The organism is Cupriavidus sp. YR651, assembly GCF_900101625.1.
Taxonomy (GTDB): Bacteria; Pseudomonadota; Gammaproteobacteria; order Burkholderiales; family Burkholderiaceae; genus Cupriavidus.
Window position 1 is genome coordinate 394,966 of record NZ_FMYZ01000001.1, and the last position, 57,671, is coordinate 452,636.

Annotated in this window: 52 protein-coding genes and 1 tRNA gene (2 of these 53 only partly in view); 11 read left to right on the plus strand and 42 right to left on the minus strand. The window is 62.6% G+C overall.

What is annotated here, in order from left to right:
* Positions 1-198, plus strand: the end of a protein-coding gene (locus tag BLR29_RS01715) for a hypothetical protein (protein WP_176860857.1). The gene continues 282 nt to the left of window position 1, outside the view; 198 of the gene's 480 nt are visible here — the last part of the coding sequence; its start codon lies beyond the left edge, outside the window; the stop codon is at positions 196-198.
* A 56-nt stretch (positions 199-254) separates the two neighbouring features.
* Positions 255-953: a C40 family peptidase gene (locus BLR29_RS01720; protein WP_092134149.1), complete on the plus strand. Its 699-nt coding sequence runs from the start codon at positions 255-257 to the stop codon at positions 951-953.
* A gap of 45 nt (positions 954-998) precedes the next feature.
* Here the strand turns inward: BLR29_RS01720 and BLR29_RS01725 are convergent, their stop codons facing one another.
* The 8 genes from BLR29_RS01725 to BLR29_RS01760 form a co-directional block, all read right to left on the minus strand.
* Positions 999-2,006: an inorganic phosphate transporter gene (locus BLR29_RS01725; protein WP_092134151.1), complete on the minus strand. Its 1,008-nt coding sequence runs from the start codon at positions 2,004-2,006 to the stop codon at positions 999-1,001.
* 12 nt (positions 2,007-2,018) lie between these two features.
* Positions 2,019-2,645, minus strand: coding sequence for a DUF47 domain-containing protein (locus tag BLR29_RS01730; protein ID WP_092134153.1), 627 nt, complete (start codon positions 2,643-2,645; stop codon positions 2,019-2,021).
* Between the two features lie 216 nt (positions 2,646-2,861).
* Positions 2,862-4,253, minus strand: a complete 1,392-nt coding sequence (locus BLR29_RS01735; protein WP_092134155.1) for a replicative DNA helicase — start codon at positions 4,251-4,253, stop codon at positions 2,862-2,864.
* Positions 4,254-4,374: 121 nt separating this feature from the next.
* The gene (gene rplI, locus BLR29_RS01740; RefSeq protein ID WP_092134157.1) at positions 4,375-4,827 is read right to left on the minus strand and encodes a 50S ribosomal protein L9; all 453 of its coding nucleotides are present in this window, start codon (positions 4,825-4,827) and stop codon (positions 4,375-4,377) included.
* Between the two features lie 30 nt (positions 4,828-4,857).
* The gene (gene rpsR / locus BLR29_RS01745) at positions 4,858-5,136 is read right to left on the minus strand and encodes a 30S ribosomal protein S18 (RefSeq protein ID WP_006163606.1); all 279 of its coding nucleotides are present in this window, start codon (positions 5,134-5,136) and stop codon (positions 4,858-4,860) included.
* 3 nt (positions 5,137-5,139) lie between these two features.
* Positions 5,140-5,439, minus strand: a complete 300-nt coding sequence (gene priB / locus BLR29_RS01750; RefSeq protein WP_092134158.1) for a primosomal replication protein N — start codon at positions 5,437-5,439, stop codon at positions 5,140-5,142.
* A gap of 89 nt (positions 5,440-5,528) precedes the next feature.
* On the minus strand, positions 5,529-5,903 hold the full coding sequence (gene rpsF / locus BLR29_RS01755) for a 30S ribosomal protein S6 (RefSeq protein ID WP_019448365.1): 375 nt from the start codon (positions 5,901-5,903) through the stop codon (positions 5,529-5,531).
* 141 nt (positions 5,904-6,044) lie between these two features.
* On the minus strand, positions 6,045-7,046 hold the full coding sequence (locus tag BLR29_RS01760; RefSeq protein WP_092134160.1) for an asparaginase: 1,002 nt from the start codon (positions 7,044-7,046) through the stop codon (positions 6,045-6,047).
* A gap of 216 nt (positions 7,047-7,262) precedes the next feature.
* Between BLR29_RS01760 and lexA the strand changes: the two genes are divergently transcribed.
* Positions 7,263-7,919, plus strand: a complete 657-nt coding sequence (gene lexA, locus BLR29_RS01765) for a transcriptional repressor LexA (protein WP_092134162.1) — start codon at positions 7,263-7,265, stop codon at positions 7,917-7,919.
* Between the two features lie 691 nt (positions 7,920-8,610).
* Here the strand turns inward: lexA and BLR29_RS01770 are convergent.
* The 4 genes from BLR29_RS01770 to BLR29_RS01785 all read right to left on the minus strand — a co-directional run bounded on the left by BLR29_RS01770 (position 8,611) and on the right by BLR29_RS01785 (position 11,769).
* Positions 8,611-8,686, minus strand: a tRNA-His gene (locus BLR29_RS01770).
* Positions 8,687-8,795: 109 nt separating this feature from the next.
* Positions 8,796-9,056 (minus strand): hypothetical protein, encoded by a 261-nt coding sequence (locus BLR29_RS01775; protein WP_092134163.1) that lies wholly within the window; start codon positions 9,054-9,056, stop codon positions 8,796-8,798.
* Between the two features lie 940 nt (positions 9,057-9,996).
* The gene (gene dusA, locus BLR29_RS01780; RefSeq protein ID WP_092134164.1) at positions 9,997-11,025 is read right to left on the minus strand and encodes a tRNA dihydrouridine(20/20a) synthase DusA; all 1,029 of its coding nucleotides are present in this window, start codon (positions 11,023-11,025) and stop codon (positions 9,997-9,999) included.
* A 396-nt stretch (positions 11,026-11,421) separates the two neighbouring features.
* Entirely contained in the window at positions 11,422-11,769 is a 348-nt protein-coding gene (locus BLR29_RS01785) for a hypothetical protein (protein WP_092134165.1), read from the minus strand.
* An 81-nt stretch (positions 11,770-11,850) separates the two neighbouring features.
* Here BLR29_RS01785 and BLR29_RS32360 point away from each other — a divergent pair, with 81 nt between their 5' ends.
* Positions 11,851-12,141: a hypothetical protein gene (locus BLR29_RS32360; RefSeq protein ID WP_176860858.1), complete on the plus strand. Its 291-nt coding sequence runs from the start codon at positions 11,851-11,853 to the stop codon at positions 12,139-12,141.
* A 92-nt stretch (positions 12,142-12,233) separates the two neighbouring features.
* Here the strand turns inward: BLR29_RS32360 and BLR29_RS01790 are convergent, their stop codons facing one another.
* The 3 genes from BLR29_RS01790 to BLR29_RS01800 all read right to left on the minus strand — a co-directional run bounded on the left by BLR29_RS01790 (position 12,234) and on the right by BLR29_RS01800 (position 15,741).
* Positions 12,234-12,794: an NADPH-dependent FMN reductase gene (locus BLR29_RS01790; protein ID WP_092134167.1), complete on the minus strand. Its 561-nt coding sequence runs from the start codon at positions 12,792-12,794 to the stop codon at positions 12,234-12,236.
* 181 nt (positions 12,795-12,975) lie between these two features.
* The gene (locus BLR29_RS01795; RefSeq protein ID WP_092134169.1) at positions 12,976-14,058 is read right to left on the minus strand and encodes an enoyl-CoA hydratase/isomerase family protein; all 1,083 of its coding nucleotides are present in this window, start codon (positions 14,056-14,058) and stop codon (positions 12,976-12,978) included.
* Positions 14,059-14,172: 114 nt separating this feature from the next.
* Positions 14,173-15,741 (minus strand): methyl-accepting chemotaxis protein, encoded by a 1,569-nt coding sequence (locus BLR29_RS01800; RefSeq protein ID WP_092134170.1) that lies wholly within the window; start codon positions 15,739-15,741, stop codon positions 14,173-14,175.
* A 229-nt stretch (positions 15,742-15,970) separates the two neighbouring features.
* Between BLR29_RS01800 and BLR29_RS01805 the strand changes: the two genes are divergently transcribed.
* On the plus strand, positions 15,971-16,891 hold the full coding sequence (locus BLR29_RS01805) for a sterol desaturase family protein (RefSeq protein ID WP_092134172.1): 921 nt from the start codon (positions 15,971-15,973) through the stop codon (positions 16,889-16,891).
* Positions 16,892-16,972: 81 nt separating this feature from the next.
* Here the strand turns inward: BLR29_RS01805 and typA are convergent, their stop codons facing one another.
* The gene (typA, locus tag BLR29_RS01810; protein WP_092134174.1) at positions 16,973-18,793 is read right to left on the minus strand and encodes a translational GTPase TypA; all 1,821 of its coding nucleotides are present in this window, start codon (positions 18,791-18,793) and stop codon (positions 16,973-16,975) included.
* Positions 18,794-18,986: 193 nt separating this feature from the next.
* Here typA and BLR29_RS01815 point away from each other — a divergent pair, with 193 nt between their 5' ends.
* From BLR29_RS01815 to BLR29_RS01830, 4 genes are all read left to right on the plus strand, one after another.
* Positions 18,987-19,493, plus strand: a complete 507-nt coding sequence (locus BLR29_RS01815) for a MarR family winged helix-turn-helix transcriptional regulator (RefSeq protein ID WP_092134176.1) — start codon at positions 18,987-18,989, stop codon at positions 19,491-19,493.
* 93 nt (positions 19,494-19,586) lie between these two features.
* Positions 19,587-21,086 carry an AdeC/AdeK/OprM family multidrug efflux complex outer membrane factor gene (locus tag BLR29_RS01820; RefSeq protein ID WP_143018405.1) on the plus strand — a complete coding sequence of 500 codons (1,500 nt, stop codon included), beginning with the start codon at positions 19,587-19,589 and terminating at the stop codon, positions 21,084-21,086.
* Positions 21,087-21,157: 71 nt separating this feature from the next.
* On the plus strand, positions 21,158-22,420 hold the full coding sequence (locus tag BLR29_RS01825) for an HlyD/EmrA/EmrK family protein (RefSeq protein WP_092134178.1): 1,263 nt from the start codon (positions 21,158-21,160) through the stop codon (positions 22,418-22,420).
* Positions 22,421-22,438: 18 nt separating this feature from the next.
* Positions 22,439-24,046 carry a DHA2 family efflux MFS transporter permease subunit gene (locus BLR29_RS01830; protein WP_092134179.1) on the plus strand — a complete coding sequence of 536 codons (1,608 nt, stop codon included), beginning with the start codon at positions 22,439-22,441 and terminating at the stop codon, positions 24,044-24,046.
* A gap of 131 nt (positions 24,047-24,177) precedes the next feature.
* Here the strand turns inward: BLR29_RS01830 and truB are convergent, their stop codons facing one another.
* The 8 genes from truB to BLR29_RS01870 all read right to left on the minus strand — a co-directional run bounded on the left by truB (position 24,178) and on the right by BLR29_RS01870 (position 35,223).
* A complete protein-coding gene (truB, locus tag BLR29_RS01835) occupies positions 24,178-25,128 on the minus strand; it encodes a tRNA pseudouridine(55) synthase TruB (RefSeq protein ID WP_092134181.1) in 951 nt (316 codons plus the stop codon).
* Between the two features lie 62 nt (positions 25,129-25,190).
* Complete coding sequence (gene rbfA / locus BLR29_RS01840) at positions 25,191-25,562, minus strand: 30S ribosome-binding factor RbfA (RefSeq protein WP_092134183.1); 372 nt, start codon at positions 25,560-25,562, stop codon at positions 25,191-25,193.
* Between the two features lie 62 nt (positions 25,563-25,624).
* Positions 25,625-28,519: a translation initiation factor IF-2 gene (gene infB / locus BLR29_RS01845; protein WP_092134185.1), complete on the minus strand. Its 2,895-nt coding sequence runs from the start codon at positions 28,517-28,519 to the stop codon at positions 25,625-25,627.
* A gap of 82 nt (positions 28,520-28,601) precedes the next feature.
* Positions 28,602-30,077, minus strand: a complete 1,476-nt coding sequence (gene nusA / locus BLR29_RS01850; RefSeq protein ID WP_092134187.1) for a transcription termination factor NusA — start codon at positions 30,075-30,077, stop codon at positions 28,602-28,604.
* Complete coding sequence (gene rimP / locus BLR29_RS01855; RefSeq protein WP_092134189.1) at positions 30,074-30,562, minus strand: ribosome maturation factor RimP; 489 nt, start codon at positions 30,560-30,562, stop codon at positions 30,074-30,076. Before rimP ends, nusA begins: the two co-directional genes overlap by 4 nt.
* A gap of 306 nt (positions 30,563-30,868) precedes the next feature.
* Positions 30,869-32,821, minus strand: coding sequence for a 23S rRNA pseudouridine(2605) synthase RluB (gene rluB / locus BLR29_RS01860; RefSeq protein ID WP_255371064.1), 1,953 nt, complete (start codon positions 32,819-32,821; stop codon positions 30,869-30,871).
* 28 nt (positions 32,822-32,849) lie between these two features.
* Positions 32,850-33,860 (minus strand): SMC-Scp complex subunit ScpB, encoded by a 1,011-nt coding sequence (gene scpB, locus BLR29_RS01865; protein ID WP_092134193.1) that lies wholly within the window; start codon positions 33,858-33,860, stop codon positions 32,850-32,852.
* A 601-nt stretch (positions 33,861-34,461) separates the two neighbouring features.
* Entirely contained in the window at positions 34,462-35,223 is a 762-nt protein-coding gene (locus BLR29_RS01870; RefSeq protein ID WP_092134194.1) for a sulfite exporter TauE/SafE family protein, read from the minus strand.
* Positions 35,224-35,305: 82 nt separating this feature from the next.
* Here BLR29_RS01870 and fnr point away from each other — a divergent pair, with 82 nt between their 5' ends.
* Positions 35,306-36,031: a fumarate/nitrate reduction transcriptional regulator Fnr gene (gene fnr / locus BLR29_RS01875; RefSeq protein WP_092134196.1), complete on the plus strand. Its 726-nt coding sequence runs from the start codon at positions 35,306-35,308 to the stop codon at positions 36,029-36,031.
* Between the two features lie 67 nt (positions 36,032-36,098).
* Here fnr and BLR29_RS01880 read toward each other — a convergent pair whose 3' ends face one another.
* The 18 genes from BLR29_RS01880 to ugpB all read right to left on the minus strand — a co-directional run bounded on the left by BLR29_RS01880 (position 36,099) and on the right by ugpB (position 56,893).
* Positions 36,099-36,344, minus strand: a complete 246-nt coding sequence (locus BLR29_RS01880) for a hypothetical protein (RefSeq protein ID WP_092134197.1) — start codon at positions 36,342-36,344, stop codon at positions 36,099-36,101.
* Complete coding sequence (locus tag BLR29_RS01885) at positions 36,341-36,571, minus strand: hypothetical protein (protein WP_092134199.1); 231 nt, start codon at positions 36,569-36,571, stop codon at positions 36,341-36,343. The genes BLR29_RS01880 and BLR29_RS01885 overlap by 4 nt, the downstream gene beginning before the upstream one ends.
* A 28-nt stretch (positions 36,572-36,599) precedes the next feature.
* Positions 36,600-38,126 carry a cytochrome c oxidase accessory protein CcoG gene (gene ccoG, locus BLR29_RS01890; RefSeq protein ID WP_092134200.1) on the minus strand — a complete coding sequence of 509 codons (1,527 nt, stop codon included), beginning with the start codon at positions 38,124-38,126 and terminating at the stop codon, positions 36,600-36,602.
* A gap of 55 nt (positions 38,127-38,181) precedes the next feature.
* A complete protein-coding gene (gene ccoP / locus BLR29_RS01895) occupies positions 38,182-39,096 on the minus strand; it encodes a cytochrome-c oxidase, cbb3-type subunit III (protein ID WP_092134202.1) in 915 nt (304 codons plus the stop codon).
* A complete protein-coding gene (locus BLR29_RS01900) occupies positions 39,093-39,263 on the minus strand; it encodes a cbb3-type cytochrome oxidase subunit 3 (protein ID WP_092134203.1) in 171 nt (56 codons plus the stop codon). Before BLR29_RS01900 ends, ccoP begins: the two co-directional genes overlap by 4 nt.
* A 4-nt stretch (positions 39,264-39,267) precedes the next feature.
* The gene (gene ccoO / locus BLR29_RS01905) at positions 39,268-39,972 is read right to left on the minus strand and encodes a cytochrome-c oxidase, cbb3-type subunit II (RefSeq protein WP_092134205.1); all 705 of its coding nucleotides are present in this window, start codon (positions 39,970-39,972) and stop codon (positions 39,268-39,270) included.
* Positions 39,973-39,990: 18 nt separating this feature from the next.
* The gene (gene ccoN, locus BLR29_RS01910; RefSeq protein WP_092134206.1) at positions 39,991-41,439 is read right to left on the minus strand and encodes a cytochrome-c oxidase, cbb3-type subunit I; all 1,449 of its coding nucleotides are present in this window, start codon (positions 41,437-41,439) and stop codon (positions 39,991-39,993) included.
* 171 nt (positions 41,440-41,610) lie between these two features.
* A complete protein-coding gene (gene ccoS / locus BLR29_RS01915; RefSeq protein ID WP_092134208.1) occupies positions 41,611-41,757 on the minus strand; it encodes a cbb3-type cytochrome oxidase assembly protein CcoS in 147 nt (48 codons plus the stop codon).
* On the minus strand, positions 41,758-44,424 hold the full coding sequence (locus BLR29_RS01920) for a heavy metal translocating P-type ATPase (protein ID WP_092134209.1): 2,667 nt from the start codon (positions 44,422-44,424) through the stop codon (positions 41,758-41,760).
* A 137-nt stretch (positions 44,425-44,561) separates the two neighbouring features.
* Entirely contained in the window at positions 44,562-45,659 is a 1,098-nt protein-coding gene (gene zapE / locus BLR29_RS01925) for a cell division protein ZapE (protein ID WP_092134211.1), read from the minus strand.
* A 114-nt stretch (positions 45,660-45,773) separates the two neighbouring features.
* Positions 45,774-47,198: a dihydrolipoyl dehydrogenase gene (gene lpdA, locus BLR29_RS01930; protein WP_092134212.1), complete on the minus strand. Its 1,425-nt coding sequence runs from the start codon at positions 47,196-47,198 to the stop codon at positions 45,774-45,776.
* 93 nt (positions 47,199-47,291) lie between these two features.
* Complete coding sequence (odhB, locus tag BLR29_RS01935) at positions 47,292-48,560, minus strand: 2-oxoglutarate dehydrogenase complex dihydrolipoyllysine-residue succinyltransferase (protein ID WP_092134214.1); 1,269 nt, start codon at positions 48,558-48,560, stop codon at positions 47,292-47,294.
* A gap of 88 nt (positions 48,561-48,648) precedes the next feature.
* Positions 48,649-51,501, minus strand: coding sequence for a 2-oxoglutarate dehydrogenase E1 component (locus BLR29_RS01940; RefSeq protein WP_092134216.1), 2,853 nt, complete (start codon positions 51,499-51,501; stop codon positions 48,649-48,651).
* Between the two features lie 281 nt (positions 51,502-51,782).
* Entirely contained in the window at positions 51,783-52,520 is a 738-nt protein-coding gene (gene ugpQ / locus BLR29_RS01945; protein WP_092135377.1) for a glycerophosphodiester phosphodiesterase, read from the minus strand.
* 32 nt (positions 52,521-52,552) lie between these two features.
* Positions 52,553-53,671, minus strand: coding sequence for a sn-glycerol-3-phosphate import ATP-binding protein UgpC (locus BLR29_RS01950; RefSeq protein WP_092134217.1), 1,119 nt, complete (start codon positions 53,669-53,671; stop codon positions 52,553-52,555).
* A gap of 17 nt (positions 53,672-53,688) precedes the next feature.
* Entirely contained in the window at positions 53,689-54,537 is an 849-nt protein-coding gene (gene ugpE, locus BLR29_RS01955) for a sn-glycerol-3-phosphate ABC transporter permease UgpE (RefSeq protein ID WP_092134218.1), read from the minus strand.
* Between the two features lie 12 nt (positions 54,538-54,549).
* Positions 54,550-55,431: a sn-glycerol-3-phosphate ABC transporter permease UgpA gene (gene ugpA, locus BLR29_RS01960; protein ID WP_092134220.1), complete on the minus strand. Its 882-nt coding sequence runs from the start codon at positions 55,429-55,431 to the stop codon at positions 54,550-54,552.
* A gap of 151 nt (positions 55,432-55,582) precedes the next feature.
* Complete coding sequence (ugpB, locus tag BLR29_RS01965; protein ID WP_092134221.1) at positions 55,583-56,893, minus strand: sn-glycerol-3-phosphate ABC transporter substrate-binding protein UgpB; 1,311 nt, start codon at positions 56,891-56,893, stop codon at positions 55,583-55,585.
* A 214-nt stretch (positions 56,894-57,107) separates the two neighbouring features.
* Here ugpB and BLR29_RS01970 point away from each other — a divergent pair, with 214 nt between their 5' ends.
* Positions 57,108-57,671, plus strand: partial view of an HAD-IIB family hydrolase gene (locus tag BLR29_RS01970; protein ID WP_092134223.1) — the 5' portion only. It continues 240 nt past the right edge of the window; only the first 564 of its 804 coding nucleotides appear in the window; the start codon lies at positions 57,108-57,110; its stop codon lies off the right edge, out of view.

Here is a 57,671-nt window from a genome sequence, read left to right on the forward strand (position 1 = left end):
GCCAATGGAGAATACCTGTCCGAAGTTGACGTAAAACTGACCATGGACGGCCAAACTGTGGCTAGTTTCAAGACAGGCGGCCCTCGCTGCCTCATACGTGCGCCCGAAGGCAGCTACAATATCGAAGCCACTTACAAGGGTCAGCCCAAGTCCATCAAGATCAGCACCGGCACACGCAACGCGCAGCTTCGCTGGTGAACGTTCCGATCCAATGAGGACGGACGCATGGCCCGGCAACCCGAACGACAAGAAGGATGCCGCAGCGCCCGCTCCATTGCCACTGCCCGTCAACGCTGACGAGCCACACTGACGACCGCCCGCAGGCTGCATCCGGGCGGTCTTCCCGTTTTTCTCCGATTGCGTCTATCGTCGTGTGCACGGCTGCCTTGCTGCTGGCTGCGTGTGCGGGCTCGCCGCCGGCTCGCCAGACGTCGGCGCTACCGCGCACCCCGGGCAAGCCAATGATCGACCCGAGCGCCGGGCTGGAAGAGATCTCGATCCAGGCAATGTCGCTGGTCGGCACGCCCTATCGCTACGGCGGCAATACGCCGGATTCCGGTTTCGATTGCAGCGGCCTGGTTCGCTACGTCGTGCAGCGTGCGGCCAACGTGAATTTGCCGCGCACTACCGAGCAGATGGGGCAGCGCGGCAACGCGCTGGACCGCAGCGACGTCGCCTCGGGCGATCTGGTGTTTTTCAACACCACCGGGCGCGCCAATTCGCACGTCGGCATCTACGTCGGCCAAAACCGCTTTGTCCATGCACCGGCCACGGGCGGTACCGTGCGGCTGGAGGACATGGGCAAGTCCTACTGGGCAACACGCTACAACGGCGCGCGCCGCGTGGTGACAGCGACCAACCTGCCGATGAGCCCGGCCCCGCCTCCCGCACCGGCACCCGTCACTCCGGCTCCGGTCGACGACGACCCAATCGCAGCGTTCGCGAACCAATAAAAAAGCCAGGCACGAAGCCTGGCTTTTTTGCATCTGCGATACCGATCAGAGGATTTGCCGCCCGATCCACCATGCGATGGCGGCCATGAAGGCTGACGCCGGAATCGTCAGCACCCAGGCCCAGACGATGTTGCCCGCCACACCCCAACGCACGGCCGACATCTTCTGCGCCGAACCGACGCCGACGATCGCACCGGTAATGGTGTGCGTGGTCGACACCGGCACACCCAATGCCGACGCAATGAACAGCGTCATCGCGCCCCCCGTTTCCGCGCAGAATCCTCCCACGGGCTTCAGCTTGGTGATCTTCTGGCCCATCGTCCGCACGATGCGCCAGCCGCCAAACAGCGTGCCCATGCCGATCGCCACGTAGCAACTGACGATCACCCACACCGGCGGCTCTCCGCCGCTCGCCACGTGGCCGCTGGCAATCAGCAGCATCCAGATGATGCCAATGGTCTTCTGCGCGTCATTGCCGCCGTGGCCCAGGCTGTACAGCGAAGCCGAAATGAGCTGCAGGCGGCGGAACCAGCGATCCACGCGCGACGGCGGCGTACGGAAGAACGTCCAGCCGACGATCACCATCATCAGCGAACCGAGAATGAAACCCAGCAGCGGCGAGATCAGGATGAAGGCAACGGTCTTGATCAGGCCGTTGCCCACCAGTGCACCCGTGCCGGCCTTGGCCACGGCGGCACCCACCAGGCCACCAATCAGTGCGTGCGACGATGACGACGGGATGCCGTAGAACCAGGTGATGACGTTCCAGACAATCGCCCCGACCAGCGCGCCGAAGATGACGTAGTGGTCAACGATATGGACATCGATGGTGCCGGTGCCGACGGTGGCGGCCACTTTCAGGTGAAAGATGAAGATGGCGATCACGTTGCACATGGCGGCCATCGCCACTGCGTGGTGCGGCTTTAGCACGCCCGTGGACACCACCGTGGCAATCGAATTGGCCGCGTCGTGGAAGCCGTTCATGAAATCGAACAGCAACGCGAGCGCGACCAACAGGCCGATCACCCACAAGCTCATTTGAATGGTCTGCATGCAGTGCGCGCCTCAGGCGTTTTCCAGGACGATGCCTTCGATGATGTTGGCCACGTCCTCGCACTTGTCGGTAATGGTCTCGAGCTGCTCGTAGATCGCCTTCAGCTTGATCAGGCGCTTGACGTCCGTTTCCTCGCGGAACAGCTTGGACATTGCCGAGCGCATCACGCGGTCGGCCTCGGACTCGAGCTGGTCGATCTGCTGGGCGGTCTTCAGGATGGTGCTGGCGTTGCTCATGTCCTCCAGCAGCGCCACGGCGATCTTGACCTGGTCGCAGCACTGCACGCAGATCGTGGCCAGGCGGCGGGCCTCATCGGTCAGGCTGGTCACGTCGTACAGCGAGATCGTCTCTGCCACATCTTCCATCAGGTCCAGGATGTCATCCATGGTCGTGATGAGCTTGTGGATCTCGTCGCGGTCCAGGGGCGTGATGAAAGTCTTGTGCAGCAGGTCGATCGTGTCGTGCGTGATGCGATCGGCCTTCTTTTCCGTGGCCTGGACCCGGCGGGCGTGGGCCTCGGCGTTGGGCAGGTCGTTGACGAGGGCTTCCAGCTCATGGGCGGCGGTAACGGCGCAGTCCGCGTGCTGGTTGAAATATTCGAAGAACTTGCCCTCGGTGGGCATGAATCGGCCGAACATGAATGTCCTTGTGGAGCACGGATCGCGCGCTCGGTTGTGTTGCAGGATGGTGCAGGTGCAGATTGCATGACAGCCGCTCCAGGCGGCTGTCATCAAAGCGCAATATTTTACAGGGTTGTTCCCCGCTCTGCCCCGTAAATTGTGGCAAACCCCCGCAACTTGCCGGGATACCACACTTGCCGGCGCGGGCCGCCGCCGGCCACGGGCGAGTACGGCTCAGGTGTCGTTGTCGAAGAAGGCGGGACCGCCGCTGAAGTTGTCAAACTTCGTGAACTGACCCAGGAATGTCAGACGAACGGTGCCGATCGGGCCGTTACGCTGCTTGCCGATAATGATTTCCGCCGTGCCCTTGTCCTGGGAATCAGGGTTGTAGACCTCGTCCCGGTAAATGAACAGGATCACGTCGGCATCCTGTTCGATAGCGCCGGATTCGCGCAAATCGGACATCACGGGACGCTTGTTGGGGCGCTGCTCCAGACTTCGGTTCAACTGCGACAGCGCGATGACAGGACAGTTGAGTTCCTTGGCCAGGCCCTTCAGTGAACGCGAGATTTCGGAGATTTCGGTGGCCCGGTTCTCACCGCCACCGGAACCCGACATCAGCTGCAGGTAGTCGATGATAATCAGGCCGAGCTGCCCACATTGCCGCGCAAGGCGGCGCGAACGCGCACGCAACTCCATTGGGTTCAGCGCCGGCGTCTCGTCGATGAATAACTGGGCATCGTTCATGCGCTGGATGGAGTGCGTCAGGCGCGGCCAATCCTCGTCCAGCAGACGACCGGTTCGCAGCCGATGCTGGTCCAGCCGGCCCACGGAGCCGAGCATACGCATGGCCAGCTGCACGCCTGCCATTTCCATGGAGAACACCGCTACGGGCAGGCCCTGCTCCACCGCCACGTGTTCGCCAATGTTCAGCGAGAACGCCGTCTTACCCATGGAGGGACGGCCTGCCACGATGACCAAGTCGCCCGGCTGCATGCCGCTGGTCATGCGGTCCAGGTCAATAAAGCCTGTCGGCACACCCGTCACGTCGCTGCTGTTGTCGCGGTGGTACAGCTCGTCGATCCGCTCCACCACCTGCGTCAGCAGCGGCTGGATTTCCTGGAAGCCCTTCTGGCCGCGCGAACCCTCTTCGGCAATCGCGAACACTTTGGATTCGGCTTCATCGAGCAGCTCGCGGACCTCGCGACCCTTGGGCGCAAACGCTGCCGAGGCGATGTCATCCGCCACGGTCACGAGTTTGCGCAGTACGGAGCGCTCACGCACGATCTCCGCATAGCGGCGGATATTGGCCGCGCTAGGCGTGTTCTGCGCCAGCGAATTCAGGTACGCCAGGCCGCCCACCTCCTCGGCCTTGCCGGCGACCTGCAGCATCTCGTAAACCGTAATCACGTCCGCCGGCTTGGTGGCGGAGATCAGACGGGCGATACTCTGGAAGATCAACCTGTGATCAAAGCGGTAGAAGTCCGCTTCGGAGAGGAAGTCGGCAATACGGTCCCAGGCGGCATTGTCCAGCAGCAGGCCACCGAGTACCGATTGCTCGGCCTCGATGGAGTGCGGGGGAACCTTGAGACTGTCTAGTTGGGGATCGGCGGCAGGCGCGTTCATGGGGGGGAATTATAGCGGCGGTGGACGCCGCGCAAACAAAAAAGGCAGGAGCGCAGCTCCTGCCTTTCTGTGCGTCGAATGCCGCCGACCCGGAGATCGGCGTATCGATGCGGCGTACGACTTAGACGTGCTCGCCCAGGACGGACACGGTCACGTCCACCACCACGTCGGTGTGCAGCGCGACGCTGACCGGGTGGTCGCCAACGACCTTCAGCGGGCCGTTCGGCAGACGCACTTGCGCCTTTTCCACCTTGAAGCCTTGGGTGCCCAGGGCTTCGGCGATGTCGGCGTTGGTCACCGAACCGAACAGACGACCGTCCACACCCGACTTCTGGGTGATCTGGACGGTCAGGCCGTTCAGCTTCTCGCCTTCGCCTTGCGCGGCGGCCAGCTTCTCGGCGGCGGCCTTTTCCAGCTCGGCGCGCTTCACTTCGAATTCGGCGATCGCGGTTTGGGTGGCGCGGCGGGCCTTCTTGGTCGGGATCAGGAAGTTACGTGCGTAACCGTCCTTCACGCGAACGATGTCACCCAGGCTACCCAGGTTGATGACTTTTTCCAGCAGAATGACTTGCATCGTGTATTTCTCCTTGCGGTCCTGGGACTATCAGTTCTTGTGCAGGTCGGTGTACGGCATCAGCGCCAGGAAGCGGGCGCGTTTGATAGCCGTATCCAGCTGACGCTGATAGTGAGCCTTGGTACCGGTCAGGCGGGCCGGCGTGATCTTGCCGTTGTCGCCGATGAAGTCCTTCAGGGTGTCCAGATCCTTGTAGTCGATCTGTTCCACACCAGCCACGGTGAAGCGGCAGAAGCGCTTGCGCTTGAACAGCGGATTCTGTTGCTGGAAGCGCTTCTTGTTCTTGTTGTCACGTTTGACGAATGCCATGATTCAATCCTTTACGAATGCTTTACATCCAGTGATGTGAAAGACCAGAGTCTTGCTGTTGCGGTGCTTGCGGGCCAGGAATCCTTCGCAGTCGAGCAACGTGCCGAGCGGTAACCGCTCAAGCCGCTGACCGACGGGGCCGATCCCCATGGCCGCAATGGCAAATTCCACCTGCCGGGGCGTTTCCGCCTCCAGCGTCTCGCCGGCATGCTGCAGGATGCAGTTGACGACGGGCACGCCGGCCGGGGTGTAGCGCAGCGCATCGCGTTCGACGAGGGTGGCGGCTAGCCGGAGCTGGTTCACCGCGAATTTCCCTGGATCTCGCTTGCCTGTTCGCTGTCTTGCCTGCCGTGATCAGGGTTACCTGCCACGACCTGCACCGCAGTCCGCACTCAGGCGGCCTGGCCTTCCGTGGTCGTTTGCGCGGCCTTGCGGGCTTCTTCGCGCTGCACTTCCTTCATCATCGGCGAAGGAGCGGTTTCAGCCTTCTTGGTCTGAACGATCAGGTGACGCAGCACGGCATCGTTGAACTTGAAGGCGTGCTCGAGTTCAGCCAGGGTTTCCTTGCCGCATTCGATGTTCAGGCAAACGTAGTGAGCCTTGGCCAGCTTCTGGATCATGTAGGCCATCTGACGGCGGCCCCAGTCTTCCACGCGGTGAACCTGGCCGTTTTGCGACGTGACGAGCTGCTTGTAACGCTCGATCATCGCCGGCACTTGTTCGCTCTGGTCCGGATGGACGATGAATACGATTTCGTAATGACGCATTGACGCTCCTTTTGGGATGAGCCACCCGGGCGTCACAGTCCGGTGTGGCAAGGTTGGATAGCCTGCGAGTATAGCCCGACTATTGACAACCACGCAAGCCGGGCCCTCGGCCTACCCCACTGGCACACCAGCGGGAATCCATCAGTATTGTCTGAAAATCGCCTGCAAGCGGGCGACATCCGTGCCAAGCGACGGCTCGCCGGCCAAGGCCAGCAGCAAAAGCACCCGCGCCTTGAATGGATTGAGGTCCGCGGCAGAGGCAAGCTGGCCCGCCTCCAGACGAGCTTGCGCAGGAATCGCCACATGACCGGCGCCGGTCCTGGAACTCCTCACTACAGCCACGCCGGCGCTGGCCGCATCCGCTAGCGCCGCCGACAGGGTTTCATGGACGGACCCGTTCCCCGCTGCAGCCACCACCAAACCCTTGACGCCCGCTCCCACCATCGCATCGATAGCCACCCTGCCCGGCTGCGCATAACTGGCAATGATCTCAACGAGCGGCCAGCGCGCTGGCACCGCTAACGGCGACGCACCCAGGAACTGCGGTACGCGAACGAACCGGACGAAGTCATCCTGCACGAACCCCAGTGGTCCCGCGACAGGCGACACAAAGGCATTCACGGCCGAAGTATGGGCCTTGGTGACATCGCGCGCCGCATGGATCTCCTGATTGAGCACGACCAGCACGCCTTTTCCGCGCGCATTGGGGCTGGCGGCCACACGCACCGCATCAAGCAAATTCAAAGGGCCATCGGCGGACAGCGAAGTCGACGGGCGCATGGCAGCGGTCATTACCACCGGCACGGGACATGCCTGCGTCAGATGAAGGAACATGGCCGTTTCCTCCAGCGTATCGGTGCCGTGCGTGATGACGATGCCAGCCACATCCGGCTGCGCCGACCAGTGCGTCACACGCCGGGCAAGCGTCGCCCACAGGTCGAACGACATGTCCTTGCTGTCCACCTGCGCCACTTGCTCGGCTTCGATGCGCGCGACATCTGCCAGTGCGGGCACGGCCTGGACCAGCGCGGAGACGGGAACGGTAGCAGCCTGATACTGCGCACTGCTGGCTGGGTTGCCGGAAGAACCGGCGATGGTGCCGCCGGTAGCGAGCACAACAATGCGGGGCAGGGATGCGGACATATATAGGGGGACGTCGGATCGGATCAGTCGATGCGCGCCGATTGTAACTGCCGCGCCGCCTGCGCTGACCCATGGCAAACCCGCGGCAAAGACGTGGCGAAACCGCGATGTCGAGTCCCCGCCTCTCAAATTGTGCTTGCACTTCACTCGATACTGTATAAAATCACAGCATACTGTTTAAACATACAGTGCTTCGGCACGAGAGACCGGCGACCCATGGCGACCCTGACACCCCGGCAGCAGCAGATCTTCGACCTGATCCGCAACGCGATCCGAAGCACCGGCTTTCCCCCCACGCGCGCCGAGATCGCCGCTGAATTCGGCTTCTCCTCGCCTAATTCGGCGGAGGAGCATCTGCGTGCGCTGGCACGCAAGGGTGTGATCGAACTCACACCTGGCGCGTCGCGCGGCATCCGCCTCAAGGTAGCCCGCAGCGATTCAGAATTATCGGACCAGTTTTCGCTGCCGATGGCCGGCGTACTGCAATTGACGCTACCGCTGGTGGGCCGTGTTGCTGCCGGCAGCCCGATACTGGCTGCAGAGCATATCGATCGCCAATACCACGTGGACGCGTCCGTGTTTGACGAGCGTCCCGACTACTTGCTGCGCGTACGCGGCCTGAGCATGCGCGATGCAGGCATTCTGGATGGCGACCTGCTGGCAGTGAAGAAAGCCAGCGAAGCACCGAATGGCAAAATCGTCGTGGCGCGGCTTGGCGACGACGTCACCGTCAAACGCTTGAAAAAACGGGGCGACACCATCGAATTGATCGCCGAAAACCCTGATTTTGCCAACATCGTGGTGCAGGCCGGCCGCGAGGAATTTTCCCTGGAAGGCATTGCCGTGGGGCTGATCCGCTCTTCAGGCTTCTGACTTCCCAGACTCTGGCAGGCGTCCGCCTGTCCTAGTCACCCGCTTTGCTTTGCCAACGCCGCCCCGTTCTTTTCGAACGACGGGCGCGGAGCCCTGCTGTCGCAAATCACGAGGTGTTGCCATGCTGCCAGTCAACCACATTGCTTCCCGGCGCCCAGTCAAGCCGGTGCCGTTCCGGCAAACCAAGGGCGTTCGCGTCTACCAGGGCGCGCAGCGTCGTACGATGGTCGGCAGCATGGCAGCCATCTGCCGAATGCTCGAGCTAGCGGATTCCCCCGCGAAGCTAGCCGTCTGAGCCACCGCCTACCGCCTCTCGACAGCACTTCAAAAACGCTGCAGTCGTGCACTCTTCACGCGTTTGCAAGAAGCGCAGTTGTGCGCTCATAAGGCGTGAATAGGTACTCTTCAGACCTGGAGGGGGCTGCTCAAACTCATTTGCGCGCTATCGAATCACTGGCGCACACGTGCCGCAGCGCAAGACCGGACTTGTTGCCCCGCGAGTGCCGGTTTTTTTGGCGCAGATGCATGGGCGCGCAACTTTGAATCGGGAGTCAATGCTTTTATCACGCTCGAGATCAGGATCGACGTGATGCATGCGAGCGCAAGACATGCGGCGCGATTTGGCCGATGCGCGGAATATGGAGCAGAAAGCAAAACAGCGCATCCGAAGATGCGCTGTTTCAGGAATTCTTGGGGTGGCTGATGGGACTCGAACCCACGACGACAGGAATCACAATCCTGGACTCTACCAACTGAGCTACAGCCACCGTAGAGATTTTTGCTAACCGGCTGGGCCGATCAACGAAAAACAAGATTCTACAAGGCTTTTGGGGAGATGGCTAGTATCCCGCACAAAAAAATCTGAAGTTTCCTGCATCATCGCTTGCCCTGCCACTTCGCTTCCAGCAGCACCGCCTCCTTGATCGCAGCGACGGTCGCTGCCTCTGTGGGAAACAGCCCGAGCAAGCGCTTGGATTTTCCGTTCAAAACTTCCCGCTGCAACGCCTTGCCCGCTTCGATGGACGTGCCAGGATGCCAGCAATATCGTGCTGTCCACTTGCCATCCTGCAGCCGTTCAGCCACCCAGATCAGACGGAAGTCTTCAAAGACCTCGCCGAACTGTTCTTCCGCTTCCATTTCCTACACCTCCAGGGCTTGCTTCCGATCCCCTTCGCGACGGCCATGTTCCCCTCTGAAACCGCGCTACTGCTGACCGGCCAGCCCAATTGCTTTTTATTCCCCACTGGAACCCATAGACGGAATAGGTTCACTCCCACATGCCGACTGTAGCGGCATGGCGGCGATCGTAGCATGACGTTGACGCCGCATGACAGTCGCCGCAGGCCGCCTCCAAGTCAACGTGGAACAGCCCGCAAGAATGACTACCCGTGAAACGCCAACGAGTGGCCATTTCATGGCGATGGCAGACAGTCCCTACCAATGCAGGGTTCAACGCCTGAGCCGTGATGTTAGATACTCTTCCAAGAGGGACATTGACCCCCCTCGACATTCCCGTCAGGCGACCTTGGATACAAGTGTCGCCTGTTTTTTTTGGGCTGCAGGGTTTTAATTTTTTGACACCGCAGATCACCTGAAATGGTTCGCAACTTCTGTGATCTATTATTTCGGCACAAGAGATGGGGAATAAGCGCGGCACCGGAATGCGGGAAGACTGCCTCAAAAGCGCAAAAAAAAGAGCCCGCCAAAGCGGACTCTTAAATTAGCGATCTCAATGCCCTGAAGGCCATCTCAATGTAGGTGCCTTTTGCACGACGCACTATCCGGGCAAACCCAAATCTCGCCCGGATCGGATCATCGGCGCGATGAAAAAAACAGCCCGCACAAGGCGGGCTGAATAATCAGTTGAAGAAAGCCCTGTATTCGAGGGCAGGCACAGTGTAAGAACTTGCATCGCTTTAAGCGACTTAGGGGAATCCCTTTACTGGTGCGGGTTTCCGGCAGTCAGGCTGCCGGATAAGCCGCAGCGGTGTCGTTTGCGCCCATGAGGCATAGAACGACCGTTCGCTTTTAGAGTTTTCCTTCGAATTCCAGGGAAAACTTCCCAGCATCAAGGAGCTCAGGCGGCCTCCAACAACCCAGGTCGCAGATGTCCACGCGCCTCCTCGAACAACGTGGCAACGTCCGCGCGCGTGCGCACACCATGCATGCGACGCGCATCTGACAGCACACGTCGCCATCCCCGCCCGCCATGTACGCCACGATGCAGTCCAAGCATATGACGCGTCGCGGCGCCCATATAGCCGCCCCGCTCCACCAGCGCACCGATATATTCCTGCATGGCTAGTTCCGCCTCCTGGCGCGTCGGCACCGGCGAATTTGCGCCGTAGAAGCGAGTATCCATTTCCGCCAGGAAATACGGCTGGTGATAAGCCTCGCGGCCGATCATCACACCATCCACATGCTCGAGATGTTGCACAATTTCCTCGTACGTGACGATGCCCCCGTTAATCAGAATCTCCAGTTGTGGAAATTCGTCTTTCAACTGATAGGCGACCTCATATCGCAGAGGTGGAATTTCGCGATTCTCCTTCGGACTCAGCCCTTTCAGAATCGCATTACGTGCATGAACGATAAACGTCGTGCAACCTGCATCGGAAATGGTGCCAACAAAATCCCGCACGAAGTCGTAGTGCTCGATCGTATCGATGCCGATGCGGTGTTTGACCGTCACCGGGATGGACACGGCGTCGCGCATTGCCTTCACACAGTCCGCCACCAACGCCGGTTCCGCCATCAGGCAGGCGCCAAAGGCACCACGCTGCACTCGCTCGGACGGGCAACCGCAATTCAGATTAATTTCCTTGTAGCCCCACTTCTCGCCCAGTTTCGCGGCCTGCGCCAGGTCCGCGGGTTCACTGCCCCCCAGTTGCAAGGCCACCGGCTGCTCCGCCGGATCAAAATCCAAATGCCTTGCCACGTCGCCATGCAGCAGCGCACCCGTCGTTACCATCTCCGTATAGAGCCAGGTGTGACGGCTCAGAGCGCGGTGAAACATGCGGCAGTGGCGATCAGTCCAGTCCATCATCGGAGCTACGGAAATCCGCCGAGCGTTGATAGCACTGGTTTTCTCTTGCAAATCAGTCATTTCTGAGCGAACCGGTCGGAACCGATTCTTGCCTCGCATTCATAAGATTTACCCTCGTTCTTGCTGCGAGTTTGCTACGAGCGAGGGTCAGAAAGTGGCTCCCACCATCGAAGTCGGCGAAAAGCGGCGCACACAGGTACGCCGCAAAGGCGATCCTGCTGTCAGCAATTCTCGACAGGAAGGCCGAAGCGGAGTGCTGGATTCAGACGGTCAAAAGCCCTTGCGGAACGGGGGATTCGCCGATGATCGGAGGACTGCCGAGTTTACCATTTGCAGGACAATCGAGCGGTACGGGGAGGAAGTCGGGAAACTCCGGCCAATCGGCAGGAGCAAGGACGGCCCTCTCGCGATGCGGACCCTGCCCCACCCCTCTCCGAGCCTCCGTCAGAGGCCGCCTTAACAGGACGAGGCATTGCCCAAACGCGCGTGCCTTGCCGTAACGGATTTCACATCGTCTGTCAGAGGCGATTCGGCAGACCGTTTTGTCGTCACTGAGGCTTCCTTGAGAACCATCACGAGCTGATGCTTTCGACGCTCAAGCGCCTGCAACGCCAACGATAAGTTGTCCAGGTCCCGGGCGGCAAGGAATGAATCTCCGCCTTCCATATCCAGGCGCGCAACCAATGCAGCCTGCGTCTGGAGGTTTGCGCGCATCTCCTTGATATATCGATCCAAGACGACCACATCCGCGAAAAGACTGACCCCCATCACGCGCTCCAGTAACACCGACCTCAACAGGTCCACGTATCGGAAGCCTAGTCATTTCGACCGATCTCCGATGTAGGACGGAGCCGGATTGCCGTGTGGTCGGAGAGGATAAAGACTGTGAGCAAATCACTGGCACCGCAGACGGCGACTGGCCATCCGCGCCACGTCCATCATGTGGATCACTGCATTGATGATCACCGGGTACCGCTCAGCCACTGCGCGATGAAGGTCGGGCGCCCTGGGAATAAAAAACAGCGCCCGCAGGCGCCGTTCTCTGGCTCGTTTGGCAGGATTGCCTCCATGCCGGGTTCAGTGCATGAACAGCCAAATCAGAATCAGCACAAAAGCCGGTACGCCGAGAAGCCACGCGAGGATGTACGGCATGATGTCCCTCCTAACTATCTGTAATGGGCTTGAGTCCACTATAGAAAGGGGGTCCTCCCGGCGATGTCGGGCCCGCCCCGCTTTACGCTGTAGGACGGGACTGACTTCCGAAGCGCTTATCCCGCCGCGTTCTTTTCAATCCAAGTCGCGAACGTCGTCAGGAATTTGCTCAGGAACCCGCGCGTGGACTCATTGGCAATGCTGCCTTGCTCGTCGAACAGCTTGTCGACGCCGCTGATGTAGGCCTCCGGCTGTTGCAGCACCGGGATATTCAGGAACACCAGCGATTGGCGCAAATGGTGATTGGCGCCAAATCCGCCGACATTGCCTGGCGATGCGCTGATCACGCCGCCCGGCTTGCCGTCCCAGGCGCTCTGACCATAGGGACGCGAGCCGACGTCGATCGCGTTCTTGAGGCCGGCCGGCACGGAGCGGTTGTATTCGGGTGTCACGAACAGTACGGCATCGGCGCGACGGATGCGGTCGCGAAATGCTACCCACTCCGCCGGCGGACTGGCGTCGTCATCCTGGTTATACAGTGGCAACTGGCGGATCTCGACGATATCGAGCTTCAGCTGCGGTGGCGCGAGCGCGGCAAGAGCCTTGGCCAGCTTCAGGTTCAGGGATTCCTTGCGGAGGCTACCCACCAGCACGGCGACATCACGAGGATTGCTCATCACGGTTCCTTTCACTGTTCACGATTGAAGTAGAAGTGAAGCGGAGGCCGACCGGACCGCAAGCGATCAGGACAGGAGACGCTGCGTCAGGGCCGATCCAGCCGTCACTCTACTCGACCCGGATGGCCCTTGCTCAAGGACGTCGACGACAAGGTCTCCATTACAAGGTATCGACGAAAAGCTATCGACCCAGGCCGGCCAACGGATGATCCTCGCGCCGCCACGGGCTGTCGAAGAACGCCCTCACCCGCGCCGCGCTGACTTCGTCCAGGCGCGGCGCACTCCACCGGGGCTTGTGATCCTTGTCGATGGCCAGCGCGCGAATGCCTTCGATGCCGTCGCCATTGCGGAACACGTCGTGCATCATGTCCAGTTCCATCCGCAACTCATCCTCGAGCGACATGGTGCGCGCACGACGAATCTGCTCAAGCGTCACGCAAAGCATCAGTGGCGAGCGACTGCGCAAGGCGGCCGCCGTCTGCGCGGCCCAGTCGCCCTCGGCATCGCTCACCGCCACCAGAATGTCTTGCACCGTGGAGGCCGCAAAGGCGGCATCGATCTGGCCCGACAGACGCGCCAACTGGCTCTCGCGCGGCACGCAGGCTGCCACGTGCTGGCGCGTGAAACCTTCCATGTGTTCAAGCACCGCATCGCCGCTGCCGAAGGCATTGGCTTGCAGTGACTCCACCATTTCGGCCAGCACATTCGCCGGCAAGTAGGCATCGGCGAGCTTTGCGTACAGCGCGTCGGCTGCACCAATCACGACACCGGTCAGGCCCAGGTATTCGCCCAGGCGGCCGGGCGTCCGCGCCAGGAACCAGCCTCCGCCCACATCGGGAAACAAGCCGATATTGGTCTCGGGCATCGCCATCTTCGTGCGGTCCGTAACGATGCGCAGCCTGGCACCCTGCGAGATGCCCATCCCACCGCCCATCACCACGCCATCCATCAGCGCAATGTAGGGCTTTGCGTAACGGTGGATCCGATAGTTGAGCGCATATTCCTCGACGAAGAACTGGTCGAGCAGCGGGTCTTTTGCGTGATAGGCCTGATGGAACCACCGGATGTCACCGCCCGCGCAGAAAGCCTTGCCGCCCGCACCGGCCACGACCACCGCCTGCACGGCAGGGTCGGCTTCCCAGCGCTCCAGCGCTTCCGTGATCGCGCGAATCATGTCCAGCGAGAGCGCGTTGAGCGCCTGCGGGCGGGTCAGCGTCAGGTATGCCACGCCACCTTGTACCTGGGTTGCCACAAAATCCGTCATGTCTGTCTACTCCGTTCTTGTTGCCAGCGATTTTACGCCAGCCGCAACGCGGATCTGCCATGCCAGGGCACATTGCGGGCGCCTTTCAGAATCGGCTCATCCGATGCCGGCGGCCTACGGCAGGCGGAACGCGGCCATGAGCCCCGTGAGCCGCTGGGCCTGATCCTCCAACGCAGAAGCCGCCGCAGCCGCTTCTTCCACCAGGGCCGCGTTCTGCTGCGTCATGCCGTCCATATGAGACACGGCCGCGTTCACCTGCTCGATGCCTCGCGACTGCTCATCGGACGCCGCGCTGATACCACCAATGATGTCACTGACGCGATGGACGGCATCGACGATGTCCTGCATCGACCGACCCGCGGCGTCCACGAGCGACGTCCCCTCGCGAACGTTTGATACCGACGCGCTGATCAGCGTGCGAATCTCCTTTGACGCCGCGGCACACCGCTGAGAAAGATCGCGCACGTCGCCGGCCACCACGGCAAACCCGCGGCCGTGCTCACCTGCGCGTGCCGCCTCCACCGCAGCGTTTAGCGCAAGGATGTTTGTCTGAAAGGCGATCTTCTCGATGACCTCGATGATGTCGACAATCTTGTTTGCGCCGGCGTCAATGGACTGCATCGTATCCACTACGCGGCATACCGCCTGGCTACCACGTTCGGCCAGCGCCTTCGCGTTGGTGGCGAGAGTAGTCGCCTCCCGCGCACTGTCGGCATTGTGACGCACCGTACTGGTCAACTGCTCCATGCTCGATGCGGTCTCTTCCAGGGACGCCGCCTGCTGCTCCGTGCGTTGAGACAAGTTCGCGTTGCCACTGGCGATCTGCTGGCTCGCCGCAGCAATGGAATCCGCCCCGCCGCGGACCTCGCTCACCATGGCGACGAGGCGTGCCTGCATCCGACCCAGCATACCCAGCATACGACTCGTCTCATTCCGTGCGCGTTCGTCCGCCGTCACGCCGGCCCCATTGGCATGCGATGCGCCGAGGTCGCCGTCTGCGATGCGTGCAAAACGCGCGATGGCAATGTCCAGCGGATGCACGATCGACACGCGCAGCCGCCATGCCACCACGGTGCTGAACACCAGGCCGACGACTAGCGCGCCGATCGAGAGCGTCAGCAGGTTGCCATAGCGATGCTGTGATGCCTCGTACACGGCCTTGGCGCTGGCCACCTGCAGGCGACCCAGTTCCGTGTTGACGGCCGTGAAGGCAATATCGAGCTTAGGAATTGTCTCCATGACCGCGCTCATCACCGTGTCGCGATGACCCGCATGCAATGCCGCGATCATCGGCTCCACGCCCTGACTGAACAGCGCCTTGCGCTTGGCGGAAACGTCCTCTGTGGCACGTGTCTGCGCCTCATTGCGCGGGATCTCCAGGTAGGACTGCCAGGCCACATCCGACTGGCGCGCGAAGTCTTGCGCTGCTGCAGCCCGTGCCCTGGCGTCGGCCGGGTCGGTAGCAAACGCGGCTTGGTCCAGCAGCACGCGCACGAGCAACTGGTTGGAACGGGCTTCGGCCAGGTGCGTGGCGGCGGATAGCTGCTGCTGGTAGACCTGGCGCGTGGCATCGTTGCTGCGCGACATGCCCAGCCAGCCAATGCCGCCAACAATCAGTAGCAGCAAGTTTGAAACAATCGTGAGGAGCCACAAACGGGCTCCAATCGTGGTGTTGTCCAACATGGGGGCTCTCCGTGACTTGAATACCGGCCACTCCTCCATGGCCGCCCAAGCATTCACGGCGTACTGCCTCGTTCCTTGACGTACCGGCGGCGATAGTCTGTCTTTCGTTTTTGTGATGCCACCAAACGCGCGCCGTCGCGCTGCGATGGGTGTGAGTACGATCGCACACATGCACCCGTATGGAGGAAGCCCTCCATGCAAAATTGCCGGAAATGTGCACACTGGCGCCATGACACCAAACGCCCCGCCCACCCCTGCTGTCGCCAGCGTCCCGACGGACACCGCCTTCGATCCTGGCCTGATCCTGCTGGCCTTCGCGCCGGTCTTCCTGCTGACGATCGGCTGGGAAGCCTGGTACTGGTCGCGGCGGGACCGCTCAGTCTATAGCTGGCGCGACACGCTCTCGAACGCCACGCTCGCGCTGATGCATCAGGCGTCAGATGCGTTCTTCCTCTGGCTGATGATCCGCACGGTCTACAACTGGTGTTATGCGCACGGCCTGCGCGCAGTGCCCGAGACGTGGTGGTCGTTCGCACTGCTGCTATTACTTCAGGACTTTCTCTACTACTGGTTCCACCGTGCGAGCCATCGCGTGCGGTGGCTATGGGCGTCGCACGTGGCACACCACTCGTCGGAAGGCATGAATTTCTCGACGGCCTTCCGGCAGAGCCTGACCTATCCGGTTTCAGGAATGTGGCTGTTCTGGATTCCGCTGGCTTTCATCGGCTTCACGCCATACTGGGTAATCCTGGCCGTCGGCCTGAACCTGGCGTTCCAGTTCTTCGTCCACACACGTCTGGGGCGCCGCTGGCCCGTTGTGGAGACAGTTCTCAATACGCCGTCGGTACATCGTGTTCATCATGCGAAGAATTCGCAGTACATCGACCGCAACTATGCGGGCGTGCTGACGATCTGGGACAGGATGTTCGGCTCGTTCGTACCGGAGGAGGCGCCGCCGCAATACGGCATCACGCGGCAGATCCGCACGCATAACCCGCTGACGCTTACCTTCCATGAATGGCGCGATATGTTTGCCGAGACCTGGCGCCATCGCGACGTTCGCTATCTCTGGAAACCACCCGAATGGCGCAGCCCCAAGGCACCCGTGGAGACGGCCGACGACTTCATCATCGAATCGCCAGAATCGTGAATAGTCCCCCGAACAACATATGACCGGGCAACAAAAAACCGCGCTCGGAGGCGCGGCTTTTTGTTTGCGACAGACGCTCGATTACACGGCGTCGCGCGAGGCACGCTTGCGCTCGTGCTCCTTCAGGTGACGCTTGCGCAGACGGATGCTCTTCGGCGTGATTTCCACCAGTTCGTCGTCGGCGATGAATTCGACGGCGTACTCGAGCGACATCTGGATCGGCGGCACCAGACGCACGGCTTCATCGGTACCCGACGCGCGCACGTTGGTCAGCTGCTTGCCCTTGATCGGGTTCACGACCAGGTCATTGTCGCGGCTGTGGATGCCGATGATCATGCCTTCGTACAGCGCATCGCCCGGCTTCACGAACATACGGCCTCGGTCCTGCAGTTTCCACAGGGCGTAGGCCACGGCATCGCCATCATCCTGCGAAATCAGCACGCCGTTGTGGCGATCGCCAAGACCACCTTCGCGCACCGGCGCGTAGTCGTCAAAGATATGGCTGATCAGGCCGGTACCACGCGTCAGCGTCAGGAACTCGCCCTGGAAGCCGATCAGGCCACGGGCCGGGATGCGGTACTCCAGGCGGGTACGGCCCTTGCCGTCCGACGCCATGTCGAGCAGTTCGCCCTTGCGGCGGCCCAGCTCTTCCATCACGGCGCCCTGGTGGCCGTCTTCGACGTCCACGGTCAGCAGCTCGTACGGCTCGTGCTTCACGCCGTCGATTTCCTTGAACACCACGCGCGGGCGCGACACAGCCAGCTCGTAGCCTTCACGGCGCATGTTTTCCAGCAGGATGGTCAGATGCAGTTCGCCCCGGCCCGACACTTCGAAAATCGTATCGTCACCGGTATCGGCCACGCGCAGTGCCACGTTGGACTTCAGCTCGCGATCCAGGCGCTCGCGCAGCTGGCGGCTGGTCACGAACTTGCCTTCACGGCCGGCCAGCGGCGACGTGTTCACGCAGAAGTTCATCGTCAGCGTGGGCTCGTCCACCTTCAGCATCGGCAGCGCATCCAGGGCTTCCGGCGCACACACGGTGCAGCCGATGCCAAGATCTTCGATACCGTTGATCAGCACGATGTCGCCGGCTTCCGCCTCGGGCACGATCTCGCGCTCCAGGCCACGGAACTTCAGGACCTGGTTGATACGGCCCTTGATCGGGTTGCCTTCCGGACCAAACTTGACCACCACGTCCTGCAGCGGCTTGGCACGGCCACGCGAGATGCGGCCGACGCCGATCTTGCCGACGTAGCTCGAGTAGTCCAGCGAGATGATCTGCAGCTGCAGCGGACCATTCGGATCGTCGTTACGGACGGGTACCTTGTCCAGCACGGTTTCGAACAGCGGCTTCATGTCGCCGTCACGCACTTCCTCGGTCAGGCCGGCGTAGCCGTTCAGGCCCGAGGCGTAGATCACCGGGAAGTCCAGTTGCTCGTCGTTGGCGCCCAGCTTGTCGAAGAGGTCGAAGGTCTGGTTGATCACCCAGTCCGGACGCGCGCCCGGACGGTCGATCTTGTTGATCACGACGATCGGCTTCAGGCCGAGCGCGAGTGCCTTGCGCGTCACGAAACGCGTCTGCGGCATCGGGCCTTCCACGGCATCCACCAGCAGCAGCACGCCGTCGACCATCGACAGCACGCGCTCCACTTCACCGCCGAAGTCGGCGTGGCCCGGGGTGTCCACGATGTTGATGTGAGTGCCGTTGTACTCCACGGCACAGTTCTTCGCGAGGATCGTGATCCCGCGTTCCTTTTCCAGGTCGTTCGAGTCCATCACCCGTTCGGCGATCTGTTGGTTATCGCGGAAGGTGCCTGCCTGGCGCAGGAGCTGGTCGACCAGGGTGGTCTTGCCATGATCGACGTGGGCGATGATGGCGATATTACGGATGGCGCGGGTCATTACGGCGTCCCCTGAAAGCGGAGCGTTCAAAAAATTAACCCAACATTCTAGCATGTTGCAGCGCGGAACGCGCTGTCGCTCTTTAGCTTATATCCAGAAAGTCGTTTCGTTTTCCGCAATAACAAATTTCCGTTCTTGCCGACCCTTCGTCACATGCATATATTTGCCACAGCAAAGATTGCAATGACAAAAGATGACGTCAACGACACCCGTCGATCCGTTCGACCCGGCAACCTACGAAATCGGCAAGAGCGTAGGCTACCTGCTGTCCCGCGCCAAGAACATGCTCTCGCAAGGCATCGACCAGGAAGTCAGCAGCCTGGACATCACCCATGCCCAGGCCAGTTGCCTGATGATGCTGGCCAAGGGCGAGGCCACCACCGTGACCGATCTCGGGCGAGGTCTCAATACCGACGCGGGCTCCGTGACCCGTCTGCTCAGCCGAATGGAAAAGCGTGGGCTGATTGTGCGCACTCGCCGCCACGACGACCGACGGGTCGTGGACCTGTCGCTGACGCCCGAAGGCGAAGCCATCGTGGAGCGGCTGCCTGCCGTGTTCTGCAACGTGATGCGCCGGCACTTCGAAGGATTCCGCCCCGAGGAAATCGATACCCTGCGCGCGATGCTCTTGCGAGTCATCGACAACAACCGCTGCGCAAGCCAGGGGGACGACTGCTCGTCAGACCGCAACAGCGGATAGGCCAGCCCGATTTCCGATCAGGTACCTCCGGCACATTCGGCGCCGCCCAACGCCAATCAGAACAAAAGCGGCGCCCAAATCAGACAGAAACACATGAAACCCGATCTTTCCTCTGCTCCGCGCCGCGTCGGCATCCTGGCCCTGACGGTCATGACGGCAGCCGTGCTGGCCGGTTGCGCGGCGCTCGGCAATTCGCATAGCACGCAGACGATGGCCGAGCCCGGCACGCTGGCATCGCCCCAGACCTTCACCGCGGATCACGCTCAGTGGCCGACGCAGGACTGGGTCGACCAGTTCCGCGACCCGCAATTGCGCGCGCTGGCCGACGAGGCCATCAAGGACAACCCCAACCTGCAGATTGCCCTGGCTCGCGTGGAAGCCTCGCGGGCGATCGCCGCCGCCACGCGGGCCTCCCTGTACCCTGGCGTGGATTTCGAAGGCAGCGTCGTGCGCCAGCGCCTCTCGGAAACCGACCTGTTCGAGGGCACGCCGCTGGCCGGTTCCTGGCAAAACCAGTCGCGGCTGCAACTGGGCCTGTCGTGGGACTTGGACTTCTGGGGCAAGAACCGCGACGCGCTGGAAGCCGCACTATCCGATGACCGCGCGATGGAAGCCGAAAGCCAGGCCGCGCGCCTGATCCTGACCACGTCGATCGCTCGCGGCTACAACCGGCTGGCCGCGTTGTACGCGCAGCGCGACGTGGCCGAGCGCGCCATCGCCCAGCGCCGCGACCTGACCGACCTGTCGCGCCAGCGCCTGGCCGCCGGGCTCGACACTCAGGTGGAAACCACGCAGGCCCGCGGCACGGTGGCTGCCGCGCAGACCGACCTGCAGCGCGTGGACGAGGAAATCGCCCTCGCCCGCAATCAGCTTGCCGCGCTGCTGGGCAAGGGCCCCGACCGCGGCCTGCAGATCACGCGTCCGACGCTGCTGGCCAATGCGACGCCGCAACTGCCCGACGATCTGACCATCGGCCTGATCGGCCGCCGCCCGGACATCGTGGCCGCGCGCTGGCGCGTGGAAGCCTCATCGAAGGACATCAGCGTGGCCAAGAAGGAATTCCTGCCCGACGTCACGCTGACCGCGTTTGCGGGCGTGGCCTCGCTGGACCCGTCGAACCTGCTCATGGGCATCAGCCGCACCTTCGGCTTCGGCCCCTCCGTACGACTGCCGATCTTCGAAGGTGGTCGCCTGCGCGCCAACCTGAAGGGCAAGTACGCGCAATACGACATCGCCGTGGCCAGCTACAACCAGACGCTGGTCGATGCGCTGCGTGAAACCGCCGACACGATCACCAGCATCCGCAGCGTCGACACGCAGATCAAGACACAGCGCGAAGCGCTGGACCTGGCCGAGCACGCCTACGCCTTGTCCACCACGCGCTACAAGGCGGGGCTGGGCACTCAACTGACCGTCCTGAATGCCGAAAGCAACGTGCTGCAGCAGCGCCGCCTGGCGACCGACCTGCAGGCACGCCGGCTGGACCTGCAGATGGGGCTGATGAAGGCCCTGGGCGGCGGCTATCAGGAAAACGACGCACACACGGATATGGGCAAAGGCGCGCCGATCCGGCCCGAGAGCGGCCAGGGCTGATCGCCCCGCATCGCACATCGCGCGCACGACAGACCGCACCACAAGACGCAACGCATACGCAAGAGACCAACATGAGCAATAACCATCAAACGGCCGGCACCCCGAACCCCGCACCTCCCGCAGACAACAACGGCAAGCGCAAGCGCCTGCTGATTTCCCTGACGGCCGCGCTCGTGGTGGCAGGTATCGGCTATGGACTCTACTGGGGCCTCTATGCCCGCCATTTCGAGAACACCGATGACGCGTACGTCGCCGGCAATGTGGTCCAGGTCACGCCGCTGGTGGGCGGTACGGTGGTATCGATCGCGGCCGACGACACGCAATTGGTGACCGCCGGGCAGCCATTGATCCAGCTGGATCGCGCCGACTCGCAGGTCGCCATGGAACAGGCCGAAGCCCAGCTCGCACAGGCCGTGCGAGAAGTCCGCACGCTTTATGTCAATAACGGCTCGCTGGCTGCCAACGTTTCGCTGCGCCAGGCCGATGTGGCCAAGGCGCGCGACGACCTGCGCCGCCGGCAAGCCATTGCAGGTTCGGGCGCCGTGTCGAACGAGGAGATCTCGCACGCACAGACGGCGCTCAAGGCGGCCGAATCGGCCTTGCTGGCCTCACAGGAGCAACTGGCCTCGAACAAGGTGCTGACCGACCAGACGACTGTGGAGAAGCATCCGAACGTGCAACGCGCCGCTGCCAATCTGCGCTCGGCCTATCTGGCGTTCGCCCGCTCGACGATGCCGGCGCCGGTGACAGGCTACGTCGCCAAGCGCTCGGTGCAGGTGGGCCAGCGCGTGTCTCCCGGCACGCCGCTGATGGCCGTGGTGCCGCTGGACCAGGTCTGGGTGGATGCAAACTTCAAGGAAGTCCAGATCAACCACATGCGCGTTGGCCAGCCGGTCGAGCTGGAAGCCGATGTCTACGGGTCCAAGGTCAAGTACACGGGCCACGTGGTCGGCTTCTCGGCGGGTACTGGCGCCGCGTTCTCGCTGTTGCCGGCGCAGAATGCCACTGGCAACTGGATCAAGGTGGTGCAGCGCCTGCCGGTGCGTATCGCCCTGGATCCGCAGCAACTGAAGGAGCACCCGCTGCGCGTGGGCTTGTCGATGAACGTCACCGTCGACGTGCGCAAGGAAGAAGGCGCCGCGATGGTCAGCGCCACGGCCGCCAAGCCTCTGCAGACCGACGTCTATGACAAGGTGGCGCAAGATGCCGACGACCTGATCGCCCGCGTCATCACCCTCAACAACGGCGGCCGCACTTCCAGCGCCCCGTCGGCGGCCCCCGCTGCAGCCCCGGGCGCGACCCGGCCTGTTGCGGCCAAGCCCGCCAACACCTGATCGTCTGGCTGACCGCCCATGGCAACTTCCTCCCCCGCGGCGCCCGGCGCCAGCGCCGCCCCCGGCCATAAGCCGGCGCCGGCGCGTCCGGCGGCCCACCCGCCGCTGACCGGCGGCAAGCTCGTGATCGGCACGATCGCGCTGTCGCTGGCCACGTTCATGAACGTGCTGGACTCGTCCATTGCCAATGTGTCGATCCCCGCCATCTCCGGCGACCTTGGTGTGTCGCCCAACCAGGGCACCTGGGTCATCACGTCGTTTGCCGTCGCCAACGCCATCTCCGTGCCGCTGACGGGCTGGCTGACCACGCGCTTTGGCGCGGTGCGGCTGTTTATCCTGTCGATCCTGTTGTTCGTGCTTTCGTCCTGGCTGTGCGGCGTGGCGCCGAACCTGGAAACGCTGCTGGCCGCGCGGATCCTGCAGGGCGCCGTGGCCGGACCGATGATCCCGCTGTCCCAGGCACTGCTGCTCGCCAGTTATCCCCCGGCAAAGAGTTCGATGGCCCTGGCGCTATGGGGGATGACCACGCTGGTGGCGCCGATCATGGGTCCGCTGCTCGGCGGCTGGATCTCGGACAACATGACGTGGCCGTGGATCTTCTATATCAACATCCCGATTGGCCTGGCCACGGCGTATGCGACGTGGGCCATTTACCGTACTCGCGAAACGCCGACCAAGTTGCTGCCAATCGACCGGATCGGGCTGGCGCTGCTGGTGATCTGGGTCGGGTCGATGCAGTTGATGCTCGACAAAGGCAAGGAGCTGGACTGGTTCCACTCCAGCGTGATCGTGGCGCTCTCCGTGATTGCCGTGGTGGGTTTCCTGTTCTTCCTGATCTGGGAGAGCTACGAAAAGCATCCGGTCGTCGATATCCACCTGTTCAAGGGCCGCAACTTCGCCGCTGGCGTCGTGGCGATCTCCGTGGCCTATGGGCTGTTCTTCGGCAATCTCGTGATCCTGCCGCTGTGGCTGCAGACCATCGTCGGCTACACGGCAACGGACGCCGGCATCATCACGGCGCCCGTGGGCATTTTCGCGATCATCCTGTCGCCCATCATCGGACGGGTGCTGCCGAAGGTCGACGCACGCTGGGTGGCCACTGCTGCATTCATGACGTTTGGCGTGGTCAGCTTCATGCGTGCGGGCTTTACCACGGGCGTGGACACGCGCACGCTGCTCATCCCGACCCTGATCCAGGGGGCGGCCATGGCGATGTTCTTCATCCCGCTGACGTCGATCATCCTGTCGGGCCAGCCGCCCGAGAAGATTCCGGCAGCGTCGGGCTTATCGAATTTCGTGCGCATCACGTTTGGTGCCATCGGCGCGTCGATCTCGACGACGATCTGGGAAAACCGCTCGGCCCTGCATCATGCGCAACTGATCGAGCAGATCAATCCGTATAGCCCGACCTACACGGAGCAGTTGAATCACCTGATGCAACTGGGCATGACTCAGGCGCAGGCCATCGGCCTGATCGAGCGCAATATCTCGCTGCAGGCGTCGATGCTGGGCGCCAACGATATCTTCTGGATCTCGGGCGTGCTGTTCTTCGTACTGATCGTCTTTGTCTGGCTGACGAAGCGGGCCCAGGGCGGCGGTGGCGCCGATGCGGCAGGCGCGCACTGAGGTCCGCGTCGCCGTAGAGAAGCAGAAACAAGAAAGGGGCTTCGGTTATATCCGATGCCCCTTTTTCGTCGCTGGATGGTTCTGTCGTTCTTCTGTCGCTCAGTAGCGTCGTGGCTTTTTTCCCGCCGCACTCAGAGCTTTACCAGCCGCTCGGGTCGCAGCGCGCCTTCGCGCATCCGGGCCACACCGAGCAACCGCAGCGGCGCATCGCCATAGACACGCGCCAACTCACCTTCGTCGATTTCCGTATCGGCAGGCAAGTCCCGTCGCGCAATCCGTTGGCCTTGCAGGAATCGCCCCATCGCCGCGTCATCGAGATGCACGGACGGACAGCGCTGCAACAACGCATCGACAGGCGCCAGCATCGCAGGCCGCGCCTCGTCCGCCTGCTGGTCAATCTGCTCCAGCGTGACGGCACCCGCAAGCGTCAGGTCGCCCACAGCCGTTCGTCGCAGCGCCACCAGGTGTGCGCCACAGCCGAGTGCCTCGCCGATGTCTTCGGCCAGCGTCCGGATGTAGGTTCCCTTGCTGCAGGTCACGCGCATCGTGAAACCGGGCGCGGCGTCCTGCAGGGTGACATCCAGCAGTGTGAGTGCATGAATCGTTACCGTACGTGCGGCGCGTTCCACGGTTTGCCCTGCCCGCGCGTATTCGTAGAGCGGCCTGCCATCCTTCTTCAGCGCCGAATACATTGGCGGCACCTGTTCGATCACTCCGGTGAATCGTGCGATGGCTACATCGAGCGCCGCGCGATCGCATGTGACCGGACGCTCGGTGACGATATCGCCTTCGGCGTCGCCCGTCGTCGTTGTAGCACCCAGCCGCACGGCGGCCTCGTAGGTCTTGTCAGCATCGAGCAGATCCTGCGAGAACTTGGTGGCTTCGCCAAAGCACAGCGGCAGCAGGCCGGTGGCCAGCGGGTCGAGCGTGCCCGTATGGCCCGCCTTGTTCGCACGCAGCAGGCGCTTGGCGCGCACCAGCGCATCGTTGGACGACAGGCCCAGTGGCTTGTCCAGCAGCAGCACGCCGTGCACGTCGCGGCGCGGCAGCCGGGGCGGACGGGTTGCGGGGGAATCGGTCATTGCAGCGGAGGGAAAGCGCGGCGCCGAGGCGTGCCCGGCGCGCGATCACGGCGGCGGCGGACTTACTCGTCGTCCTTGGCGCGCGTGGCGTTGGCTTCGTTGATCAGCTTCGACATCTCGATGGCGTGTTCGACCGAGGTGTCGTGGTGGAAGTGCAGCGTCGGCACGGTATGGATGTGCAGGCGCTTGAAAAGCAGCGAGTGCAGGTAGCCGGCCTTCTCTTTCAGGATGGCGGCGGCGACTTCGGGCTCGGCGCCCAGCACGGTGAAGTACACCTTGGCGTGCGCATAGTCCGGCGTCAGCGACACCGACTGGAGCGTCACCAGCCCGAGGCGCGGTTCGCGGATCTCGCGCTGGATCATCTCGGCCAGTTCCTTCTGGATCTGGTCTGACAGACGGAGGTTGCGGGAGGAGATATTGCCTTTCTTGGCCATTCAATACTGTCTAGTGCAGAAGTGAAAACGGCAGGCCGGAGCCTGCCGTTTTGCGTATCGCTTTACAGCGTACGCGCCACCTCGGTGATTTCGTACACCTCGAGCTGGTCGCCTTCCTGAACGTCGTTGAAGTTCTTGATCGACAGACCGCACTCGAAGCCTTGCTTGACTTCCTTGACGTCGTCCTTGAAACGCTTGAGCGAGTCGAGTTCGCCGTCGTGCACCACCACGTTGTTGCGCAGCACGCGCACCAGCGAGTTCCGCTTGACCAGGCCGTCGGTAACCATACAGCCAGCCACCGCACCGATCTTCGGCACGCGGAAGACCTGTCGGACTTCCACCTGACCGATCGTGGTCTCGCGCTTTTCCGGCGCCAGCATGCCGGACATCGCCGCCTTGATCTCGTCTACCGCATCGTAAATGATGTTGTAGTAGCGGATATCGATGCCATTGTGCTCGGCCAGCTTGCGCGCGCCGGCATCCGCCCGCACGTTGAAGCCGATGATGACCGCCTTCGAGGCCGTGGCCAGGTTGACGTCCGATTCCGAGATGCCACCCACGCCGCCATGCACGATCTGCACGCGCACTTCGGCGGTCGACAGCTTCTGCAGCGACTGCACCAGCGCTTCCTGCGAACCCTGGACGTCGGCCTTGACGATCAGCGGCAGTGTTGCCACTTCGCCTTCGCTCATCTGCTCCAGCATCGTTTCCAGCTTGGCGGCCTGTTGCTTGGCCAGCTTCACGTCACGGAACTTGCCCTGGCGGAACAACGCGATTTCGCGCGCCTTGCGCTCGTCCGGCAGCACCAGCACTTCCTCGCCAGCGGCGGGGACTTCCGACAGACCCTGGATTTCCACCGGGATCGACGGACCGGCTTCCTTCGCCGGCTTGCTGTTTTCGTCCAGCATGGCACGCACGCGACCATAGGCGCTGCCTGCCAGCACGACGTCGCCGCGCTTCAGCGTGCCGCTGGTCACCAGGATCGTGGCGATCGGGCCCTTGCCCTTGTCGAGCTGAGCTTCCACCACCAGGCCCTTGGCCGGGGCATCCACCGGAGCCTTCAGTTCCAGCACTTCGGCCTGCAGGGAAACCTGCTCCAGCAGTTCCTCGATACCGATACCCGTCTTGGCGGACACCGGCACGAACGGCGAATCGCCACCGTATTCTTCCGGCACCACCTGCTCGGCCACCAGTTCCTGCTTCACGCGGTCCGCGTTGGCTTCGGGCTTGTCGATCTTGTTGATCGCCACCACGATGGGTACGCCTGCAGCCTTGGCGTGCGCAATTGCTTCCTTGGTCTGCGGCATCACGCCGTCGTCAGCCGCAACCACCAGGATCACGATGTCGGTGGCCTTGGCGCCACGGGCACGCATGGCCGTGAAGGCCTCGTGACCCGGGGTATCCAGGAAGGTAATCACGCCGCGATCGGTTTCCACATGGTAGGCGCCGATGTGCTGCGTAATGCCACCCGCCTCGCCCGCTGCAACCTTGGTGCGGCGGATGTAGTCGAGCAGCGAGGTCTTGCCGTGGTCGACGTGACCCATCACGGTCACTACCGGCGGACGCGGCAGCAGTTCGGCGTCGGTATGATCTTCGCCGTCCACCACCAACAGTGCTTCCGGATCGTCCAGCTTGGCGGCATGCGCCTTGTGGCCCATTTCTTCCACCACGATCATGGCGGTTTCCTGGTCCAGCACCTGGTTGATCGTCACCATCTGGCCGAGCTTCATCATCTGCTTGATGACCTCGGACGCCTTCACGGCCATCTTGTGCGCCAGGTCGGCCACAGAGACGGTTTCCGGCACGTGCACTTCACGCACCACCGGTTCGGTCGGCGCCTGGAAGTTGCTGCGTGCGTCGTCGGCATGCTGCTTGCCACCGCGGCCACGCGGGCCACCGCGCCAGCCACCCACGCCGCCCGACGAATCGCCGCGCGTCTTCAGGCCGCTGCCCTTCTTGTTGCGCGAGCCTTCGTCCTGCCACGTACCCGGCTTCGCAGCCTTGCCCGTCTTCTTGTCGACAGTGGTCGTGGTGGTCGTCGTGGTAGCGACCTTCTTCTCGTCTTTCTTCGCCTCGGTGGTCGTCCCAGCCGGCTTCACCGGCTTGTGCAGCGTACCGGTCTGCTCAGCCTTCTTTTCCTCGGCCTTGCGCTCGGACGGTGCCTTCAGGACGCGGGCCGGCGCATTCAGCATCTGCTGGATGGCTCGGGCTTCGGCTTCGGCAGCCTCGCGGCGGCGGCGTGCCGCATCCTGCTCGAGACGCGCCTTGTCGGCGGCAGCCTTGGCGTCGTCGGCGTCCTTTTGCACCTGTACGCGTTCGGCAGCCAGCCGAGCCTTGTCGCCCTCGGCCTTCGTGCGGGAGGCTTCCTCGGCAGCTTCAGCCACGGCACGCGCAGCAACTGCCTCTTCCTCGGCCTTCTTGGCCAGCAAGTCGGCCTGGCGGCGCTGTTCGGCCTCCAGGGCTTCCTGCTTTGCGCGGCGCTCGGCTTCCTCGCGTTCGGCCGCTTCCTGGCGGGCCTTCAGCTCGGCTTCCTGGCGCGCCAGCGCTTCGGCTTCCTGGCGGCGTTGTTCTTCGTCGCGACGCGCCTCCTCGGCGGCGGCTTCCGCCGCTTCCGGAGTTTCCGCGCCATCGGCGTGCGTATCGGACACCGCTTCGTCGCGCTTGATCAGGACGCGCTTCTTGCGCACCTCGACCTGCACGGTACGGGTCTTGCCCGTGGAATCGGCCTGGCGGATTTCCGAAGTTTCGCGCTTGGTCAGCGTGATCTTCTTGCGTGCGCTGTCGTCGGCCTGGCCATGCGACCGCTTCAGGTAGTCGAGCAGCCTCGTCTTGTCCGATTCGGTGATGATGTCTTCAGGCGTCGCCTTGCCCACCCCAGCTGCCTGCAATTGTTCCAGCAGGGCAGCTGCGCTGCGGCTCAGTTCTGCGGCCAGTTGGGCAACTGTTGTGCTTGCCATTCAAACCCTTTCAATGCTCGGTTTCTACGTCGGGACAAATCGTATGCGGAAAGCGCGTCCGGGCCGGGCCCGGGCGTGTCCCTCAGTTAAACCAATGTTCCCGTGCTTTCATGATCAGCGCCTTGGCTTCTTCTTCCGTCACGCCGGCCAGATCGACCAGTTCGTCCACGGCCAGTTCGGCCAGGTCGTCACGCGTGTGGATATTGCCTTCGGCCAGCTTGCCGATCAGCTCGGGGGTCAGGCCGTCGAGCGAGCGCAGGTCCTGCGACACCTCTTCCACCTTTTCTTCCCGGGCCAGTTCCATCGTCAGCAGCGCATCGCGTGCGCGGTTACGCAGCTCGTTGACGGTGTCCTCATCGAACGCCTCGATTTCCATCATTTCACTGATAGGAACATAGGCGACTTCTTCCAGCGTGGAGAAACCCTCTTCGATGAGGATATCTGCCACTTCTTCGTCCACGTCCAGCTTGGCCATGAACAGCTTCCGTACCACTTCGCTTTCTTCGGCTTGCTTCTGCGCCGATTCTTCCTGCGTCATGATGTTGATCTGCCAGCCAGTCAGTTCCGACGCCAGGCGTACATTCTGACCGCTGCGACCAATGGCGACGGCGAGGTTTTCCTCGTCGACCACCACATCCATGCTGTGCTTTTCCTCGTCGACCACGATCGACTGCACCTGTGCCGGCGCCAGTGCGCCGATCACAAACTGCGCCGGATCTTCCGACCACAACACGATATCCACGGCTTCGCCGCCAATCTCGTTGCGCACCGCCGTCACGCGGGTACCGCGCACGCCTACGCAAGTGCCGATCGGGTCGATGCGCTTGTCATGCGCCACCACGGCGATCTTCGCGCGCACGCCTGGGTCACGGGCAGCCGCCTTGATCTCCAGCAGGCCCTGTTCCATTTCCGGCACTTCGTTCTCGAACAGCTTGATCAGGAACTCGGGCGCCGTACGCGACAGTTCGATCTGCGGGCCACGCGCGGCGCGGTCCACATTCAGGATATATGCACGCACACGGTCGCCGGTGCGCAGATTTTCCTTCGGAATGATCTGATCGCGGGCCAGCAACGCTTCCACGCGACCCGATTCCACGATCAGGCCCTTCTTGTCGGCGCGCTTGACCGTACCGGTCATGACCTTCTCGCCACGATCCAGGTAGTCGTTCAGGATCTGCTCACGCTCCGCGTCGCGAATGCGCTGCAGAATCACCTGCTTGGCAGCTTGCGCGCCAATACGTCCAAATTCAACCGATTCGATCTGCTCTTCGACGAATTCGTCCAGCTGGATCTCCGGTTCCTGCTCGCGGGCCTCGAACAGCAGAATTTGCTTGTCCGGCTCCTGCAGGCCTTGTTCGTCGGGGACGACAAGCCAGCGGCGGAACGTTTCGTGCTCACCGGATTCACGGTCGATCGCGACGCGGATATCCACGTCCTCCTCGAAACGCTTCTTGGTCGCCGAGGCGAGTGCCGCCTCGAGCGCACCGAATACCACATCCTTGTCGACGTTCTTTTCACGCGCAAGCGCATCGACGAGCAACAGAACTTCGCGGCTCATTGCTTGTTCCCTTTTCTTTGATTTCCCTTGAAGTCGATCACCGGCACGAGCCGTGCCTTGTCGACGTCGGATATGGCGAATTCCAGCAGCGCCGGGCCATCCTTGCCTTCGAATTCCAGGCCGATTTTCTCGGCATCGGCCTCGCCCACGGGTTCCCGGAGGATGCCGACAAAATTCTTCTGGCCATTGACAGGAAGACGCAGCGTGACCCTGACCTCGGCACCGGCAAAACGGACGTAGTCGGCCAGTTTCTTCAGCGGCCGATCCAGACCGGGCGACGACACCTCGAGGCGCTCATAGTCGACATTCTCGACGGTGAGCACGTGCGTAAGCTGGCGGCTTACTTTCTCGCAATCTTCAATGACGATGCCGGTTTCAGGCTGATCGATATAGACACGCAGAAGTCCGGCTGGGGCACGCTCAAGCTCAACCAACTCGTAGCCCATGCCGATAAGGGTGGTTTCGATCAAATCTGCCAGATGCACTGTAATCCCGAATAGTGGCGTTCAACACCATGGCAGACACCGGACAACGACAACGTTCTGAAACGAAAGAGCTGCCCTGCCTGCCTGTCACCCCCTAACGGCCCGCACCGCGATGGTGCGAAACAAACGAGCGAACCAAAAAAAAATGGGCGCAATGCCCATCATTCGCCCATCCTTCGCCGAGGATGACACTTTTGAATAGACTTAGATTATACGCAGATTATGTCCAAAAGGCAAAAGCCAGTCGGGATCTGCGCCGGATCGGGGCTGCGCCGACATTTGCCGGCATTGCCCCAACCCTTGCAATCAGCGATGGCCTCCGTGACCGCCTCCGTGACCGCCGCCATGATTGCCGCCTCGACCGCGCGGACGCCGGTTACCACCTGCGTTGCTACCAGCATTGCCGCCCGCGTTGCCACCGGCCTTTGCCGCCTTCGGCATCACATTGCCGTTGACATCGCCACCGCCGCCGCGTCGCTGCTGTTGACGCCCCTGGCCGCCTGCACCGCCCATGCCGCGAGCGCCACGTCCACCACCGGCACCACCAGCACCACCTCGCATCCCACCTGCCCCGCCACCGCCGAACTTGGTGGTGTGTGAGGTCAGCGGTGCAGGTCCCGTCGGAATGTAGCCCATCGACGTCTGCATCGGATCCGGCTGACCGCGGCCGGCACCACTGCCACCCCGCGCGCCGCCCTTCTCAAAGCGCGGCAGGCCATCCATGCCCGTGTGCATCGGCATGCCAGCGATCGCCGCCTCGGTACGCTGCTTCCGGCCACCCACTTTCGTGGCACCCTTGAGGGCAGCCTGCTCACCCTTGCCCGGCGCCTTCAGGCCAATGCTGGCCATCAGCGTGCGTACGTCCGTCGCTTCCATTTCCTGCCAACGGCCGCGCTTCAGGCCGCGCGGCAGCAGGAACTGACCATAGCGCGTACGGATGAGGCGCGACACCGTCAGGCCGACCGCCTCGAACATCCGTCGCACCTCGCGGTTGCGGCCTTCGGTCAGCGCCACGTGATACCACTGATTCACGCCTTCACCGCCACCATCTGCGATCCGCAGGAAGTTGGCTTCGCCATCATCGAGCTGAATGCCGTGCAACAAACGCTGGCGATCCGCCTCGGCCAGCTCGCCAAGCGTACGCACTGCATACTCGCGCTCCACGCCGTAGCGCGGGTGCATGAAACGGTTGGCGATATCGCCCGACGTCGTGAAAATCAGCAAACCCTCGGTATTGAAATCCAACCGGCCTACGGCCACCCACTTTCCGGTCTTGATTCGCGGCAGGTTGTCGAATACGGTCGGACGGCCTTCCGGATCAGACTGGCTGACGATTTCGCCGGCAGGCTTGTGGTACAGCAACACGCGCGGCGGCTTGGAAGACACCTTGCGATGGATCAGCTTGCCATTCACGCGAACCTGGTCGGTCGGCAGAATCCGCTGGCCGATGTGAGCCGGCAACCCGTTCACGGAGACACGGCCCTGAAGAATCAGCTCCTCCATCTCGCGGCGCGATCCCAGCCCGCCCTCCGCCAGCACCTTATGCAGCTTGGGGGCATCGTCGTCGGCCGACAGCTCACGCACCGGCTTGACCTTGGTGCGCGGCAGAGCCATGTCTTCCTGGTCGAACTGCCCCGAAATCACAAAGCGGAACAGATCTTCGGCGCCCGCCGCGGGCTTGCCGGCAGCCTTGCTGGCGCCCTTGCCCATCGGCTTGTCGTCCTGGCGATTCTCGGGCTTCTCCATTCCCTTGCCGCCACCCGGCTGGCCCTTGCGCTGGCCCTGGACACCCTTGTTGCGCCTGCCTTGCTGCTGACCCGCCGGCTTGTTATCGCCATCGACCAGCGCGGCCTTGCGCTGAGGCTGCTGCCGCCGCTTGCGGGCGCCCTGCGCAGCTTGCGGCTGGGCCGACTGTCCATCGCCAGCAACTTCAGCCTCGCCTTCGGCACGAACTTCGCGCTCCACGGCAGGTGCCGGCTTGCGCTTGCCACGACCGCGCGGCTCACCGCGTGCGGCCTGGGACGCGCCGGCAGGCTGGGGAGTATCGCCACCTTCCGCCGACACTGCGCCGTCGGTTTCGGCACGTCCCGTCTCGCGGTCCTGGGCGCCTTGGCGGCGCGACGCAACGAGATTGCGCAGGCCACGACGAAGCCCCTTGCGGCGCGGCGCGCCATCAGCACCGTTGCCCGCGTCGGGGGCAGCGCCGGTATCGCCCGGCCCGTCCGGTTGGCGGACGTCTTGCTCAGCGGAATCAGACAAAGTATTCACTATTGATATTGCATGTTGTTCAGTTGGACACGCGCTCGTCGTCCTCGGTGGGATGCGGTACATTGCCGTCCCGGACTGAACCATCGTCGTCTTCTTGCATGGAAGACAAGGTGTCCACGTGGAAGCCGTTGGCTTGCGCCAGCGGCGCGTCGTCGTCTTGCTCGCCATCGGCGGGCAACTGCGCAACGCTGTTGTCGTTCTGGTTGTGTTCGTCGCCGGGGCCGCTGACGCCCATCGTCACCTGCGCCCCCTCTTCCGACCCAGTGAATTCAGCGGATTCGACTGACTCAGCGGATTCACCTGGCTCAGCCGGCTCGCCGGTGAGCGCCTCTGCGGATTCAGAGACCACGCCGACCTCGGCTAGATCCGCCGTGCCCGCAGCAGGTGCATCAGAACCCGGCGCGGCGCCCGCCAGCGCCTCGGCGAACGCTTCTTCGTCGCCAGTCTGCGGATTGGCCGTGGCGACTTCCTCGAAATCGATGGCCTGCTGATCCAGCAATGCGGCCTGGACCTGTGCCTGGGCATCCTCGAGCGGCGGCAGTTCATCGAGCGTTCGCAACCCCAGATCGTCGAGGAACGCCTTGGTCGTCGCATAGAGCGCCGGGCGGCCCGGCACATCACGGTGCCCAATGACCTCGATCCAGCTGCGATCCTCGAGCTTCTTGATGACGTCCGTACTCACCGTCACGCCGCGGATTTCCTCGATATCGCCTCGCGTCACCGGCTGGCGATAAGCAATAATGGCCAGCGTTTCCATCACGGCGCGAGAATACTTTGGCGGCTTCTCGGGATTCAGACGATCCAGGAACTCACGCATTTCGGGCCGGCTCTGGAAGCGCCAGCCGCTAGCCAGAGCCACCAGTTCCACGCCGCGCTGCTGCCAGTCCTGGCGCAGCTCTTCCAGGAGGACACGGATGGTATCGGCACCGACATCGTCGGCAAACAAGCGCCGCAGATCATTGACGCGCAAAGGTTCCTGCGCGCAGATCAGCGCGGTCTCGAGGACGATCTTCGCCTCTTGGGTATTCATGTGATTGCGTGCAGCCTGTCTTTGCACCTGCCCCAGGACGAATCCCTGAGCACTGGAGATTTCGGATACAGCGGTACGGATGCCACCGCCATCTCATCGCGCAGCCAACTCTCGCATGCTTACCGCATCGGAGCCGTGCACTTCGTTCATTGCATCGAGTTGCCGGGTCAGTCCGGCTGGAGATCGTCCGTTTCAGGCAGGCTTCGCCGGTCAACGGACCTCTTGCGTCGCGCCTTCTCCCTCTTGGGCGGACATTCGCCAGGACAACCAGATTGCCAAGGCGGCAAGAAAATAACGGATATCGGCCCGGACATGCTACGTCCTGAGCCAGCGCCACCGCTCCACAGCGCCGCCCGGCCTTTTGAACCAGATCTTTTGAACCGGATGAACTGTGGAGACGGGTCCGGCAATTCATGCCGCCGAGGACCCCAGGACTCGCACCCCAGATCAGGAGTGCCGCCCCGGCGACGCCACGAGCGTAATGCAGCGCAATACCGTGGTTCTCGCGATTGTATGGCATTTCCAGCCCGCCCCGCAACCCGCACCGAGCAGGCGCCATGAGTTCGTGGCGGATTTCACGAAGAGGTAGCCTCAGGTAGCCTCAGAGCACCATGCAAAATCCGATCTGATTCAGCGTATCCGGAAGCCAGAACGCCCGCGCAATACCGAGCAATCCAAAGGCCATCACGATCACCCCGGCAATCACCCTTACGGCGCGCCGGCGGGACAAGTGACGTAAATATCCCGACAGCCCAGAGATAACCAGCAGATTCGGCAACGTACCCAGACCGAACGCGCCCATCACCAGCGCCCCTGATGCGGCGTTGCCGGCCAGAAGCGCCAACGCGAGTGCCCCATAGACCATCCCGCATGGCACGATCCCCCACGCGAGCCCCATGCCGTAGCGACGCGCCAGCGGCCCGGGCCGTCGTCGCAAGCCCGCGGGCATGTGCGCGCCAATAACCCGGCAATGTCTTGTGATGTATTGCGCCCCGCCTGTAGCAAGCTTCTCGACCCAGACAGCACGCGGCACCTTGCCGCGCAACAACCAGAGCCCCGACAGCACCAGCAAGGCACTTCCCAACGCATACAGCCATCGCTGCAGCGGCAGGTACTCCTGCTTCCACGCCGTTGCACCCACCGCGCCCATCAGCGCGCCAAGCAGCATGTACGTCGTGAGACGTCCCGCGTGCATGACAAGCAGTTCGAAGACCCAACTACGCGGCGTTCGATGCACAACCGCAGGCACGCTTGCGAAGCCACGCTGTTCCGCCGCCATTGCAATGCCGCCACACATGGCAGCGCAATGCACGCCACCCAGCAAGGCCAGGGCAAAAACGCTAAAAAGCACACCAAATGGCAACTGTTCCTCGCTTCAGCGTCACATCACGCTGTAAAATGTATGAATCGCGCCCTCACCGCTTGCGCTTTACAACGAGCCTTAATTGCTTACTTCCATCCCCGTCACTGAAATGTCGCCCCGTTGCTCCACGTGTGCTATGGGCCAGCTTTGCCTGCCCGTGGGGATGTCTCAGCAAGACCTCGCGAAAATGGACTCGCTTGTGCAGGAGCGTATTCGCGTACACAAAGGTGAGACGCTGTATCGCATGGGTGATCCGCTCAACGCTGTCTATGCCATTCGTTTCGGTACGCTGAAAACGCACGTCACGATGGAAGACGGACGATCCCAGATCACCGGGTTCCATCTGCCCGGCGAGGTTATTGGCCTGGACGGTCTCGGCGAGATGCAACACGCATCCGATGCCACCGCGCTCGAAGATACCGAAGTCTGCGTGGTGCGCTTCGGTGATCTGCAGTCGTTATCGGGCCAACTGCCATCACTGCAACATCAGTTCCTGCGGCTGATGAGCAAGGAAATCTCCCAGGACCAGGTCATGCTTCTCACGCTCGGTTCCATGCGGGCCGAAGAGCGGCTGGCGGCATTCCTCATTAATCTGTCCGAACGCCTGTCAGCCCGAGGCTATTCGGCAAGCGAGTTCGTTCTGCGCATGAGCCGTGAGGAAATCGGCAGCTACCTGGGCCTCAAGCTCGAAACCGTCAGCCGCTTGTTCTCTCGATTTGCGGAGGCCGGCCTGATCCAGATCCGCCAGCGTCACGTCAAACTCGTCGACATGGCAGGTATCAAGCAAGTCTACAGCCGCTCCTGCTAAGCCTCGTATCGCAGACCAGAGGCCGCCTTCAGGGCGGCCTTTTTCGTGGTCCTCCAACTCGCTGCCGCTACTCCAGTTCGTCCGTGTCACTCAGCTTGGTCGGCATCGTGTACAACGTCAGTCCGCTCGACAACGCGCAAAACAGCCACGCCAGCAGAAACCCCACCGTATAGACCGCCAGGCGTGACACTTCGACGGGCTGCCCGAAAAAACTGAGATCACCGGGATCCACAACCGAGAAGACCATTGCCGTGGCCGCGCCGCCCACCAGGAACGCTGGCCATAGCACCCACATCAGCCAGCGCAATCTCATGGGCGCCCTCCAGTCGACGCTTCCGCACGGACGGCAGCAGGCACGCGTGGCCCATCGACTTTTTCGACTACCAGCCCGTGGCTCGCGGCCCCGCTGACGGGAGTATCCGCGTGCGTGCTCGCCAGCCAGATTGTCACACCGCAGCCGATCATCGCCAGCAACGGGCCGGACATCAGGAACCAAGGCCACGGCTCTTTCCACCAGGACTTGCTTTCTTTGGGTGTCATTCAGATCTCCTTGTCGACGATCACGACGTCACAGGTTCCGCGGCACGATGAAACTGGTGGATTGCCGGATATGCGCTCCCCCTTGCTCACCGCCCTCGCTGGTCACGGTGACGTCGATCTTGTGAGTGCCCTGCTTCGCGTCGTCAATCGGCACACGGATGCGAATCGGCAGCAGTCGGTTCGACGTGGGCGCCAGCGACTCCGCAGCGGTGTCGTACTCGACGGTCAGCCCCTTCAGGTCTGCGCTTTCAGCCTGCACACGAATGCGCATCGGCGCTTCCGTCGTGTTGATGATCTGCAGCCGGTACACATTTTCGATCCAGCGGCCCTCCACTTCACGACCAAGCGCACCTCGGTCCCGGATGATGTCTACCTTGAGTGGCGTGCGCATGGCCAACGATCCCACAAAGCCCGCCACCATCACCATCCAGATCAACGTGTAGATGATGGTCCGCGGCCGGAACAGTCTCTTGCGTGCATCAGTAGTGGACAGCGACTTGCGCATGGCGTTTTCCGACGTATAGCGGATCAGTCCGCGCGGATACTCCATTTTGTCCATCACTTGGTTGCAGGCATCGATACACGCTCCGCAGCCGATGCACTCATACTGAAGACCATCGCGGATGTCGATGCCCGTCGGACACACCTGCACACAGATACTGCAGCCGACGCAATCGCCAAGTCCCGCCTCGTGCCGATCAGCCTTGCGCGAACGGCTGCCGCGCGGCTCGCCACGACCCACGTCATAGGTGACGACGTAGGTATCGCGATCCACCATCACGCTTTGAAACCGCGCATAGGGGCACATGTACTTGCACACCTGTTCGCGCATGAATCCGGCGTTGCCCCAAGTGGCAAACGCATAGAACAGCATCCAGAACGCCTGCCAGGGGCCCAGCGTGAAGTTGAGAACCTCGCGCCCCAGTTCACGGATAGGTGCGAAGTAGCCGATGAACGTGAAGCCCGTCCACAAGGCAATCAGGATCCACAGTGTGTGCTTGATAGCCTTGAGCCGGACCTTGCGCAGGCTCCATGGTTCGCCATCGAGCCGGATACGTGCGATGCGGTCGCCTTCCACATGCCGCTCGATCCACATGAAGATTTCCGTGTAGACCGTTTGCGGGCACGCATAGCCGCAGAACAAACGCCCGGCAATGGCTGTGAAGAGAAACAGCGAAAGCGCCGAGATCACCAGCAGGACGGCGAGATAGATCACATCCTGAGGCCACATCACCAGGCCGAAGATATAGAACTTCCGGGCCCCGAGATCGAACAGCACAGCCTGCCGGCTATTCCACTGAAGCCACGGCGTACCGTAGTAGATCAGTTGGGTCAGGATGACCAGCCAGACGCGCCAACTGGAAAATGCACCGGTCACGGAGCGCGGATAGATCTTGCGCCGCACCTCGTATAGCGTTTCATCGGAGGTCTCGCCAAGCTGTGGCTGAGGCGCCGGCCGCCAGGATGCACCACTTGCGGGCGTAGCGCTCCTGGACGGATTGGGCACGGAAGCGTCAAGCGAGGTTTTTGGGGGGGCGTTCGGGGGCGCGTTCATCGTTGTGCCCTCACGCCCCGGCGGACGACATGCCGTCCGGCACCGGGGCAGTTGATCATTGGCCGGCCCCTCCGTTGTTCGACAGCCCCCAGACATAGGCCGTCAGCATGCGGATCCGCTCCGGCGTCAGGATTTCCTCATGTGCGGGCATGTGGCCGTTGTGGCCCTTGAGAATGGCATCAACGATCGAACCCTCCGAACTGCCATACAGCCAGACACCATCGGAGAGGTTCGGCGCGCCTAGCGCCTGGTTGCCCTTGCCACCGGATCCATGGCAAGCCACGCAGGTCGTCTTGAACGTGCTCTCGCCCCGGGAGGCTCGGATCGGATCGTAGGACAGGCCAGATAGTGACCGCACGTATTGTGCGGTGTCGCCGGCCTGCTTGCCGTCGATCGCACCTGCGAACGGCGGCATCATGCCGTTGCGGCCCTTCGTGATCGATTGCTGGATCGTGTCGGGGTCGCCGCCGTAGAGCCAATCGTTATCGGTCAGATTCGGAAAACCGCGGCTGCCGCGTGCGTCAGACCCATGGCACTGCGCGCAGTAGTTCAGGAACAGACGCTGACCGATCTCGCGGGCGTCGGCATCGGCCGCCACCTGCTTGACATCCATCTTCAGGTAGCGGGCGTAGATCTCGTGCTGCGTCTTCTCCGCAGCCTGGCGATGCGCCGCCAGTTCGCCCTGTGTGGAAGAGCCCAGCACACCCGCATAGGATCCAAGGCCAGGGTAGAGGATCAGGTATGCCACGCTGAAGATACAGGCCAACAGGAACATCCACATCCACCATCGTGGCAGCGGATTGTTGAGTTCGCGCAGGTCGCCGTCCCAGACGTGGCCTGTGTCATCCGCCGCACCGGCACTCTTGGTGATCTTGCGTTGGGAGAAAAGCAACCACACGCACCAGACGATGCCGACGAGCGCGATGGCTGCGATGTAGTAACTCCAGAAATCGGAAAAAAAATCACTCATGACTGTGGGTTCCGGCTTGGATTTATTGTTGCCTCGTCAGGCAAGGCAAATGGCAGCATGGCCGACTCTTGGTTGGCGGCCTGTCGGCCAGTCGACCAGGCCCACCAGCAAATGCCCAGGAAGGCAAGCATCGAGACGACGGTGGCTATGGCGGTAACGATAGCCATGGCGTCACTCCTTGGCCGGCGCTGCCGCACCCGCTGTAGGCGCTGCGGACGCTGCGGGCGCCACGGTGGCAGCCGAGTCGACACGCACATTGCGGCGGTTGATGCCGAGACCTTGCAGGTAAGCCACCATGGCATCCTCCTCGGTCTTTCCGACCAGCTCTTCTGGCGCGCGAGTGATTTCGTCGTCGGTGTAAGGCACACCAAGTCGTTGCAGTGCGCGCATCCTGGCCTGCACCGAGTCTGTCGGCAGGGCTGCCTTCTCCAGCCACGGGTATGACGGCATCACGGATTCCGGCACCACGTCACGCGGGTTGCGCAGGTGAATGCGCTGCCAGTCATCGGAGTAGCGCCCACCTACACGTGCCAGATCCGGGCCCGTTCGCTTCGACCCCCAAAGGAACGGATGGTCGTACACCGACTCGCCAGCTGTGGAGAAATGACCATAGCGTTCCGTCTCCGCCTGCAGCGTGCGCACCTGTTGTGAATGGCATCCGACGCAGCCCTCGCGAATATAGATATCGCGCCCCATCAATCGCAGCGGCGAATACGGCGTGATGCCCTTGTCAGGTTGCGTCGTGGAGTGTTGGAAGAACAGGGGCACAATCTGCACCAGGCCAGCAATACTTACCACCAGGATGGTGGCGATGATCAGCCAGCCGACGTTCTTCTCGAGCGTTTCGTGAGTAAAGAATGATTGCTTTTGTGACATCGTTGAAATCCTCGGCGATCAATGGGCGGAGGCCGGGAGATTGGCCGGAATCGGTGCATCCACTGCCGGCTTGCCGGCAATGGTGCGTGCCACGTTGTAGGCCATGACCAGCATGCCGGCCAAGAAGCACAGACCGCCCAGCAATCGAATCAGGTAGAACGGGTACTTGGCCTTGACTGCCTCCACGAAGGCATAGGTCAGCGTGCCGTCTGGCTGCGTAGCGCGCCACATCAGGCCTTCCATCACGCCCGCGATCCACATCGAGGCGATATAGAGCACCACGCCGATCGTCGCAATCCAGAAGTGCCACTCGATCAGTCGAATGCTGTACATCTGCCTTTCGCCAAACAGGCGCGGAATCAGGTAGTAAAGCGATCCGATGGAGATCATCGCCACCCAACCCAACGCACCCGAGTGCACGTGCCCGATCGTCCAGTCCGTGTAGTGCGACAGCGCATTCACGGTCTTGATCGACATCATCGAGCCTTCGAACGTGGCCATGCCGTAGAACGACAGCGCCACCACCAGGAATTTCAGGATTGGGTCCGTGCGCAATTTGTGCCAGGCGCCAGACAGGGTCATGATCCCGTTGATCATGCCGCCCCACGACGGAGCGAGGAGGATCAGCGAGAACACCATGCCCAGAGACTGTGCCCAGTCCGGAAGCGCGGTGTATTGCAGGTGGTGGGGGCCGGCCCACATGTAGGTAAAGTTGAGCGCCCAGAAGTGGACGATCGACAGCCGGTACGAGTAGATGGGACGCTCAGCCTGCTTCGGGATGAAGTAGTACATCATCCCAAGGAAGCTGGTGGTCAGGAAGAAGCCCACCGCGTTATGCCCGTACCACCACTGAATCATCGCGTCCTGCACGCCGGCATAGGCGGAGTAAGACTTCCAGAGCGATGCCGGCATCTCGATGTTGTTGACGATATGCAGGATGGCGATCGTGAGAATGTACGCGCCAAAGAACCAGTTCGCGACGTAGATATGGCGGGTCTTGCGCTTGATGATGGTGCCGAAGAAAACAACGGCGTATGCGACCCAGACCAGAGTGATCAGAATGTCGATCGGCCATTCGAGCTCCGCGTACTCCTTGGAGGACGTAATGCCCATGGGCAGCGTGATCGCGGCGGCCAGAATGACCGCCTGCCAGCCCCAGAATGTGAATGCCGCGAGCGGGCCACAGAACAGCCGCGCCTGGCACGTCCGCTGCACCACGTAGTAGGACGTGCAAAACAGCGCGCTACCGCCGAAAGCAAAAATCACCGCGTTGGTATGCAGTGGCCGCAGGCGGCCGAACGACAGCCACGGCGTATTGAAGTTGAGCTCCGGCCAGATCAGTTGCGCCGCCAGCAGAACGCCGACGGCCATGCCGACGATCCCCCATACCACGGTCATGACGGCAAACTGCCGTACGACACCGTAATTGAAGGTGTCGACGCGTTGAGACGCGGTGGTGACATCCATTCAGACCCCCAAGCTAAGTAAGAATAAACCTATTGACAGTGTGACTTTAGGGAATCGCTGCGCGCGTCGTTTTGATATCAGTCAAGTTGCGAACCCCACTTCGGAACCGTCCCCAAACTGACCTGTCAATGCGCCCAACTGCAACGCGGACGACGTACTCTGCGGCTGACCTCATGGCTTGTCGTTGTCGAGCAAGATGGCTTCGCCAGGACGATCGAGGTCGTCATACTGGCCCGCATGCAAGGCCCACCACAGCGCGCCGGCGATCAGCGCAACGAGCACGAGGCTCATCGGCACCAGCAGGTACAGCGTTTCCATTCAGGACTCCCTCTCGGGCCATTCACGCGGCATGCGCAGCAGCCGCCATGCATTGGCCACGACCAGCAGTGACGACACCGACATCCCGATGCCGGCCATCCACGCCGTGACGTGACCGGTGGCCGCCAACGGAACGGCCACTACGTTGTACAGAAATGCCCAGGCAAGGTTCTGACGCACCACGCGGCGTGCATGACGGGCCGTCGCAATGGCCGTGGCGATTTCGGCGACACCTCCATGGGTGAGCACGGCGTCTGCGCCTGCCTGTGCAAGCGGTGCGCCACCGCCAATTGCAATCGATACTTGGGCCTGGGCCAGCACCGGAGCGTCGTTGATCCCGTCTCCCACCGCCAGCACCATCGCGCCTCGGCGCTGCAAGTTGGTGACATAGTCGCGCTTGCCCTCGGGAGTGACGGCGCCGACGGCCGTCTCCATGCCGAAATGGTTTGCCCACCAGCGCACCGAATGCCTGCTGTCGCCTGACACGAGGTGGCAGCGCACGCCAAGTTCGCGTAGCGCACGAAGCAGTGATGAAGTCTGTGCGCGTGCGATATCGGCCAGAAGAAAGCGCGCCAGCATGCCGTCCGTGCCCCCCAGCCACACTTCGGTCGCGCCCGGGTGCGCGTCCCGAGCCTCAGGACCTTCCGCGGTTTCATCGCCGGCCCAGACACTGGATGCCAGAGCGAGCCCGCTCACGAAATCACGTCGGCCAAGCCTTACGATCCGCTCGCCGACATGGGCCTCCAGCCCGTGCCCGGGCAAGTTGCGCAGGCCACTGACTTGGAGCGGGTCGGCGATGCCGCCAGCTTCGATGAATGCGCGTGCGATGGGATGTTCCCCACCCCGCTCCATCGCCGCGGCGATACAGAGGCAGGCGTGTTCGTCGAGATCGCTCTTCAGGTCCGTCGATACCACGGCGAAGCGTCCTTCCGTCAGCGTCCCCGTCTTGTCGAGAACCACATCGGTGACGCCCGCAAGGGTCTCCAGCGCATGGGCCCGCGTCAGCAGCACGCCGCGCCGTGACAGCGCAGCACCGGCGGCTGCAAGGGCGGCGGGAGTTGCCAGCGACAACGCACAGGGGCAACTGACCACCAACACCGCCACAGTCACCAGCAGGGCCCGCGACGGATCGATCCAGAGCGCCCAGACCAGGCCCGTGACCGCCGCCATGGCCAGCAACGTGCCCACAAACCAGCCCGCCACACGATCTGCAAGCAGCGCAAGGCGCGGCTTCTCCGCCAGCGCACGGTCCAGCACGGCGACTATTTCCGCCAGTCGTGTATTCGCTCCGATACGGTGGACCGTTAGTTCCAGCGGGCTGGACGTATTGAAGCAGCCCGCCAGCACCAAATCGCCTGCCTCGCGCCGCACGGGACGTGCCTCGCCTGTCAGCATGGATTCGTCGACTTCACTCGCACCATCCGTGACCACGCCGTCGGCCGGAACAATCTCACCAGCCTTCACACGGATACGGTCGCCCGCGCGCAACCGCGCCACGGGCACCCGCTCGGCGATGCCCCCTGCCTGCGCCAGACGCTCGCAAGTCGCCGGCAACTGCCGCGCGAGCATCTCCGCGCCGCTGCGCGAGGCCTGGCGTACGCGCAACTCCAGATAGCGTGCCAGCAAAAGGAAGGCGACGAACATCGTCACCGAATCGAAATAGACCTCACCTACGCCACGAACGGTGGCTATCGCACTGGCGACAAAGCCGGCGGCCACACCGATGCCCACGGGCACATCCATGCCCATATGGCGTTGACGCAAGCCGCGCCAGGCGCCGGCAAAGATAGGAAAAGCAGAATAGAAAACGACAGGAACCGTCAGCGCGAAGCTCGCCCAGCGCATCAACTGGAGCTGGCCGGGTTCGATCGTGGCCTCGTGTGTATAGAGCGGCCACGCATACATCATCACCTGCATCATGCCGAGCATTGCCACGGCCATGCGCATCAGCAGACTGCGGCGTTCGCGGCGATCCTGCTGATCGGTACGGGAGACCTCGAACGGCCATGCCATGTAGCCGATGTCGGCCAGTGTGGCCAGCAGCCCGGAAACGCTTTGCTGCGCCTCTTGCCATCGCACTACGACGCGGCGCGTGGCGACATTGGCGACTGCGGATTCCACTCCCGGCAGCTGCCCCAGTTGCTGCTCGATCAGCCAGGCACAGGCGGCGCACCTGATGTTTTCTGGTGCCAGCGTGGTCTCGACACGGCCATCGCCCAGCGCCCGGACAAACTGACTACGCAGTTCCGGCGTGTCGTAAGCTGCCCAGACAGGTTCGACCTCGCGACGTGCCTCGGCATCGATCGGCCGCGCAAAGCGAGTGACGTCGCCATAAAGATGACCGAATCCAGCTGCATGAAGCGTCAGCGCCAGCGTCTGACAACCACCGCAACAAAATGCGCGTGCGGTGCCGTCGATATCGGCAACGAATGGTGTGTCGCCCCGCTCCAGGCGCTGGCCGCAATGAAAACAATGATCGGTAGAGGAATGGGAAAGCGATACCGCCGACTGCAATGCGGTAGCGACCCGCGCACCCGAATCGCGATCCGGGCCGTAAGTGCGAGCCGGGGCGGATGGGACTGAAAACGGGACTGACAGCGGAGTGGCTGTCGGAGTGACCGGCAGACTGCCGGCGGGCGCGAGGGGGCTAGTAGGTATGGACGGCATGGCGCGCTTTTATTACCTAGTGGATACTAGGTAACGCGCGCGCCATACACCTTGATGCAAATCAAGTCCGCCCGAACGGACTCAGGTTCGTTCCCTGCAGACAACACACCTGACCAGAATCAGGGCCAGCTCCCCATTCAGGTGAGCGTCGTGTCCATCGTCCGGCGCTCGGACTCCAGGTATTCGCGCGACTGCATTTCGATGATCCGCGAGACGGTCCGATGGAATTCGTTGGCCATCTGGCCCTCGGTGTACAGCTCGTCGGCCGGCACCTCGGCGGACATCAGCAGCTTGACCTTGTGATCATAGAACACGTCGATCAGCCACGTGAACCGGCGTGCCTCCGACGACATCCGCGGCGTCATCTTCGGCACGTCCGACAAAATCACCGTATGGAACTGCGAAGCCAGTTCAAGGTAGTCGTTCTGCGAACGCGGACCGCCGCACAGCGTGGCGAAGTCGAACCAGACCACGCCATTGGCCTTGCGCAGGGCCTTCAGCTCACGATGCTCGATATGAAGGATCGGCGATTCGTCTGCTGTCCCGGCGATCCCCACAAATGCATCGCGCAGCGCCGCGCTGGCCTCGCGGTTCAGGGGCGTGTGGTACGCCTGCACCTGCTCCAGCGCGCGTTTCCGGTAGTCGATTCCAGCGTCGACGTTCAGCACGTCGAGCTTCTGCTGCAGCAGTTCGATGGCCGGCAGCACGCGGTCCCGGTGCAGGCCGTCCGGATACAGCAGGTCCGGGCGATAGTTGGACGTCATCACGAACTGCACGCCGTTTTCGAACAACTGCTGCAGCAAGCGATGCAGGATCATCGCGTCTGCCACGTCATTCACGTGGAATTCGTCGAAGCAGATCAGGCGGAAGCGTCGCGCGATGCGTTTGGCCAGCTCATCGAGGGGGTCCGGCCGGCCGCGCAGCTCTTCCAGCTGGCGATGCACCTCGCGCATGAATTCGTGGAAATGGAGTCGCGTCTTGCGCACCACTGGCACGCAGGAGTAAAAGCTGTCCATCAGGAACGACTTGCCACGCCCTACCCCGCCCCACATGTAGACGCCCTTGGGCACATCCGGGTGTACCAGCAACTTCTTCAGCGCATTGTTGCGCCGATTCTTGTAGGCCACCCATTCGTCGTAGCACTGCTGCAGGCGCGCGACGGCGCGCAATTGCGCTTCATCGGACTGGTAGCCGCGCTGCTTCAGTTCCTGCTCGTAATACTCGGTGACGTTCATGCTCTGGGTTCACACTGGGACGGCGACGGAAGTTATCCGCGCCGGCGCTGCAAGTGAAAACGGCGCGCCGCTGTTTGCGGCGCGCCGATGCTCACGCATTGTGAGGCAAAAGCCTTACATGTTGAGCTGACGCTTGTCGACAGCCAGCGCGGCTTCGCGCATGACTTCCGACATCGACGGGTGCGGGTGACACACACGGCCGATATCCTCGCTGGCGGCCTTGAACTCCATTGCCACTACGGCTTCGGCGATCAGGTCCGACGCGTTGGCGGCCACGATGTGCACGCCCAGGATTTCGTCCGTCTTGGCATCCGCAAGCATCTTGACGAAGCCGTCCGAGGCACCCATGCCCAGTGCACGGCCATTGGCCATGAACGGGAACTGACCCGACTTGTACGCGCGGCCTTCAGCCTTCAGCTGTTGCTCGGTCTTGCCGACCCACGCGATTTCCGGGAACGTGTAAATGACCCACGGTACCGTATTGAAGTCGATGTGCGGCTTCTGGCCAACGATACGTTCGGCCACTGCCACGCCTTCGTCCTCGGCCTTGTGTGCCAGCATCGGGCCGCGCACCACGTCGCCGATGGCCCACAGGCCCGGGACCTTGGTCTGGCAGTGGTCGTCCACCTCGATGAAACCTCGTGCATCCGCCGCCAGGCCCACGGCTTCGAGGCCGAGGCTGTCGGTGTTGGGCACGCGGCCCACGGACACGATCAGACGATCCACTTCCAGGGTCTGGGCGTTGCCATCCTTGTCGGTGTAGCTGACCGAGACGTTGTCCTTGCCGGTTTTCACTTCGTTGACCTTCACGCCCAGGCTGAACTTCAGGCCCTGCTTGGTCAGCAGCTTCTGCGCTTCCTTGGCCACGCCTTCGTCGGCAGCGCCCAGGAATGCGGGCAGCGCTTCCAGCACGGTCACGTCCGCACCCAGACGGCGCCACACGGAGCCCAGTTCCAGGCCGATCACGCCAGCGCCGATCACGCCCAGCTTCTTCGGCACGGTCGGGTACTTCAGCGCACCTTCGTTATCGCTGATGAGGTTGTTGTCCACCGGCACGCCCGGCAGGTGGCGGGCCTTCGAGCCCGTGGCGATGATGACCTGCTTGGCGGTCACGACCTCGCCAGCCACGTCGACCTGGAAGCCCTCGGCAGCCTTGCCGATGAACTTGCCGTAGCCCTTGAACAGCGTCACCTTGTTCTTGCGGAACAGGAACTCGATGCCCTTGGTCATCTTGCCGACGATGTCGTCCTTGCGCTTGAGCATCTTGGCCACGTCCACCTTGACGTCACCCACGGTGATGCCGTGGTCGGCCAGGTGATGCGCGGCGTTCTCGAACTCTTCCGAGGAAGCCAGCAGCGCCTTGGACGGAATGCAGCCCACGTTCAGGCAGGTGCCACCCAGGCGCGGTTCACCCTTGGGATCGTCGTAGGCGTTGCCTTCGCAGCAGGCCACGTTCAGGCCCAGCTGGGCAGCGCGGATCGCAGCGATGTAGCCGCCAGGGCCGGCGCCGATCACCAGCACGTCGAATTGTTTGCTCATGGAAATTCCTTTTGGACGACGCACTCCCACCCGCCCGGCTCAGCGGGCGGCGGGAGACACGAGGTCCTTCAACTCAGGGGAAAGACGGACGGCTTACAGGTCCAGCAGCAGGCGAGCCGGATCTTCCAGCGCTTCCTTCATCGCCACCAGGCCCAGCACAGCCTCGCGACCATCGATGATGCGGTGGTCGTAGGACATGGCCAGGTAGTTCATCGGGCGAATCACGATCTGACCGTCTTCCACCACGGCGCGGTCCTTGGTGGCGTGCACGCCCAGGATGGCCGATTGCGGCGGGTTGATGATGGGGGTCGACAGCATCGAACCGAACGTACCGCCGTTCGAGATCGAGAACGTACCGCCCGTCAGCTCTTCCAGCGACAGCTTGCCGTCGCGAGCCTTGGCACCGAACTCGGCAATCTTCTTCTCGATATCGGCCAGGCTCATCTGGTCGGCGTTGCGCAGGATCGGCACCACCAGGCCACGCGGCGAGCCCACGGCGATACCGATGTCGAAGTAGCCGTGATACAGGATATCGTTGCCATCCACCGACGCGTTGATGATCGGGTACTTCTTCAGGGCGTGCACGGCAGCCTTCACGAAGAACGACATGAAGCCCAGCTTCACGCCGTGTTCCTTCTCGAAGCGGTCCTTGTACTTGCCACGCAGATCCATCACCGGCTTCATGTTCACTTCGTTGAACGTGGTGAGGATGGCGTTGGTCGATTGCGACTGGATCAGGCGCTCGGCGATACGGGCGCGCAGACGGCTCATCGGCACACGCTCTTCCGGACGGTCACCCAGGGCAGCGAAGTCCACCTGGGCCGACACTTGCTGCAGCGCAGGCTTGGCGGCGGCCGGAGCCGGCGCAGCCTTGGCGGCCGGGGCCGGGGCGGAGCCGGCGGCCAGCACGTCACCCTTGGTGATGCGGCCATCCTTGCCCGTGCCGGCTACCTGACCGGCGGTCAGGCCACCTTCGGCCATCAGCTTGGCAGCCGACGGCATGGCGATGCCGCTTGCGCCGGTAGCGGCAGCAGCGGGGGCAGCGGGGGCAGCGGCAACCGGCGCCGGTGCGGCGGCCGGAGCCGGCGCGGCAGCTGCGGGGGCAGCGGCGCCAGCAGTGGCTTCGGTGTCGATCTTGGCGATCAGCTCGTCTGCCACGACGGTATCACCGTCGTTCTTGACGATCTGCGACAGCACGCCGGCGGCGGGGGCCGGCACTTCCAGCACGACCTTGTCGGTCTCGATCTCGATCAGGATCTCGTCCTGGGCAACAGCTTCGCCCGGCTTCTTCTTCCAGTTCAGCATGGTCGCTTCGGCGACCGATTCAGACAGTTGCGGAACCTTGACGTCAACAATAGCCATGGTTTGGAATTTCCTCGATGTATGCGTGTATGGTCAGGCAGGCCCCCCACGGCGCGCGCTCTTGCGCGTCGCCGTGGGGGTCGTCTAATTACTTGGTCAGAACAAAGCCCTTGAGCTTGGAGAACGCAGCGTCCAGCAGCGCCTTCTGTTGCTCGTTGTGCTTTGCGTAGTAGCCCACCGCCGGCGAAGCCGAGGCGGGACGACCGGCATAACCGAGCTTCTGGCCTTCCGTCATGTTTTCCATGATGTAGTGCTGCACGAAGAACCAGGCACCCTGGTTCTGCGGCTCATCCTGGCACCACACGATTTCGGTCGCGCCAGGATATTTCTTGAGTTCCGCGGCCACGGCCTTGTGCGGGAACGGGTACAGCTGTTCCAGGCGGACGATCGCCGTGTCGGTGGCACCACGCTCCTTGCGGGTGTTGACCAGGTCGTAGTAGACCTTGCCCGAGCACATGATCACGCGCTTGACCTTGCTGGCGTTCAGTTCTTCGTGATCGGGGATGACCGTCTCGAAGTGACCCTTGGCCAGGTCGGACAGCGGCGACACCGCATCCTTGTTACGCAGCAGCGACTTCGGCGTCATGATCACCAGCGGCTTGCGGAACAGACGGATCATCTGGCGACGCAGCAGGTGGAAGATCTGGGCCGGCGTGGTCGGCTGGCAAACCTGGATGTTGTGGTCCGCGCAGAGTTGCAGGAAACGCTCGATACGGGCCGAGCTGTGTTCCGGACCCTGGCCTTCGTAGCCGTGCGGCAGCATCAGCGTCAGACCCGAGGCGCGGCCCCACTTCACTTCACCCGACGAGATGAACTGGTCGATCACCACCTGGGCGCCGTTCACGAAGTCGCCGAACTGGGCTTCCCAGATCACCAGCGCATTCGGTTCCGCGGTCGAGTAGCCGTATTCGAAGCCGAGCACGGCTTCTTCGGACAGCACCGAGTCGATCACGGTGAACGGGGCCTGATTCTCGGATACGTTCTGCAGCGGCACATAGGAGCCGGCATCCCAGCGCTCGCGGGCCTGGTCGTGCAGCACGGCGTGACGATGCGTGAAGGTACCGCGGCCGGCGTCCTGGCCGGTGATGCGCACCGGGTAGCCCGATGCCACCAGCGAGGCGAAGGCCAGGTGCTCACCCATGCCCCAGTCCAGCAACTGGTCGCCACGACCCATGTTGGCACGGTCCTTGACGACCTTGTCCACCAGCGGATGCAACTTCAGGTGCTCGGGAATCGCGGTGATCCGCTCGGCCAGGCGCTTCAGTTCCGTCACCGGCACCGCGGTGTCGGCGGCGTCCGTCCACTTGCGATTCAGGAACGGCATCCAGTCCACGGCGAACTTGTTCTTGAAGTTCGACAGGACCGGGTCAACCGTGTGCTTGCCCGCGTCCATGGCGTTGCGGTATTCCTTGACCAGCTCGTCGCCGAAGTCTGCGCCGACCAGATTCTGGGCCGCCAGCTTGTCGGCGTACAGCTTGCGCGTGCCGGGGTGCTGGGAAATCTTCTTGTACATCAGCGGCTGGGTCATAGCCGGGGTGTCTTGCTCGTTGTGACCCAGCTTGCGGAAGCAGATGACGTCGACCACGACGTCCTTCTTGAATTCCATGCGGAAATCCACCGCGAGCTGCATGGCGTACACCACGGCCTCGGGATCGTCGCCGTTCACGTGCAGCACCGGCGCCTCGATCATCTTGACCACGTCCGTGCAATACAGCGTCGAACGCGCGTCACGCGGGTCGGAGGTGGTGAAACCGATCTGGTTATTGATGACGATGTGCATCGTGCCGCCCGTGCCGTAGCCACGGGTCTGCGCGAGGTTCAGCGTCTCCATCACCACGCCCTGACCGGCAAAGGCGGCGTCGCCGTGCACCTGCACCGGCAGCACTTCCTTGTGACCGGCTTCGCCACGGCGTTCCTGGCGGGCCTTCGACGAACCCTCGACCACCGGATTGACGATTTCCAGGTGGGACGGGTTGAAGGCGAGCGACAGGTGAACCGGGCCGCCTTCGGTCGAGACATCGCTCGAGAAGCCCTTGTGGTACTTCACGTCGCCTGCCGGCAGGTCGTCAACGTGCTTGCCTTCGAATTCGGCGAACAGGTCCGCCGGCATCTTGCCCAGCGTGTTGACCAGCACGTTCAGGCGGCCACGGTGGGCCATGCCGATCACGATTTCCTGCACACCCTTGCTACCGGAGTGCTGGATCAGTTCGTCCATCGCGGCGATGAAGCTTTCACCGCCTTCCAGCGAGAAACGCTTCTGGCCAACGTACTTGGTGTGGAGGAAGCGCTCCAGGCCTTCGGCCGCGGTCAGGCGGTCGAGGATGTGCTTCTTCTTCTCCAGCGTGAACACCGGCTTGGAGCGCGTGGTTTCCAGGCGCTCCTGCCACCAGCGCTTCTGCGCCTGGTCGCTCACGTACATGAACTCGGCGCCGATGGTGCCGCAGTAGGTCTCGCGCAGGTTGTTGAGCAGCTCGCGCAGGCTCATCGACTCCTTGCCGAAATACGTGTTGCTGGCATTGAAGACGATGTCGAGGTCAGCCTCGGAGAAACCGTAGAACGCCGGATCCAGGTCAGGCAGGGGCGGACGCTCCTGGCGCTTTAGGGGATCGAGGTCGGCCCAGTGCGTGCCAATGTTGCGGTAGGCGGCGATCAGCTGGGTGGCAGCGACGCGCTTTCGGCCCATATCGGAATCGGCCGAGGCAACAATAGTCTTGATGGGGCCCTGCTTGGCGCGCTCGGCAAACGAGGCGACGATCGGTGCGTGGGGGATATCGCGGGCGTTGGAACCATCCACAGCCGGGACATTCTGCATCGCGTCGAAATACGAGCGCCAGTTGTCGGGAACCGAGCTGGGATTCTGGAGATAGGCCTCGTACAGCTCTTCCACATAGGGGGCGTTGCCGCCGAAGAGGTACGAATTGCTCTGATACTGCTGCATCATGGGGCGCTCACTATTCTCCGGGAATGCCGGAGTTAAGCGGGTTCATCAACCTTCCGCGACACGGCTTGACCGGTTAGCGGATTGCAAACAACTCTTGGGAGCCACGACAGCGCTACCTTAAACGGACGGCGCCTTGGGCGCCGCCTGTTTTTGGGTCTCACCGCCGGGCCCGAAAGGGCAAGTTGTGCGGGGAAGGACCTAAGTCTTCACTCGCGAAAGCATAGCACGTTTGCCTAGAAATCGTGGGGACTTTTCGTGATGCAAAATCAAGACACAACAGGTCAAGGCTGCGCGGCAATCTGGTCGACGGCATCGGTGATCAGGCCGTCCAACCCCCAGGACAGCAAGTCCGCGGCGCGCGTCACGTCATTCACCGTGTAGCACAACACCTTGAATCCAGCCTGGTGTGCCCGGGCGATGACCGCCGCGTCGAGTTCGCGGTGATTCGAATCCAGCGCGACGCAGTCAAGCCTGCGCAGGCGGTCCAGCCAATCGGCGGGCAGCTTGTCCAGCAGCAGCGCACGTGGCACGGTCGGCGCCACCTTGCGAGCGGCCTCCAGCGCCTCCTCGGAAAACGACGACAGCAACGGCGGGACATCGGCACCTTGCCAGAGCGAAAGTGCATCAAGCGCCACGGCCGCACCCGTCCGATATTCATGACCCGGTACTGGCTTGATCTCGATATTGACGAGGAAACCGTTGGCACGCGTGTAGCGGGCGATGGCCGCCAGCGTCGGAATCGGCTCACCCGCATAGCCCGGGCTGTGCCAGGCGCCGGCATCCAGCCCGGCCAGTTCACCCAGCGTCAGCGCATCGACGCGCCCCGTGCCGGACGTCGTGCGATCCAGCGTGGCATCGTGCATCAGCACCGTCCTGCCATCGCCAGACAGCTTCACGTCGAATTCGAACATCCGGTAGCCGAACGACGCACCGTGCCGGAACGCGGCGAGCGTATTCTCGGGCGCCAGCTTGCCGGCACCGCGGTGGGCGATATGGCTCGGATACGGCCAGTTGGCCATATCCACCGTCGGGAATGTCGCGGCCGCCTGGCTCATGCGTGCGCCTCGATCCGCTTGCCGGAGCTCACATCGAAGAAGTGCAGATGTTCGGGCGATGCCGTGACCGGCAGGCGATCGCCACTGCGCACGTGCATCTGGCTGTCGAGCCGCACCACAACCGGCTGGCCACCGAGCGCTCCGTACGCAAACGAGTCCGCGCCGAGCGCCTCCACCACGCGCACATCGACCTCCGCGATGGCATCGTGGGCCGCGCACGGCTCGATATGCTCGGGACGCAGACCCATCAGCGCCTGCTCGGGCAGATGCAAACCCATCGGCAGATGGCCCAGCGTCGCGGTGCCGCCCTGCCCGTCCTTGGGCACCACGCGCATTTGCGCACTGCCCTGTCCCGCTGCCTGCCCGGCCCCGTTTCGCGCCACCGGCACCAGGTTCATCGGCGGCGAGCCGATGAAGCCCGCCACGAACGTGCTGGCCGGTCGCGCGTACACCTCCAGCGGCGTGCCGATCTGCTCCACGCGGCCACCATTGAGCACCATCATGCGGTCAGCCAGCGTCATGGCCTCCACCTGGTCGTGCGTCACATACAGGCTGGTGGTACCCAGGCGGCGATGGAGATCCTTCAGTTCCAGACGCATTTGCACACGCAGCTTGGCGTCGAGGTTCGAAAGCGGTTCGTCGAACAGGAACACGGCAGGCTCCCGCACGATCGCACGCCCCATGGCCACGCGCTGGCGCTGGCCGCCGGAGAGCTGGCGCGGCTTGCGGTCGAGCAGCGATGCCAGTTCCAGGATGCCCGCGGCATGCTTCACGCGCTGCTCGATCTCGGGCTTCGGCATGCCACGAATCTTGAGCCCATAGGCCATGTTGTCATACACGCTCATGTGCGGATACAGCGCGTAATTCTGGAACACCATCGCGATGTCGCGCTCGGCCGGTTCCAGGTCGTTCACCACCTTGTCGCCAATATGGATCTCGCCGCCGGTAATGGTTTCCAGGCCGGCGACCATGCGCAGCAGCGTGGACTTGCCGCAGCCCGACGGGCCGACGATGACGATGAATTCACCGTCGGCGATTTCCATATCGATGCCGTGCACGACCTGCGTGCCGCCGGCGTAGGTTTTCTGTACGTTGCGAAGTGACAGTTTTGCCATGGCTAGTTTTCCCTGCCTTATTTTTCCGTTTCCACCAGGCCCTTGACGAACCATCGTTGCATCAGCACCACCACCACGGCCGGCGGGATCATCGCCAGCATCACGGTAGCCATCACCAGGTTCCAGTCCGTGGCGGCATCGCCCGAACGGGAGATCATCTGCGTCACGCCCACCACCACTGGCGTCATCGACTTCTGCGTCGTGATCAGCAGCGGCCAGAGGTACTGGTTCCAGCCATAGATAAACTGGATCACGAACAGCGCGGCGATGCTGGTGCGCGACAGCGGCAGCACCACGTCCCAGAAGAAACGCAGCGGGCCGGCGCCGTCGATGCGCGCTGCCTCGGCCAGTTCGTCCGGAATGGTCAGGAAGAACTGGCGGAACAGGAACGTGGCGGTGGCCGATGCGATGATCGGAATCGTCAGGCCGAAGTAGCTGTCCAGCAAGCCCAGATCCGACACCACCTTGTAGGTCGGCAGGATCCGCACTTCCACCGGCAGCATCAGCGTGATGAAGATCAACCAGAAGAAGGTCTTGCGCAGCGGAAAGCGGAAATAGACGATCGCAAAGGCCGAGATGATCGAAATGGCGATCTTGCCGAGGGCAATGCCCAGCGCCATGATCAGGCTGTTCTTCATCATGGTGGCGACCGGCGATGCGGCCTCCCCCACGCCCCGGAACAGCACCGTGCGATAGTTTTCGAACAGGTGGCCGCCCGGAATCATCGTCATCGGCGCATCCAGCACCTGCTCGGCCGTCAGCGTGGACGCCACGAAGGTCAGGTACACCGGAAAGGCCACGACAACGATGCCGAGAATCAGCACCAGGTGCGTAATGAAATCAAGTATTGGTCGACGTTCTACCATTGCGTGCCTCTGTCAGTACTGGACCTTGCGTTCCACGAAACGGAACTGCACCACGGTCAGCGCGATCACGATCACCATCAGCACGACGGACTGCGCCGCCGAACCGCCGATATCCATGCCGCGGAAGCCGTCGTGAAAGACCTTGTAGACGAGCGTGTTGGTGGAATTGAAAGGGCCGCCATGCGTCACGGCGTCGATGATGGCGAAGGTGTCGAAGAACGCGTAGACGACGTTGATCACCAGCAGGAAGAACGTGGTCGGCGACAGCAGCGGGAACACGATCGACCAGAAGCGCCTCCACGGACCCGCGCCGTCGATGGCCGCGGCCTCGATCAGGGATTTCGGGATGCTCTGCAACCCGGCCAGGAAGAACAGGAAGTTGTAGCTGATCTGCTTCCATGCCGCGGCCAGCACCACCAGCGCCAGCGCCTGATTGCCGTTGAGCAGGAAGTTCCAGTCCACGCCCATCTTGCGCAACGCGTAGGCCACCACGCCGAGCGTCGGATTGAACATGAACATCCACAGCACGCCCGCCACGGCGGGTGCCACGGCGTACGGCCAGATCAGCAGGGTCTTGTAGCCCGTGGCCGCGCGCACCACGCGATCCGCAAAGTAGGCCAGCAAGAGCGCCACGGACAAGCCCACCACGGTCACGCCAATGGCGAAGATCGCCGTGGTCTGGAAGGACTCCACATACTGGGTATCCTTCAACAGCGCGGCAAAGTTTTCGAGGCCGACGAACTCCAGGTTGATGCCGAAGGCATCCTGCTGCAGCATCGACTGGTACAGCGCCTGGCCCGCAGGCAGGAAGAAGAAGATCAGCGTGATGGCGATCTGCGGCAAGACCAGCAGATACGGCAGCCACGGCGAGCGAAAAACGACGCGTTTTTCCATCGTTAACTATCCGGCAAACGCCGCGGGGTCGCGGCTCCCTGACAAGACACCCAAGGCGAGTCAGCCCGGATATCCATAAAGCAAGCGGGCGACGGATTCGCCGCCGCCCGCTCTCGGTGCGCCCTGCCCGGTCGCGCCGGGCAATCGCGCCTTACTCCTTGGCCGTCTTCTGGAAGCGTTCCAGCAGTTCGTTACCGCGGGCAACGGCTGTGTCCAGCGCCGCCTTCGGTTCCTTCTTGCCGGCCCAGACGGCTTCCAGTTCCTCGTCCACCACCGTGCGAATCTGCACCAGGTTGCCCAGGCGCACGCCGCGCGACTTCTCGGTAGTCTTCACGACCATCTGTTCCACGGACACTTCGGCGCCCGGGTTCTTGTCGTAGTAGCCCGACTTCTTGGTCAGCTCATACGAAGCCATCGTGACCGGCAGGTAGCCGGTGGCCTGGTGCCAGTCCGACTGGATTTCCGGACGCGAGAGGAACGTGAAGAATTTGGCCACGCCCTTGTACTCTTCCGCCTTCTTGCCGCCCATTACCCACAGCGACGCGCCGCCAATGATCGTGTTCTGCGGGGCGCCCTGCACGTCCGGGTAGTAAGGCAGTTGCGACACGCCGAACTGGAACTTGGCGTTCTTGCGGATGTTGGCCAACGACGCCGAAGAACCCGTGAACATCGCGCATTCGCCGTTATAGAACTTGGCCTGCGACTCCGCCTTGCGGCCGCCGTAGCTGAAATAGCCCTTCTTGACCATTTCCTGCAGGTTCGTGATGTGCTTCACGTGCAGCGGGCTGTTGAATACCAGGCGGGCGTCCGTGCCGCCAAAGCCGTTGTTCTTGGTCGCGAACAGCGTGTTATGCCAGGCCGAGAAGCTCTCGAGGTGCACCCAGCCCTGCCAGTCGGTGGTATAGGCGCAGTTAGTGCCGGAAGCCTTCAGCTTGGCCGAATACTGCATCACTTCGGGCCACGTCTTGGGGGGCGCGGAGAGGCCGGCCTTCTTGAAGGCGTCCTTGTTGTAATAGAAGACCGTCGTCGAGCTGTTGAACGGGAACGACAGCATTTCGCCCTTCGACGACGTGTAGTACCCGGCGACCGCCGGAATATAGGCCTTCTGGTCGAATTTCTCGCCGGCGTCCTTCATCACGGTGGAAACCGGCTTGATGGCGCCCTTGGCACTCATCATCGTCGCGGTACCGACTTCGAACACCTGCAGGATGGCCGGCGCGCCGCCCGCACGGAAGGCCGCGATACCAGCCGCCATGGTTTCGTCGTAGTTGCCCTTGTTGACCGGCACGATCTTGTAGTCGGTCTGGCTCGCGTTGAACTTGTCGGCAATTTCGTTGACTTTGTCGTTCAGCGCGCCCTGCATGGCGTGCCACCATTGGATTTCGACGGCGGCGTGAGCCGTGCCGGCCATGGCCAGGGTGGCGACGGCGGCCAGTTTCAATACGGTACGTGGAAAAGACATCGGCATCTCTCCTGAGGCTGTTATGAGTCGGGCAAAAATGTGAAAAAGCGACCGACTGTATGCATTTTTTGTGACAGCCGGATGTTACGCCGGTCTCACCCCAACGAAAACCGGGCAAACCCGCCTTGCAGAGAGATTGTTGCGGCATTTTGACGACACACAGGTGTCACGGTCGGTGATATGCGCGGGTGCCAGTTGCGTAAAATGCCCGGCCATGACGACCATGCAACCCTTCTCCGCCCTGCCCGATGCCGCCCTGCGCCGTGTGCGCGGCATCCTGACCGATATCGACGGCACGCTGACCACCGACGGCCGGCTGCCCGCCTCCACCTATCTGGCGCTGGACCGGCTGGCACGGGCCGGCCTGCACGTGATTCCGGTAACAGGGCGCTGCATCGCCTGGGCCGAAATCCTGACCCGGCTCTGGCCGGTCGACGCCATCATCGGTGAAAACGGCGCCTTCTACTCACATTTGCACAACAACAAGCTCGTCACTCGCTTCCTGGACGACGAAAAGACGCGCGCGGCAAACCTGGAGAGGATCCACGCGCTGGGCGAGGCCATCCTTCGCGAGGTTCCCGGAAGCGCGCTGGCATCCGATCAGGCCTGGCACGCCGCTGACCTGGCAATCGACCACGCGGAGGACGTCCCGCCATTGCCACAGCAGGCAGTTGAGCGCATCGCAGCGATGATGCGGGAGGCTGGCATGACCGCAACGGTCAGTTCGATCCATGTAAACGGATGGTTCGGCAAGCACGACAAGCTGTCGATGAGCCGG

Excerpts from the sequence above, each read along its gene's own strand:
- BLR29_RS01880 (WP_092134197.1), bottom strand. The coding sequence starts at position 36,344 with ATGAGATTGCGCTGGCTGATGTGGGTGCTATGGCCAGCGTTCCTGGTG.
- BLR29_RS01800 (WP_092134170.1), bottom strand. The coding sequence starts at position 15,741 with ATGTTGGACAACACCACGATTGGAGCCCGTTTGTGGCTCCTCACGATT.
- dusA (WP_092134164.1), bottom strand. The coding sequence starts at position 11,025 with ATGACTGATTTGCAAGAGAAAACCAGTGCTATCAACGCTCGGCGGATT.
- truB (WP_092134181.1), bottom strand. The coding sequence starts at position 25,128 with ATGACCGATTCCCCCGCAACCCGTCCGCCCCGGCTGCCGCGCCGCGAC.
- BLR29_RS01720 (WP_092134149.1), top strand. The coding sequence starts at position 255 with ATGCCGCAGCGCCCGCTCCATTGCCACTGCCCGTCAACGCTGACGAGC.
- BLR29_RS01815 (WP_092134176.1), top strand. The coding sequence starts at position 18,987 with ATGACGTCAACGACACCCGTCGATCCGTTCGACCCGGCAACCTACGAA.
- ccoG (WP_092134200.1), bottom strand. The coding sequence starts at position 38,126 with ATGAACGCGCCCCCGAACGCCCCCCCAAAAACCTCGCTTGACGCTTCC.
- BLR29_RS01790 (WP_092134167.1), bottom strand. The coding sequence starts at position 12,794 with ATGAGCAATCCTCGTGATGTCGCCGTGCTGGTGGGTAGCCTCCGCAAG.
- infB (WP_092134185.1), bottom strand. The coding sequence starts at position 28,519 with ATGGCAAGCACAACAGTTGCCCAACTGGCCGCAGAACTGAGCCGCAGC.
- ugpA (WP_092134220.1), bottom strand. The coding sequence starts at position 55,431 with ATGGAAAAACGCGTCGTTTTTCGCTCGCCGTGGCTGCCGTATCTGCTG.
- nusA (WP_092134187.1), bottom strand. The coding sequence starts at position 30,077 with ATGAGCCGCGAAGTTCTGTTGCTCGTCGATGCGCTTGCGCGTGAAAAG.
- BLR29_RS01760 (WP_092134160.1), bottom strand. The coding sequence starts at position 7,046 with ATGTCCGCATCCCTGCCCCGCATTGTTGTGCTCGCTACCGGCGGCACC.
- BLR29_RS01885 (WP_092134199.1), bottom strand. The coding sequence starts at position 36,571 with ATGACACCCAAAGAAAGCAAGTCCTGGTGGAAAGAGCCGTGGCCTTGG.
- ccoP (WP_092134202.1), bottom strand. The coding sequence starts at position 39,096 with ATGAGTGATTTTTTTTCCGATTTCTGGAGTTACTACATCGCAGCCATC.
- rpsF (WP_019448365.1), bottom strand. The coding sequence starts at position 5,903 with ATGCGTCATTACGAAATCGTATTCATCGTCCATCCGGACCAGAGCGAA.
- BLR29_RS01775 (WP_092134163.1), bottom strand. The coding sequence starts at position 9,056 with ATGGAAGCGGAAGAACAGTTCGGCGAGGTCTTTGAAGACTTCCGTCTG.
- typA (WP_092134174.1), bottom strand. The coding sequence starts at position 18,793 with ATGACCCGCGCCATCCGTAATATCGCCATCATCGCCCACGTCGATCAT.
- BLR29_RS01805 (WP_092134172.1), top strand. The coding sequence starts at position 15,971 with ATGACACCAAACGCCCCGCCCACCCCTGCTGTCGCCAGCGTCCCGACG.
- rbfA (WP_092134183.1), bottom strand. The coding sequence starts at position 25,562 with ATGGCCAAGAAAGGCAATATCTCCTCCCGCAACCTCCGTCTGTCAGAC.
- scpB (WP_092134193.1), bottom strand. The coding sequence starts at position 33,860 with ATGAATACCCAAGAGGCGAAGATCGTCCTCGAGACCGCGCTGATCTGC.
- ccoN (WP_092134206.1), bottom strand. The coding sequence starts at position 41,439 with ATGGATGTCACCACCGCGTCTCAACGCGTCGACACCTTCAATTACGGT.
- odhB (WP_092134214.1), bottom strand. The coding sequence starts at position 48,560 with ATGGCTATTGTTGACGTCAAGGTTCCGCAACTGTCTGAATCGGTCGCC.
- ugpB (WP_092134221.1), bottom strand. The coding sequence starts at position 56,893 with ATGTCTTTTCCACGTACCGTATTGAAACTGGCCGCCGTCGCCACCCTG.
- ugpE (WP_092134218.1), bottom strand. The coding sequence starts at position 54,537 with ATGGTAGAACGTCGACCAATACTTGATTTCATTACGCACCTGGTGCTG.
- BLR29_RS01820 (WP_143018405.1), top strand. The coding sequence starts at position 19,587 with ATGAAACCCGATCTTTCCTCTGCTCCGCGCCGCGTCGGCATCCTGGCC.
- BLR29_RS01725 (WP_092134151.1), bottom strand. The coding sequence starts at position 2,006 with ATGCAGACCATTCAAATGAGCTTGTGGGTGATCGGCCTGTTGGTCGCG.
- BLR29_RS01825 (WP_092134178.1), top strand. The coding sequence starts at position 21,158 with ATGAGCAATAACCATCAAACGGCCGGCACCCCGAACCCCGCACCTCCC.
- lexA (WP_092134162.1), top strand. The coding sequence starts at position 7,263 with ATGGCGACCCTGACACCCCGGCAGCAGCAGATCTTCGACCTGATCCGC.
- BLR29_RS01900 (WP_092134203.1), bottom strand. The coding sequence starts at position 39,263 with ATGGCTATCGTTACCGCCATAGCCACCGTCGTCTCGATGCTTGCCTTC.
- lpdA (WP_092134212.1), bottom strand. The coding sequence starts at position 47,198 with ATGAGCAAACAATTCGACGTGCTGGTGATCGGCGCCGGCCCTGGCGGC.
- BLR29_RS01730 (WP_092134153.1), bottom strand. The coding sequence starts at position 2,645 with ATGTTCGGCCGATTCATGCCCACCGAGGGCAAGTTCTTCGAATATTTC.
- ccoO (WP_092134205.1), bottom strand. The coding sequence starts at position 39,972 with ATGTCACAAAAGCAATCATTCTTTACTCACGAAACGCTCGAGAAGAAC.
- rplI (WP_092134157.1), bottom strand. The coding sequence starts at position 4,827 with ATGCAAGTCATTCTGCTGGAAAAAGTCATCAACCTGGGTAGCCTGGGT.
- BLR29_RS01940 (WP_092134216.1), bottom strand. The coding sequence starts at position 51,501 with ATGATGCAGCAGTATCAGAGCAATTCGTACCTCTTCGGCGGCAACGCC.
- zapE (WP_092134211.1), bottom strand. The coding sequence starts at position 45,659 with ATGAACGTCACCGAGTATTACGAGCAGGAACTGAAGCAGCGCGGCTAC.
- BLR29_RS01950 (WP_092134217.1), bottom strand. The coding sequence starts at position 53,671 with ATGGCAAAACTGTCACTTCGCAACGTACAGAAAACCTACGCCGGCGGC.
- BLR29_RS01795 (WP_092134169.1), bottom strand. The coding sequence starts at position 14,058 with ATGACGGATTTTGTGGCAACCCAGGTACAAGGTGGCGTGGCATACCTG.
- ccoS (WP_092134208.1), bottom strand. The coding sequence starts at position 41,757 with ATGGAAACGCTGTACCTGCTGGTGCCGATGAGCCTCGTGCTCGTTGCG.
- rpsR (WP_006163606.1), bottom strand. The coding sequence starts at position 5,136 with ATGGCATTCGTCAAACGTGACAACAAGAACAAGAAGCGCTTCCAGCAA.
- ugpQ (WP_092135377.1), bottom strand. The coding sequence starts at position 52,520 with ATGGCCAACTGGCCGTATCCGAGCCATATCGCCCACCGCGGTGCCGGC.
- BLR29_RS01735 (WP_092134155.1), bottom strand. The coding sequence starts at position 4,253 with ATGAACGCGCCTGCCGCCGATCCCCAACTAGACAGTCTCAAGGTTCCC.
- BLR29_RS01920 (WP_092134209.1), bottom strand. The coding sequence starts at position 44,424 with ATGCCGTCCATACCTACTAGCCCCCTCGCGCCCGCCGGCAGTCTGCCG.
- BLR29_RS01830 (WP_092134179.1), top strand. The coding sequence starts at position 22,439 with ATGGCAACTTCCTCCCCCGCGGCGCCCGGCGCCAGCGCCGCCCCCGGC.